The organism is Dokdonella soli (assembly GCF_039523175.1).
GTDB lineage: Bacteria > Pseudomonadota > Gammaproteobacteria > Xanthomonadales > Rhodanobacteraceae > Dokdonella_A > Dokdonella_A soli.
On sequence record NZ_BAAAEU010000024.1, the window covers coordinates 288,358 to 346,028 of the forward strand.

Genomic DNA, 57,671 nt, shown 5'->3' on the forward strand with positions numbered 1-57,671 from the left:
CGACTTCGGCCTCAACCAGGACCCGAAGAGCACCGACTGCGCCTGCTACAACTTCCAGGACAAGGAAACCGACCTGGAATACCTCGGCCTGAGCAGCAAGCTGTCCGATGCGTGGCGGATCGACAACAAGGCCTACACCTACGCCTACGACAACAACAGCCACGAAAGTCCGTACGTCGGTACCAAGACTTCGCCCACGAACATGGGCGGCTTCAACAAGATCAACAAGTACCGCGCCTGGGGCGACGTGCTGCAGGCGACCTACACCGATGAACACGGCCAGTTCCGCACCGGCGGCTGGTACGAGTACACCGGCAACACCCGCTACAGCGTCGCGCTGGACTACGGCCTCGGAGGCATTCACGACGTGAAGCCCGGCAAGCCGGACAGCATCGCCTACAAGTACACGATGGTCGACTTCGTGCACACCTACCAGCTGTTCGCGGAATACGAATGGCGCGCGACCGACGCGCTCAGCATCACGCCGGGCGTGAAGCGCCTCAGCTTCACGCGCGACATCGAGGCGCCGATCAACCAGGGCACCAAGCTGCCGCTCTACTTCAGCCATACCTCGGACAAGACGCTCGGCTCGCTCAGCGCCAACTACCTGCTGACTTCGGAGTGGAGCGTCTACGGCCAGGCGGCGCAAGGCTTCCTCGCGCCGAACCTCAACCAGTTCTACGTGAAGGATCCCGGCCTCAACCGCGCCAAACCGCAGCAGACGATGAACTACCAGTTCGGCACGGTCTACAAGACCGATCGCTTCAACGCCGACGCGGACATCTATGCGATCGACTACCGCAATTTCCCGATCCTCGGCACCGACCCGGTCACCCACGACGACATCTACGCGCTGGCCAAAGGCGCCAAGATGAAGGGCATCGAGGGAGAAGCGACCTATTACCTCGGCAAAGGTCTGAGCCTGAATGCGAACGCTTCGCTGATCGACGCCAAGTTCAAGCTCTCCTCACTGCGGATGCCGAACATTCCATCCAGCACGGCCGCGCTCGGCGTCAGCTACGACCAGGACGGCTTCTTCGCCTCGCTGACCGAGAAATATTCCGGTGGCCAGCGCGTCTACAACGGCGGCTTCAATCCCGACAACTATTCTTCGGTGAAGGCCACCAGCCGCAGCGACGGTTTCTGGCGCGCGGCGTTGGGCTTCGGTTACGGCCAGAACCTGTCCGGTTCGTTCATCAAGAGCTACAAGCTGCGACTGCAGCTCGACAACCTGTTCGACGCCAAGCAGCAGGTCGCCGATTCGATCAAGGGCACCGATACGTACTACCTCGTGCTGCCGGGCCGCAGCTGGTTCGCCTCGTTGTCACTCGGCCTCTGATCTGCGGGAGATCGCAACCCATGTTCCGAACCCATCCGCGCCTGAACACGGCACTGGCGCTTGCACTGCTGCTTGCCGGCAGCGTGCACGCCCGTGACGCGCAACATACCGACCATCCGCATTACCTGGACGACACGCAGCTGCACGCCGCAGTGGCCTTGCTGCCACCGCCATCGCCGCCGGGCTCGGCGGAGGACGTGGCCGACCAGAGCGTGACCTTCCAGGTCTACACCACGCGCAGTGCCGAACAGGCCGCGCTGGCGAAGAAGGAGGAAAGCTTCGACGCGTTCGCGTTCGCCGCGGTGCTCGGTCCCGATTTCAATCCGCAACGCCTGCCGCGCACGGCTGCGCTGTTCGCTGCCGTGAAGAAGGACGTCGCGGCCGCCAAGAACGAGGCGAAGCAGACCTGGCGACGCGAACGCCCCTGCCCGGTCAACTCCTGCCAATGGGATCCGGAGGGAGATGCGAGTGATTGGAAGAATCGCGACTACAGCTATCCGAGTGGACACGCCACGCGCGCCACCGTGTTCGCGATCCTGCTCGGCAAGCTGTTCCCGCAGCGCGCCGACGCGCTCGACCGCTACGCGCGCGATGTGGACTGGCGCCGCGTCGTGCGCGGTGTGCACACGCCGCAGGACATCTACGCCGGTCGCGTGCTTGGCCAGGCGCTGGCACGTGATTTCCTCGCCAGCGCGTCGCTGCAACGCGACCTGAAACTCGCCGCCACGGAGATCGCCGCTGCCGGCATCGCAGGCAGCGACGCCGGAAAGGTCCATTGATCGAGGGAAACGACGTCGGGCCTGTGTGGACCGTCATGTGTTCACCACAGAAATAGTTGGGACGAGCAAGAGGCGACAGCCTTGCTGGCGGTCGCCTCGTTCCCTCACTGGCGATGTGCCTCGTTGCCGCCATGGCCACCTGCCTGCGGCTGCGAACGCGCGGGCGCGTTCCGGTGCGGCTGCGACATCGGAGCAACATTGCGCTGCGCCGGCGCACTCATGTGCTGTTGCATCGCCGGCGTGCGATCGCGCTGCACCTGCCCGCTCGCGTGCGGCGCCTGGACTTGCGCCCTGCGCGGGACATTGGCGGCCGTTGCCGACCGCACGGACGAACTCGCCTGATGGCCAGCCGCCGTACCGGGTGCGCTCGCAGCATTGCTCCGGTAGTACCCGGTCGAAGCCAACGGGCGGCTGGCGTTCGCCGCGGCATGCGCGGTCGCCGGAGCGGTGACGACCTTGGCCTGCATCGCCCTCGTGGTTGCGGCTTGCGCGGCCGGGCTCGCGGCGTTCGCGCGCATGACGCCACTGGCATTGAACGCTCCGGGCGTCGGCGTTGCAGCAACGGCCGGGGATCCACGATTCACCGATGCCAGCATCGCGCGGTTGTTGCTCGCGCCCTGCAAATGCTGCTGTTGCGCCGCAGTCGGCTGGACGTGCCGGTCACGCGAAGCGATCAGCTCCTGCGGGCTCGGTCGTGCCATCACGCCTCCCGTGCCACCGTTGTAGCTGACCTGGTTGTTGGTCACGCTGTTGTTGACGACCGTCCTGTTGTAGACGTTCGTGATGTTCGTCGTGTTGCTGATGTTGTTCACCGTGCGGTTGTAGTTGAAGACACCGCCGCGCCAGTAGCCGCCCGCATAACCGATGCCGGTGTAGCCGAAGCCGTAGTTGATGCCGCCGTAGAACCCGATATGCGGACCCCAGTAACCGGCATGGAATACGTAGAAACCACCACCCCAGCCCCAGTAGCCCGGCGTCCACAGCGCGCCCGCATACGGTGCCAGTACCCAGGTTCCAGGCACCCAGAAATAGCCGAGGTCACCGTAGCTCCAATAACCGGGCGTCCAGATGTAACCCGGCCCCGGGATGACCGGCTGCGCATAGACCGGCAACGGCGGCGGCGCGATGTTGATCGACAGGAAGACGCCCGCCGACGACACGAGCGGCGTCGCTAACAGCGACAGCACCAGCATCAACGCAGCGATACGAGCGGCGAAGCGCACCTTTAGCGATCGACTATCCTGACCTTGACGCGGATTCATGTGCTGCCCCTTGATCTAGTGTGTACGAGGGCTACAACGCCGAGTCGGCAACTAGGTTGACGGTCTGCTGCAGGTCCTTCAGTTTCGTTCAGGTAGCGGTCGCCTCCAGACGCGTCGGCACAATCTCGCCCCACCTGCCAATTGGATAAGAAGCCGACCATACGATGCACAGCGCGAACACTTCGTCGTTTCAATCCGCGCCCGCTTCGAGTGAAGCGGGCAACGCACCAAGCGACGCACCAACCCAGGGGGATGGTGTTTCAATCCGCGCCCGCTTCGAGTGAAGCGGGCGACCATCAATCGGATGACCACGACGGCGTCTGTGTTGTTTCAATCCGCGCCCGCTTCGAGTGAAGCGGGCGACGTTTTTTGCCTTGCCCTCGATGCCGATCGACTTGTTTCAATCCGCGCCCGCTTCGAGTGAAGCGGGCGACAACGATGGTACGCATGGGGGCGCGGACTGAATTGTTTCAATCCGCGCCCGCTTCGAGTGAAGCGGGCGACCGCTTCGGACCCCACCCGTAATCTGTCCTGAATTGTTTCAATCCGCGCCCGCTTCGAGTGAAGCGGGCGACGGCCCGGACGGCCAGCCGATCACACGCATCGACAAGTTTCAATCCGCGCCCGCTTCGAGTGAAGCGGGCGACCACAGCAGCCCCAGCGCTAACGCTTGCGCTTCCGGTTTCAATCCGCGCCCGCTTCGAGTGAAGCGGGCGACAGCTTCCGATCGTGACCAGAGGCCTCCCATTCGCGGTTTCAATCCGCGCCCGCTTCGAGTGAAGCGGGCGACCTGCACAAGCTGATGGCGCTGGTCCCGCTGACCGAGGTTTCAATCCGCGCCCGCTTCGAGTGAAGCGGGCGACACGAGTGCATCGCGCGCTATCCGCCGCGGCTGCAGTTTCAATCCGCGCCCGCTTCGAGTGAAGCGGGCGACCCGGCTCGATCGATACAACCGCGAGCCCGTGAGTTTGTTTCAATCCGCGCCCGCTTCGAGTGAAGCGGGCGACTGTCCAACGGCATCGCTTTCAACTGCTCCAGCGGCAAGTTTCAATCCGCGCCCGCTTCGAGTGAAGCGGGCGACAAATGAGCGATGAGAAACCGGACAAGCCGAACCCGTTTCAATCCGCGCCCGCTTCGAGTGAAGCGGGCGACTCTCGTACTCGCGCGTGTGCGACGGGCCAGCGATGTTTCAATCCGTGCCCGCTTCGAGTGAAGCGGGCGACCGGCAAGGCCCACGTGCGTGCGGTGGTCGACCTGATGTTTCAATCCGCGCCCGCTTCGAGTGAAGCGGGCGACTGCATAGCAGCCAGCCGACCATCAACCGAATCATGTTTCAATCCGCGCCCGCTTCGAGTGAAGCGGGCGACTCAACTGATTCCACTGCTCGCGCGTCAACGGCGCGTTTCAATCCGCGCCCGCTTCGAGTGAAGCGGGCGACCGTGACGGGGTCCATGCTCTTCTCTCCAGCGGATGTTTCAATCCGCGCCCGCTTCGAGTGAAGCGGGCGACAGGCGATCAACGCTGAGATTGTGGCGTTGCTGGACAAGTTTCAATCCGCGCCCGCTTCGAGTGAAGCGGGCGACCCGGAGCGGATGTCTCGACCGGTACGGACATCCTGTTTCAATCCGCGCCCGCTTCGAGTGAAGCGGGCGACTGTCCAACGGCATCGCTTTCAACTGCTCCAGCGGCAAGTTTCAATCCGCGCCCGCTTCGAGTGAAGCGGGCGACAAATGAGCGATGAGAAACCGGACAAGCCGAACCCGTTTCAATCCGCGCCCGCTTCGAGTGAAGCGGGCGACAGCCAGTACGAACTGTCCGGGTCGTGGTAGTGCATGTTTCAATCCGCGCCCGCTTCGAGTGAAGCGGGCGACTATCAATGAGGCCAGTAAGGGGGTTGTCCATTAGGGTTTCAATCCGCGCCCGCTTCGAGTGAAGCGGGCGACGATGATCGACATGTGGTTCTGCCAAGGCCATGTGCTGTTTCAATCCGCGCCCGCTTCGAGTGAAGCGGGCGACCCGACCTCGACAGAGCCCCATGCTGGTTGAGGAGAGTTTCAATCCGCGCCCGCTTCGAGTGAAGCGGGCGACAAGGAATGGTCGCCATTGGCTAACAGCAAGCAAGAGGTTTCAATCCGCGCCCGCTTCGAGTGAAGCGGGGGACCCGGGCCGTAGCACGCGGCCACCGCCGCGTCCTCTGGTTTCAATCCGCGCCCGCTTCGAGTGAAGCGGGCGACCCCCAACCATCTGGAAGCCAACCTCAAGATGGTGGTTTCAATCCGCGCCCGCTTCGAGTGAAGCGGGCGACTCTGCCGATACCAGCGGCGCTGCTGCTCCGGCGTGTTTCAATCCGCGCCCGCTTCGAGTGAAGCGGGCGACGTGGCGATCCCGCACAGGCCGAGCCGGCCTTGGCGGTTTCAATCCGCGCCCGCTTCGAGTGAAGCGGGCGACCTCGATCGGCCGTTCGTTCACGACCAATATCAAGTCGTTTCAATCCGCGCCCGCTTCGAGTGAAGCGGGCGACGCCGCCAGCGCAACGTATTGTGCAGGAGGGCATTTGCGTCCCTCTTGCGCGAACGTACTGATGGCTGTGACATTGTCAGGTCGAGACTCGCACCCATGCAACTCATAAGTGCCTGTACGAACTGGATCTTCCGGCAATCGCGAAAGGTACGGGATTTTCGGTATCGCTCGGGGTTCGCGCAGGTTGTCAGACGACCAGCGGGGCATCGAAGTCGACGGCGCGGAAGTTGCCGTATTCCTTGACGTGGATGTCGACCGGCTCGGTGAGGCGATAGAAGCGCAGGCAATCTTGCGAAAGGTCAATGATGTCCAGCAGGCTGCGCTCGAGCGTCTCCAGTTGCAACGGGTCGACACGGCATTCGAACACGGATTTCTGCACCCGCTGGCCGACGCCTTCACAGGCACGTGCGACACGCCGCAGCCGGCGACGACCTTCACGCGTCTCCGTGGAAACGTCATAGCAGACGATGATCAGCATCGGTCACCTCGCGATGAAGGGCAGATAGGCTTCCATTTCGCCACGCAGTGTGCGGGCGAGCAGGCGCGCCTGGATCTGCGGCAGCAGGCCGAGCGGGACTTCCGATTCGAGCAGCGGATGCATGAGCGTTTCCTTCTTCCTCTCCTGCCAAGCGATGCTCACGGTTCGGCGCGCGTCGTCCGCCATCAGCACGCCGCCGCCTTCGGTCGTGCGGAAATCGCTCGCCTTCAATTGGCCGCGATTGATCAGCGTCAAGGCCATGCGATCGGCCGCAATCGCCCGGAACTCCTCGACCAGATCGAGCGCCAGCGCCGGACGCCCTGGCCGCAGCACGTGCAGGAATCCGATCTGTGGATCGAGTCCCACTGTTTCCAATGCGCTGCGGCAATCGTGCACGAGCAGCGTGTAGAGAAACGACAGCAACGCGTTGAAGGCATCACGCGGTGGACGCCGGCTGCGTCCGTCGATCGCAAAATCGGCCCTTGCATCGATGCGGATCAGGCGATTGAGCGCCGCGAAATAGGTGCGGGCGGCCTCCCCCTCGACCCCGCGCAACGCATCCATTTCCTGGGCGACGCCGACCGCGCGCAACGAAGCATCGAACTTCGCCACCGCTGCATCGAGTGCACTCCGATCGTCGTCGGCCTTCGCCTCGCGAGCCCCGCGCAGCAGCACGGTGCGGCTGTTGCGCAATTTTCCGGCAAGGATGTTGCGGGACAAGGCGAGCGTCCTGTCCGGACTGCTGTTGGCATCATGCTGCGCGCGACGCAACAGCACGTTGCCGCTCACCGGGCCCTCGACGCGCGCGCGAAAACGGCCGCTTCGACTCAACAGCGTGACGCTGACGCCGGACTCCGCGCAGCGGCTGAGGAGTGCCGGCGACAGCATGACATCATCGCCGAGTGTAACGATGCCGCCGAGGTGATGCAGCGGCACGCGCAGCCGGGTTTCGCGCTCGACCTCGATGCGCACCGTGTCGTTGTCGAGACGCAGATAGCTGCCCTCGGTCATCACGTATAGCGTGTTCAGCAGGGTCCAGGCACTCATGTTTCAAACAGTTGATCGAGCAGTGTGTGATAGCGCGTTTTGGCGGCGACGACCTTGGGCTGGCACAGGTCGATCAGCGAGCAGTTGCGGCAGCGGGCGTCGTTGACCGGCGCGGGCAACGCCGGCGACGACAGGAGATCGCGTACGGCTCCTGCGGCGGCTTCGACCGCGCCGCGCAGCGCGGTGTCGATCGCGACCTCGCGGCGCCGGCGCGAACTGAAGTGGAAGATCGCACCGGCCAGAACCGGTCTGCCGGTCATTTCCTCGAGGCACAGCGCCTGCGCGGCGAGTTGCAGGTCGTCGTGGCGATGCTGGCGTCGCGGCCCATGCTTGTATTCGACCGGATAGGCCGAGCCATCCGCCTCGAACTCGACCAGATCGGCCTTGCCGATCAATCCCAGCCGGTCGCTCCACAACGGCATCGCACGCTCGATGCGCACGGTCCCTGAACGTTCCGCGCCGGGTTCATCGACGACGGCGTGCACGGCGTGACCACGCGCCGTGTGCACGTTGTCGGCGAACACCTGCTCGACATGGATCAGCGCGCACTGGCGCGGGCAATAGCTCCAGTGCTGGAGGGCGGAAATGGGAATGGCGTCATCCGACATGATCTGGCGGCAGCGGACGAACACGGATACCCGCCCTGCGCCCGACGGCGACGAACAGCCGCTGATCACCGAACCGATCGAGGATCGCAGCGATCATCTCGGCAGGTTCGTCAGGGCGCGTCGGAACGAGACGCAGATACAGGACGCCCCACGGCGCGGCGGAACCCTGCCGGAAGATCAAGTCGCCGTAATCCCTGTCGTAGGTGACCAGCCAGCGGCCTTGCTCGCGAGCCAGCGCCAGAACTTCCCTGTCCGTTGCGCTTGGAAAGAGTTCCGCGACCGCCGCCACATCGAACCCGCGCCGGCGCAGATCCAGCACCGTAAGTCGCGCAATGTTCTCGTCCGCAAGCAGCCGAGCTGGCATACCTCAGGCAGCCAGCTTGCCGGCAATCACGAAGCCTTCCTCCGCGATCATCTCCGCAGCAAGCGCGAACAACGCCTGCAAATCCTCGCGCGCGAGTTGCGGATAGGACTCCAACACCTGCTGCTCGCTCCACCCAGCACCAAACAGACCCATCAGGAACTCCACGGACAGACGGGTCCCCTTGATGCGCGGCTTGCCGAACACGACGTCGGGATCCACAGCGATTCTGTCTCTCCAGTCCATCGCGATTCTCCTCGAACTATTTCGCCTCAACCGATCCTGCGATGCAGTGTAACGCCGTTCGGGAGGTTTACGGCATCGACCGCGACATCGTAGTCGGCGAACGAACGCGGCGCGACGACGCCGTCCTTGGCGCGGACGTCGATGCGCTCGAACAGCGCGTGGGCGGGGGCATTGCCGAGCGCGCTCGCATGCTCGAATACGTAAAGACCCCTCGTCGACATGATCCCGCGTGCCGCGGAGCGGTCGTGTTCGAACATGCCGGCAAGCGCTTCCCAGAGCAGACTGAGATCGTCATCCGAGAAGCCGGTTTGCTTGGCGAGATGGGCCGACACGAAGCCGTGCGCGAGATAGAGGCCATATGGGACGGTGAACTTGCGGCCCATCGTGCGGTTGTCGCCGCCCTGCTTCTCGGCTTCCGCCTCGGTGGCGACGGCCATGCGCGTGATCGAGTGTTCGAGCTGCACGATCGGATCGATCGAGCGGCCGAATGTGAGCTGGACCGGGCCGCGCACCTGGCCGCAGTTGACGCCGGTCGACATTACCGCGCCGAATGTGCGGACGTCGAAGAAGTTCCTGCACATCCAGGCACGTGCCTCGTCGACCTTGTCGCCGCCCTTGCGCTTCTTGTCGTCGCCCTTCAGCGCGCCCACGGCTCCGATGCCGATGTAGGCACGCTCGTGCTGCTTGTTGAGCACGGCCTTTTCCTTGACATAGATCTCGAACGGCGGCTGCTCGCTCTTGGCGATGCCGACGTAATTGCGCACTTTGCGCTTCAGGCAAACATCGGTGACAAGGCCATGGCCCGACTCGGCATCCAGGCGCGGCAGGTTGCCGGCGTCCGGGTCACCGTTCGGGTTGCCATCCTGCACGTCGAACAGCAGTGCGAAGTCGTAGCGCTTGTCGAGGCTCATTCCATTTCTCCCTGGTTGGTCGCATCCGTTGCCGCGGTGGCATCGGGCTGGCTTTTCGAGGCAAAGAAGTCCTGTTGCTGATGGTAGTAGCCGATCGCGAACACGCCCTGCTCGGTCAGGCTCAGGCGCGGCGGAATGGCACTCAGGCCACCGAATATCTCGCCGAGCAGCTTCTCGAACCACACGACGAGTCCGGGTTTGTCGATCTTCGCGAGGTGATGGTTCTTCAGCTTCAGCAGAATCGGAAAGACGCTCGCCGGCGCACTGCTCGCGGCACCGTAGTAGCGTTCGCGGATCGTCGCGTTGATGCCGGGCTGGGCGACACCCTGAATGCGTTCCAGCGCGGCGAACAGACGGCCGAGGCGATAGGCCGGAACGGTATTGTTCCTGTCGAGGCTCACGGACAACTCCTTGGCGGACAGCCGGTTGTGACGGATCAAGCGGTTCAGCGACGCCTTGAGGATCGCGGCGCGGGGGTAGTTGACGGTCTGCTCGGCGCGGATGCGGCGCACTGCGGCCTGCAACAGCGTCGCCGGGTACGGCGCTCCGCAAAGGATCGCGCGCATGGTGTCGCCGGCCAGATCGGGCGGGACGTTCTCAGCCTTGTTCTGCACGGCGATCGAGGTCAGCAGGCGGAATAGCGACAGATACGGTTTCTCGAACGCCGGCTTGGCGAGATCAAGATCGTCGAAATGCGCGCGGATGCGCAGTGCGAGTTCGCCGACCGGCGCGATCTGCCAGAAGCGCACCGCGATGCGCGCCGCGTTCGGCGCCAGGCCGAGCACGCAGAACCGCGCCGGCGCATCGTCGTTGATGTAAACGCCCGTTTCGGTCGCGCGGTACAGATGCCGCACTGCATCGGCGCCGCGATCCGGATCGTCCTTCTCGGTCTCGCCGAACAGCGCCGCGAAATCCTGTTGGAAGTCCGAGTGCTGCACATCCGCGGCCCAGAACACGGTCGACGCATCGCCGACCTGCATGCGCTGCGGCGAGCCCTTGCGCAGCAGATGATTCAGCGCGGTCGTGTAGGCGAAGGCCGCGCGCTGGCCGACCGGAGCGTTGTAGCTTTGTTCCTTGCCGAACGAATTGAACGCGGCCAAATTGAACGAGACAATGTTCGCGCCCGCGGTCTGTGCACCCCAGACGTTCTTGATCGCCGGATGCAGGCGCGCGATACCATCTGCTTCGCCCCGCACGAGACAGAAGCCCGGCTCTTTCGACGTCTCCGCATCGGCAGACCGGATCGCATCGACGACTCCGCTGCGCTGACACACCAGCGTATCCGAAGAGTCCGTCGCCAGGCGAAACGAGATGAACGGATTCGTCCCCGTGAGCTCGCTCCACAATGGATCGGCCTGCAATGGCGCCAGGTCCAGCACGGCAAGGAATGCTCGCACGGCAAGCAGACCGGCATCCTCACTGTGCGCGAGCGCATCGAGCCGCGCCTTGAACGCGGTATGTTGTTCGGCGACCCGCTTGGGCTTGCCACCCTCGCGCATGACGCCGAGCACGTACTCGGGCGTATCCCAGAGCAGGTTCGCCGCGACGCCGACTGAGCGCTTGACGGCCTGCGTGACCAGGAATGCACGCGTGGCTTTCTTCTTGCCATCGATCCGACGCGTATCGTCGATCTGCACGAAGCCGCCCGCCTCATCCAGCACGAGGACGAATGGAATCTCCTTGCTCTCAAATCCATCCGGCGCCAGCTCGCCACTGCCGCTCTTGCGCTCGTAATAGTTGCAGAGTGCCTGCAGGATCATCCGCGCACCTCCTCGCTGTCACGCGCGGGCACGGCGATCACGCCGCGACGCAGTTTTGCACGGAAGAACAACGGCTTCGGATCGGCGTAGGGCGGCTTGCCGAAGTCGAGGTCATACAGCATCCAGCCGAGATCGCGCTCGCCCGCTAGTTCGGGTGGCGGCACGAACGGCTCCGCTTTCACATCGAGCAGGCGGAAGCGGCAGGAGAACTCACGTGTGCCGAGATACGGCTGGTTGAAGCACTGGCCCTGCACGGTGCGGCGCTCGAACATCGCGGCGAACTTCGCCGGCGTGTCGCCCTCGCCGGCCTTATCGGTCATCTCGAAGCGCCCATGCAGGCGATAACGCACGTCACGCAGGAACAGACCGGCGCGCTGCTGGCGGTTGTCCTCGATGTTCAGCGCGAGCGTGCCGCCGGAGTTCATCACGCTCTTGACCGTGCCCATCGGCACCACGGCGCTCACTTCATTGCGGCGCACCGAGATCCAGCGGATCGGCTCGCAGACCTCGATACGCGAAACCTGCCAACGGATCGCCGGCTTCCAGAGGATCGCCTCGAAGATCGCGCGCGCGGCGGATGGCGTGATCGCGTCATAACTGACGCGCTCGACCTTCATTTCGGGGCGGGTGAAACAGGCGTAGGGGCCCGAGACCTCGATGCAAAATCCCTGCTGTATCATGCGCGCTCCTTCAGAACACATAGTCGGCGGGGATTCCGGGCGAATCCGGCAAGGCCAGCCCCAGTCTGCTGTCGTACAGCAAATCCAGCGCCAGCCAGAGACCGGCGCGCTCCTCGACCTCTCCTCGCGCCAGCATCTGCTCGAAAATCCGGCGCGGCGTACCAACCGTGTAACGCTGCAGCATGCGCCGCGCCCACCGGGCATTGCCGTCCTTTTCAAGCTCATTGAGCCAGTATTTGACAGGGCTCTCCGTCGCGCCCGGCTTGCGATATGGCACAACGATGCTTTCGCCATCATCGTCGATCAACCGGAACCGCTCGGCGGCGGTGCGGAACGCGGCGCGGTCGTGCTTGAGCAGATCGAGCACACCGCCGCGGTCGAAGTTGCTGTCGTCCTTGGCATAGAAGTGATTGAAGTAGTGGCGAAAGCTGGCCGGCGCGAGCGGATCATCCATGTCCTGCGTCCTGGCCATTTCCGTCATCGTCTGCTCGCCCTGGCGCAATAACCCAGGCGGTGCCGCATGCGGCGGCACGAAGACGCGCACCTGCCCCAAGCCGTCGAAGCGACCTTCGCGGTTGCAGCGTCCGGCCGCCTGCGCGATCGAATCGAGTCCGGCCAGCGCGCGATAGACGACCGGGAAATCCAGATCGACACCGGCCTCGACCAATTGGGTGCTGATCACACGCAACGGTCGGACGTCGCCGCCGTCGCGCTTGTCGCGCAGGCGCGTGCGAATGCGCTCGATGACGGCGCTGCGATGCTCCGCGCACATCAAGGCCGACAAGTGCTCGGCCCCGTCCTGCGGCAACAGCGCGAACAGGTCGCGCGCGTGCTTGCGCGCATTGACGATCGTGAGCACGCAGTCTTCGCCCGCAATTTCCTCAGCGATTGCGTCCCATGTCGAACGCACCGCGAAGTCGATCGGCATGCGGATGTCGACGCGACGCAGCGCGTCGAACAACGCCTCCTGCTCTTCGACGATGGATCGCGACTGCGTGGCTTCGATGCCGTCGAGGATCAACCTGTTCGTGACTGGCTCATGGCGCGGCGTCAGCGCCGGCTGCGTCGCCGTGCAGAACACCACGCTGACGCCGTAATGTGCCACCAGCAGTTTCAGCGCGCGCAACACGGGCGCCAGAAAATCGCGCGGCAGTTGCTGCGCCTCGTCCAGCACGATCACGCTGTCTACGAGGTTGTGCAGCTTGCGGCAGCGGCTGGTCCGCGCCGCATGCAGCGACTCGAACAGCTGCACGTTGGTGGTGACGATCAGCGGCGCATCCCAGTTCTCGGCGGCGAGCCGGCTGGCGTGGTCTTCCTTGCGCTCGTCGACATCGAGGTTGCTGTGATGCTCGATGACCGCGTCCTCGCCGAGCGCGGCGAACACCTCGCGAAACACTTGCGCCGTCTGCTCGATGATGCTCGTGAAAGGAATCGCGTAGATGATGCGGCGCTTGCCATGGGTGAGCGCGTGTTCGAGCGCGAACGCCAGCGAGGACAGCGTCTTGCCGCCACCGGTCGGCACGGTGAGATCGAAAAAGCCCGGCGCGATGTGCGGATCCGCACCCTTCGCGCGGCATTGCGCGAGGACCTCCGCGCGAATGCGATTGACGACCGACTCCCCCGTTGCTCGTGCCGCCTGCAGCTTCACCTGCATCGCCGCATCGAACACGGATTTCATGCTCGCCAGCGACGCATGGCCGCCGCGCCGCGCCGCTTTACCGGCGTCGTAGTAGGCCTCGGTATCGAGAAAATCCGCGTCGACCAGGCAGGAGAACAGCATGCGCAGCCACAGCGCGAAACCCGCCGTGCCGCCGAGAATCACCGATGCTGGAACATCGCTGGCCAGGATGTCGGCGGGAACGGGCTGCGCCGTCGCCTCGTCGAACTCACGTTTAGCCAGATCGCTGGCGAGGCGCGCCTTCAACCCGGCCGGCGAGCCTTCGTCCCTGTCCGGCAGGCCGGCATGATGGCCAGCGATCAGGAAGGCCAGCAACTCCCCGCGCAACGGCCCGAGCGTCCTTATTGCATGCGCGGCGCCGGCCGCCGAATGCGTCTTGTCGGTTCCTACGACGCGACCTTCGATATGCGCATCTGGATCCTTCGATTGACGGATATAGCGCTGGAAGCCCGGCCGATACTTGCCGAGGTCGTGCCATAGGCCGGCGAGGTGCCCCCAATCGCCGGCGCCGAACGCCGCCGCAAATTCCGCTGCCAACCGCGCGACGGCGCGTAGATGCTCATCCAATGGATGGCCCGGCGAATGCGCCAAGGCTATGCCTTCCCCGTCCATAAGATCTCCCCTCGCCGGACACTCCCCGTATCCCGCGTCTCTCAACAGTACACGATCAAGCTACCAAGGGACTAAATCAGGTGGGCGTCGCAGGGGCTGAGACGCGAATGCCGGCGCCGAACTTCAAGCCCGATGGTATGGATGCCCGCCGATGATCGACATTGCACGATAGAGCTGCTCGGCGACGACGAGGCGTACCAGCATGTGCGGCAGCGTGAGCGGTCCAAGCGACCAGCGCTGGTCGGCGCGTGCCAGCACCTCGGCGGCGTGGCCGTCGGGGCCGCCGATCAGGATCGCGAGGTCGCGGCCGGACATGCGCCAGGCAGCAAGCTGTTCGGCGAGTTGCTCGCTGGACCAAGGCTTGCCGCGGCCGTCTAGCGCGACGACGTGGGCGTCTTTCGGCAGCGTGGCAAGCACCGCGCCGCCTTCGTCGGTGATCGCGCGCGCAGGATCGCGACCCTTGCCGCGTGCGCCAAGCGGAATCTCGACGAGGTCGAGCGGAAGCTCGCGCGAGAGGCGTTTGCGGTATTCGGCGAAACCCTCGGCAACCCAGGCCGGCATGCGCTCGCCGACGGAGATCAGGCGAGCGCGCATCGGCCCGGGTGCGGGCGGATCAGCCGGCCAGTGCGGCCGGCAGCTGGTCGCCGACGGTCCACAGCCGTTCGAGGCCGTAGAACTCGCGCGTACGCGGCAGCATCACGTGGACGATCACGTCGCCGAGGTCGACCAGCACCCATTCGGCTTCGCGCTGTCCCTCGACACCGATCGGCGGCAGTCCGGCCTGCTTGGCCTTCTTGACCACCTCGTCGGCAATCGACTTCACATGACGTGACGAGGTGCCGCTGGCGACGACGAGCAGGTCGGTCACGCTGCTCTTGCCACGCACGTCGATTTCCTGGACGTCCTTGGCCTTGAGATCGTCGAGCGCGCCGATCACGAGCAGGCGCAGGCGTTCCGCCGCGTCCGCCGTTCTGGCCGGCTTGCTGCGGGTTCGTGGTTTGGCGACAGACTTCGTCGCAGCCGGCCGGGTCATGCGCGGCTTGGCGCTTGCCTTGCGCGGCGCGGCCTTTACTGCCGGTGAAGTCTTCTTTCTGGGTGCCGCCTTCTTGGCAGCGGCCGCGGTTTTCGCGGCGGGCGCAGCCTTGCGGCTGGCGGGGGCCTTGGCGGCCTTGGGGGTTCCGGCCTTGCGCGGCCGGTCGCGCGTTTCCGACGTAGCCAAGTGGAGGCGACCTCTACGTTGCAATGCGCCACAAGCGACGCGGCCGCAGTATAGGCGCATTCGCGCGCGGGTGGTGTTGCAGCCCCGATTCACGACGCCGGCCGGATGGAGTGCATCCCGACGCGCTAGACTAGGCGGCCTCACTCGATTGCGGCACGGCCGCTCCAAGCCCATGCCCAACGCCGACGCCACACCCGATCCGATCCCGTTCAGCGCCCTCGGCCTCACCGACGCGCTGCTGCAGACACTCGCCGAAGTCGGTTACGAGACACCCTCACCGATCCAGGCCGCGACGATCCCGCCGCTGCTCGAAGGTCGCGACATGCTCGGCCAGGCGCAGACCGGCACCGGCAAGACCGCGGCGTTCGCGCTGCCGATCCTGTCGCGACTGGATTTGAACAAGACCAAGCCGCAGGCGCTGGTGCTGGCGCCGACGCGCGAACTCGCGATCCAGGTTGCCGAGGCGTTCCAGCGCTACGCGGCGAAGATGCCGGGCTTCCACGTGCTGCCGATCTACGGTGGCCAGAGCTACGGGCCGCAGTTGGGCGGACTGAAGCGCGGCACGCATGTCGTGGTCGGCACGCCGGGCCGCGTGATCGACCATCTCGAACGCGGCTCGCTGGATCTGTCGCAGCTGACCACGCTGGTCCTGGACGAAGCGGATGAAATGCTGCGCATGGGCTTCATCGACGATGTCGAGGCGGTGCTGAAGAAGACCCCGCCGACGCGCCAGATCGCGTTGTTCTCGGCGACGATGCCGGCACCGATCCGGCGCATCGCGCAAACCTATCTGCGCGAGCCGATCGAGATCGCAATCAAGGCCAAGACCACCACCGCGGCGAACATCCGCCAGCGCTACTGGTATGTCAGCGGCGTGCAGAAGCTCGATGCGCTGACGCGCATCCTCGAAGCCGAATCGTTCGACGCGATGATCGTGTTCACGCGCACCAAGCAGGCCACCGAGGAACTCGCGCAGAAGCTGCAGGCGCGTGGTTTCGCTGCCTCCGCGATCAACGGCGACATCGTGCAGGCGCAGCGCGAGCGTACGATCCAGCAGCTCAAGGACGGCAAGCTCGACATCCTGGTCGCGACCGATGTCGCCGCGCGCGGACTCGACGTCGAACGCATCAGCCATGTGCTGAACTACGACATCCCGACCGATACCGAAGCCTACGTGCACCGCATCGGCCGTACCGGCCGCGCCGGACGCAGCGGCGACGCGATCCTGTTCGTCGCGCCACGCGAGAAGCGGCTGCTGCAGGCGATCGAGCGCGCGACGCGCCAGCCGATCGCCGAGATGCAGCTGCCGAGCGTCGACACGGTCAACGACCAGCGCATCGCGAAGTTCAAGCAGCGCATCGCCGATACGCTCGGTACCGGCGAGCTCGGCATCTTCCAGCAGCTGATCGAGCAGTACGAGCAGGAACACAACGTGCCGGCGCTGGAGATCGCCGCCGCGCTGGCGAAACTCGTGCAGGGCGACCAGCCTCTCCTGCTGCAGCCGCCGCAGCGCGAGCCGCGTCGCGACGAGCGTCCGTTCGACCGCGCGCCGCGTGAGGCGCGCTCATTCGAGCGCCCGCCGCGGCCCGAGCGTCCGCCCGGTTCAGACCGCCATCATGATTCGTCGTCCCGGCCCTTCGACAAGCTCAGGACAGGCCGGGCTTCGCCCGCGCCGGGACCCAGCGTCTCTGCTTCTCCCGCGAAGGCACTGGATCCCGGCGTTCGCCGGGATGACGAGCAAGGGCACGAGAGCCACGCCCATGGACGCACCGAGACGCGCCCGCCGCGCTCACATCACCGTGAAGAACACGATCAGGGTGCGCGCCGCCCGCGCCACGATGATCGCCCGCACACGCCCGAACCCGGCTTCCAGACCTTCCGCATTGAGGTCGGTCACGCGCACGGCGTGCAGCCCGGCAACATCGTCGGAGCGATCGCGAACGAAGCTGGCCTCGACAGCAAGCACATCGGCCGCATCGACATCCGCGATGACCACAGCCTGGTCGATCTGCCCGACGGCATGCCGGCCGAGATCTTCAAGCACCTGAAGAAGGTCTGGGTATCCGGCCAGCAATTGCGCATCACGCGCGGCGGCGAGGAACCGGATTTCGGCAAGCCGCGCAAGCCGTTTTCGCCGAAGCCGCCCTCGTTCAAGCCCGGTGGTTTCGACAAACCCAGGCGGCACGACGCGAAGAAGCGACCGAAGTAGCCGGCGTCTGCACACTCCGCACCTTGCCGGCATCGCGAATCGACCTGCTAGGATTCCGGCCGGAAGGGTTCGTCGTTGCCAAGGGATACTATGCGCCATTGTGTACACGCGATGCTCGCGTGCTGCGTGTTCGTGTTCGCAAGTCATGCCCTGTGCGCGCGGGCCGAGACGTCCGCCGCCGACCCGCAGGAATCGAGCATTCCACTCGTGCAGGACATTCTGGGTCGCCCGCTCCCGGCCGACCGGCTCGGCGTCGAGATCCTCGCCAATGTCCTCGAACGGCTCGGATTCAAACGCCATGCCGCGTCGTTCAGGACATTCGACGAACGCCGCGCGATCGCCCGCCTGCTCGGCGAACTCTCGCCCAAGGCAGGGACCGTTGGCGAGGCGATCCGCATCGTCGACGAGGCGCCGAGCGCGCTGGAAGAGGCGGTCCGCATCGCGAACGAGGAGCCGCCGAGCACGCTGGACGCCCTGTATGGGCGGCTTGCGACGCAGGCGATCGTGTTCGATTTCCGTGCCCCGGTCGGCGATCCACCTGCGAATGAGGATCCGACCCGACCACAGCCGGAAGGGGCGACGACGCAGACGCAGGCGCAGTTCGACCTACGCAACGCCACGAGCGTGCAGCCGGGCATCTGGCGTGCGCCAAGCGGCGTCTATTCCCCCGGACACCCCGAACTCAGCTTCAATCGGTATTTCATCCGCGGCATCGCGACCAACCGGATGCCAGTCGCCGCCACCGTCGACATCGCCTTCACACTGACCGGCGCAGCCGGGCAGGCGATCAGCCTCGATTGCGCCAACCAGCACATCGCGGTTTCGTCTCCGAGCCCGGTCTACTGTGCGATCTCCCGACGCACCGTTGCGGAACTTGACGATGCCAGCGCGATCGCTGCCCTGGCCTCGCTGCAGCAAGGCGAGCTGACCGCTGTTCCGAAGATGCGGCGGCTCACGACCGATGCGCCGCAGCGAACGTTCTATCCGGAAGGGTTCGGCGGCGTTAGCCAGGCCGAAAGCGACGAAGCCTTACAGGCCAGCATGGCCGCGTCCGACATGCTGAAGGCCGCGGGCTGCACCGAACTCGGCCAGTGTTCGGAACGCCTGGCCGCGAAGGTCCGCCATCCGGATTATCTACTCGTCCTCGTCGCGTTCGTGCTGATGGCTTTCCTCGCACTGGCGCGCTGGCGCAGCGACACCGTTAGTCCCGCGTCACTCACATTCGCGCGCGTCGCATTCGCGCTGTATCTCATGTTCGTCGCGCTCACGCTCGCTCTCGACATCGTCGATGCACCGGGCGGCAGCCTGTGCCGCGGAGGGGGACTTTGCGGCCTGCTCGGCTTTCTCGCGACCTTCGCCGCGTCGCTGCCGTGGAGCTGGCTCCTGCTGATGTCGCACGGCGCAGGCAGCGCATCGGACGATCAAGCCACGATGTGGCTGTTCATCGCGATCAATCTGGCGTGGCTCGGCTTCATGGCGGTCTGCCGCGGACGGGGTGCAGCCAGGGCATAGCCTGCTGGCTCAACCCGCTCTCTTGCGGACGCGATCTCTGTTGCGGCCGCGCAGCGCCCGCGCCTCGCCACATCCAACCTGGACACTTGCGCAGCCCGATCCCGCGCGGGCGCGCCCCGGAACCCTCCATGCCTTCCGCCATGCTTTCCCTGCTCGTCTCCGCGCTGCTCGCATCGCTGGCCGCACCAGCCGCCGCGGCGCATGGCGATATCGTCCAGTTCGACTTCGGTGCCTACCATCGCTGTGCGGTGACCGTCGAGGGAGCCGTGCAGTGTCTCGGCGAGAGCAATGTATTCGGCCAGATCGGCAACGGCACGTCCGGCGATGCCGCCACGTATCGGCCGATCGCGGTGATCGCGCGCGGCGCGACCAAGGTCGTCACCGGAAGCTTCTACAGCTGCGCGATCGTCGATACGTCGCTGCAGTGCTGGGGCGACATCCCGGTGCCGCCGGGCGGCAATGCATTAAAACCGACCACCGTGATCGCGCGGGGCGTAGCCGATGCCGCAGCTGCCGATGACCGTGTTTGCGCGATCGTCACGGGTTCCGTGCAATGCGTTGGCATGGGCGGCAACTCCGGATCCAATAAGTATCAACTCGCGCATCCGACGCCGGAGACGGTGATCGAGCATGGCGTGACCGCGATTGCAGCCGGCAATGCGCATGCCTGCGCCGTCGTCGATGGCGCATTGCTGTGCTGGGGCCAATTGCCGGTCAACTCCGGCGACAAGCCCGTGAGCTTCACGCGAACGCCGACGCCTTTGCGCGTGATCGATCATGGTGTCAGTGCAGTGGCCTCCGGTGCGAACCACACCTGCGCGATCGTCGATGGCGCGCTCTGGTGCTGGGGCGACAACGACCATGGCCAGGTCGGCATCGGTGTATCGGTGGCCCATGCGCGCACCTCGGCACAGGCGCCCGCGCCCAAGGTCGCGGCGACGTTCAGCGACAGCGAGCAGCGCTGCTTCAGCAATGGCTACGATCCGCTGCAATGCTGGGTCGGCCACCCGGTCAAGGTGATCGCCGACGGCGTCTCCGCCGTGTTCGCGAAAGGCGACACGACCTGTGCGCTGGTCGGCGACGGCTTGCAGTGCTGGGGCGCGAACGCGCAGGGACAGCTCGGCATCGCTTCGGGCGGCGCCGACGTGCTCAAACCGACACTCGCGATTACAAGCGGCATCAGCTACGTCGCGCTCGGCGGCGCGCGCACCTGCGCGCGGGTGAACGGCGCGCTGCAATGCACGCGTCCCTGTGCGGTCGAACACGACACACTGAAATGCCCGCCCAACCCCGGCTTCGATGCGCACGAGCTGGCGTTCGGCGTTTCCGAACCCGAAGCGCGACTCGGCGTCTGGCGCGGCACGATCGGTACTCAGCCGGTCATGGCGTGCCTCGCACGGCCTCCGCTCGGCGAGACCCAGTATTACTACCTGCACCACGGCTTCAGCATCGGCCTGTCCGCTGTCAGTACGGACGGCGCGATCTGGGTCGAAGGCGACGCTGAAAAGCCGAAGGCAACGTGGAAGCTCAAGCCGGTTTCCGGCGACCGCCTCGACGGCGAGTGGTCGGATGCCGACGGCCAGCGCATGCTGCCGATCCGGTTGACCCGCATCGCGGTCGCTGGTGATCCGGGAAGCGGCTGCGAGAGCGGCAATACCGCACTGCAGATCGCCTTCAACGCGCCGCGCGTTGCCGCACAGAAACTGAAAGTCGAGGAATCGAGCGATCATTTCCGCACCGTGTCCGCGTTGGACAACCATGTATCGATGGTCGAGTTGCCGGACGGCATGCAGAACGCGAACATGTTCAACAAGGCGACGCGTGACTGGTTGCGCGACCAGATCACCGAGTATTACGGCTGCATGCTGGCCGCGCCGAACGGCGGCGAGTTTTACGAGAAGCTCGAATTGGATTTCCACGCCGGACCATGGCTGGTCGTGCAGGAAAGTTACTCGATCGATTGCGGTGGCGCGCACCCGAACGGCGGCATCGCCGGCTTCGAGACCTGGAACCTCGCGACCGGCGAACGCGTCGAGCCGTGGACCTGGATCCACGGCAGCAAAGTCGATTGCAACGATTGTGGCTACGTGGCTCCCGCAGATCTCAACGCGATCATCATTGCCAATGCGCAGCGCAACAAGGACGACGACGAATGCGCCAGCTGGGTCAACGAAAGCAACCGCTACCTGCTGCGTCCGGCCGAGCAGGGCCTGATCTTCTCGACCAGCTTCGCGCACGTGATGCAGGCCTGCGACGAGGACATCCTGGTGCCCTACGCGAAGCTGCACCCGTTTCTGAGCAAGGCCGGCAAGACCGCGGTCCAGTCATTGGTGGACGCAGCAGCCGCGCATCCGGTGAAACCGCCGGTGGCGCCCGCCGACCGCTAGGATCGATACGGCGCCAGCAGGTTCGGTTCAGCGAACGCCGCATCCGGCATCAGGTAGCGCGGCTCGCGGCCGGCGGCGAGCAGCTCGCGGACCTGGCTGGCGGAGATCTCAAGCGGCGTGACCGGAATCGGCAGCACGCGGCCGGCAGCCGACTCGCGCAGCGCCGCCGCGCCCGGGCAACGCCGCGAGGCGATCTTGGTGCGCAGCTCGGTCGGCAGCGCGGCACCATGACCGGGCCGGGTCAGTACGCCGATGTGCGCGAAATCGAACAATTCGCGCCAGCGATGCCAGCCCGGCAGGCCGGCGAATGCATCGGCGCCGATCAGCAGCACCAACGGCCGCGCCTCGCCGATTTCCGTGCGCAGTTCGATCAGCGTGTCGATCGTGTACGACGGACCCTCGCGACGCAGTTCGCGCGTATCGAGGGTCAGGCGCTCCTGTCCCGCCAGCGCAACACGCACCAGTGCCGCTCGCTGTTCCGCGCTCGCGACCGGCTGGTCACGGTGCGGCGGCACGCTCGCCGGCAACAGGCGCACCTCGGCATCGAGATGCTCGGCTGCCTCCCAGGCAACGCGCAAATGCGCGTTATGGATCGGATCGAAGGTGCCGCCGAGGATCGCGATGGGTCGCGTCACGATACGCCCGCCTTGCTAACCCTCTCCCCCGAGCGCGCTCGGGGGAGAGGGTTGGGTGAGGGGGCGGGGCCATGAAATGTCGCGATGTCGGGTTCTCGCGACTCGAGACAAGAAAGAGCCATCGCACAAGACGATCCGGACGGCGGTTCCACGTGACACCCCGCCCCCTCACCCCATCCCTCTCCCCCAACGACAAAGCCGTTGGGGGAGAGGGTGTACAGGCGCGTGATGCTGCTCACGACACCAGCAGCCCGGCCGCGCGTCGCGGCGAAGCGATCGCTGCGACGAGACGTTCCAGCTCGCGCCATGCGTCGCCGGGAGGCCGTCCTTTCGCCATCGCATCGATGCGCCCGGCCTGGGCGAGGCAACGCTCCCAATGCGCACGATCGCCGCTCTTCAGCGCACGCCGAAACAGCGCTTCGCGCGAAGCGGGCCAGATGCGCTCGCTGCGTAACGCGGCATCGAGGTTCGTGCCGGCCGATGCCAGCCGCAGCAGCAGACGCAGTTGCATCAATACCCAGCCGAGCAGCGGAATCAGCTCTTCGCCCTCGGCGCGCAAGCCGGCGACGATATGCAACGCGCGACCAGCATCGCCGCCGATCGCAGCGTCGGCCAGGCGAAACACGTCGTAGCGCGCATCGTCGGCGACACTGGCTTCGAGCGCTTCGACGTCAAGCGTGGTGCCGGCATGCAGCAACGCGAGCTTGTCGATTTCCTGGCTCGCCGCAAGCAGATTGCCTTCGACGCGGTCGGCGAGCAGCGCGACCGCTTCCGGCGTCGCCTTGAGCCCGCGGCTCGCCATGCGCGTGCCGATCCAACCGGGCAACTCCTCGATCTTCAGCGGCCACACCGGAACCGCCACGCCAATCCGCTCGATCGCCGCGGACCAGGCCCCTTCGTGCTTCTTGCTCCAGTCGTTCGCGGTGATCATCAGCACCGTATCCGGCGGCGCCGCTTCGCAGAACTCGACGATCGCCGCGCTGCCTTCCTTGCCGGGCTTGCCGGTCGGCAGGCGCAGGTCGATCAGCTTGTGGCTCGCGAACAGCGACATCGAGCGGCTGGCGTCACCGAGCTGGTTCCAGTCGTAGTTCGCATCGGCATCGAGCACCTCGCGCTCGAGATAGCCGAGCTCCCTGGCGCGCGCGCGCAGCGCGTCGGCGGCCTCGAGCACGAGCAGATGCTCGGCGCCGGCAATCAGGTATGCCGGCTTCAGTTCGCCGCCAGCGAGCTGCTTGCGGAACATGGAAAGCGTGGTGGCCATCGCGCCGGTACGCTGATCACTGACCGGTGTGCGCGAGTGCCTCGAGGCGGCGCAGGATCGTCTGCACCATGTCGCGCTGGAGTTCCTTCGTGAGCAGGTCGGTTTCGGCGGCGACGCCGAGCGCCTGGCTCGCATCGAACGTGAACTCGCGCGACAGCTCGACGGTCTGCGCCGGCACGATCGCGGTGCCTGCCGCATCCTGCACCTCGAACTCGACGTGATAGCGCAGCGAATACTCGTTCGCGCGTGCGGTGCCGCCGACCGACAGCACGTCGGTCGAGAACCGGTTCGCGCTGATCTTCATGACCGCGGTACCCGCCTCGACCGTGTCGACGACCTGTGCGCCCGAGCGCGGCAGCGCCTTGGCGAGATCTTTCGCGAGCTGGCTCGACGGATCGGCGATCTCGATGTGCATGCGCTGCATGCTCGTCGGCAGATCAGCCTCCTTGCGCAGGTGAAAACCGCAGCCGGCAAGCAGCGTGGCGAGGACGGCGGGCAGGAAGATGAACGAGGAGCGGCGCAAGGTCATGTGCGGGTTCCGGAGCGGATCGGGTTGCTCGCGATGAGCAGATCATACGGTGCCTGCCAGCCCGGCAGCGAGCGCAGGCGGTCGAGCCAGCCGACGATCGCCGGCCACGGCGCGAGATCGACATCGGCCTGATCGGTCCAGAACAGGTAGCCGCAGCACGACACGTCGGCGATGGTGGGCATGTCGCCAAGCAGGAACGCTCGATCGCGCAATGCGAGATCGAGGCGGTCGAAGTCGGCGTGCATGCGCTGGGTCCACCAGGTTTCGAGCACCGGATCGGCCTGGGTGAAGCGGCGCGAGTAGCGCAGGTGCGGGAAACTCATCGCGAGCCGGTTCGCCTCCCATGCGAGCCACTCGCGCACGCGCGTCTGCGCGGCCGGCGTGGCGCCGTCGAGCTTGCGGTGGCGGCGCGCGAGATGGTCGAGGATCGCATTCGACTGACAGATCGCGAGGCCGTCCTCGTCGATCAGGGTCGGCACTTCGCCAAACAACGAGGCGTGGCGGAAATCTTCACTGCGCTGCTCGCGCGCCAGGTTGAGATCAACGGTGCGCTGCTCGAACGGGACGCCCATCAAGGCGAGCGCGAGCGCGACCTTGTAGCTGTGGCCGGATTCGTGGTTGCAGTAGAGGATCGGAGTGGTCACGGCATGCCAGCACCATCGACGTCATTCCCGCGAAAGCGGGAATCCATTTGCCTTGCACTGGTGAGGCGAGGGAAAAATCAAAATGGATTCCCGCCTTCGCGGGAATGACAAGCTGAAAAAGGGTTCGGTCAGACGACGATATTCACGATCTTGCCCGGCACGACGATGATCTTCTTCGGTGTCGCGCCGGCGATGAACTCGACGACCCTCGGCTCGGCCAGCGCGTGCTTCTCGATCTCGTCCTTGCCTGCGGACACCGCGACCTCGATCGTGCTGCGCAGCTTTCCGTTGACCTGGACCGCGAGCGTGACCGCGTCCCTGGTGAGAGCACTCGCGTCGGCCTTCGGCCACGGCTGATCCTCGATCAGCGTCTCGCCATGGCCAAGCACCTGCCAGAGGGCGTGGCTGATGTGCGGCGTGACCGGATTCAGCAGCAATACCATCGCCTCCAGTGCCTCGTGGCGCACCGCGCGGCCCTGATCGCTCTGGTCATCGAACTTGCCGACCGCGTTCAGCAGCTCCATCAACGCCGCGATCGCAGTGTTGAACGACAGGCGGCGACCTATGTCGTCGGAAACCTTCTGGATCGTCTCATGGACCTGCCGGCGCAGCGTCTTCTGCGCGGCGTTCAGCGCTGCCGCATTCACTTCTGGATGATCGGGATTGCCCGCGTGCGTGGTCACCTCGCGCCAGAACCGACGCAGGAAACGCGCCATGCCCTCGACGCCGGCCTCGTTCCACTCCAGCGACTGGTCCGGCGGTGCGGCGAACATCGAGAACAGGCGCACCGTGTCGGCGCCGTACTTGCCGACCATCGACTGCGGGTCGACGCCGTTGTTCTTCGACTTCGACATCTTCTCGGTGCCGCCGATCCGCACCGGCTGGCCGTCCGCCTTCAGCACCGCACCGACCACGCGTGCTTTCTCGTCGCGCTGTATCTCGACTTCGGCCGGATTGATCCAGTCCTTCGAGCCATCAGTCTGGTCGCGATAGAACGTCTCGGCGATGACCATGCCCTGGCACAGCAGATTCGTCGCCGGTTCGTCCGAGTGTACGAGGCCTTCGTCGCGCAGCAGCTTGTGGAAGAAGCGGAAGTACAGCAGATGCAGGATCGCGTGCTCGATGCCACCGATGTACTGGTCGACCGGCAGCCAGTGGTTCGCGCGGCCGTCGACCATGTCCTTCGCGCCCGGCGAGGTGTAGCGCGCGTAGTACCAGCTCGACTCCATGAAGGTATCGAAGGTGTCGGTCTCGCGCTCGGCCGCGCCGCCGCATTGCGGGCAGGTGGTCTTGCGCCACTCGGGATCGGCCTTGATCGGCGACTTGACGCCGGTGAACGCGACGTCCTCCGGCAGCACCACCGGCAGCTGATCCTCCGGCACCGGCACCGCGCCGCACTTCGCGCAGTAGATGATCGGAATCGGGCAGCCCCAGTAGCGCTGACGCGAGACGCCCCAGTCGCGCAGGCGGAAATTCACGCGGCGCGCGCCGCTGCCCTGTTTCTCGAAGCGCGCGGCGAGCGCGTCGAACGCACCGCGATAATCGAGCCCGTCGTACTCGCCGGAGTTCACCAGCGTGCCGTATTCGGTGTACGCGCCCTTCCCGATGATGTCGCGCTCGAACGCCTCGACCACGCCGACCGCAGCCGGCGCCTCGTAGGGGTCGATCGCGCGAGTCTCGCCGAGCGCGGCGCTCATCGCGTCCGGATTGCGCACCGCGTCGCGGCCAAGCTCGCGGATCGCGTCACGCACCGGGTCGCTGACGATGACCATCTTGATCAGCAGGTCGTACTTGGTCGCGAATTCCCAGTCGCGCTGGTCGTGGCCGGGCACCGCCATCACCGCGCCGGTGCCATAGCCCATCAGCACGAAGTTCGCGATCCAGATCGGAACGGTTTCGCCGGTGACCGGGTGGATCGCGGTCAGGCCGGTGTCGATGCCCTTCTTTTCCGCGGTTTCGATGTCCGCTTCGGCGGTGCCGCCGTGGCGGCACTCCTCGATGAACTCGGCAACGATCGGCTTGCTCTTCGCGGCCTTCAGCGCAAGCGGGTGTTCGGCGGCGACGGCGAGATAGGTCACGCCCATCAAGGTGTCCGGACGCGTCGTGAACACGGTCAGCGGCTCGCTCTCGCCCTCGACCCTGAACTGGATCTCGAGGCCTTCCGAGCGCCCGATCCAGTTGCGCTGCATGGTCTTGACCGCATCCGGCCAGCCCGGCATCCGGTCAAGGCCGTGCAGCAATTCCTCCGCATACGCGGTGATCTTCAGGAACCACTGAGGAATCTCGCGCTTCTCGACCACCGCGCCGGTGCGCCAGCCACGGCCATCGATGACCTGTTCGTTGGCGAGCACGGTCTGGTCGACCGGATCCCAGTTCACCACCGACTGCTTGCGGTAGGCGAGCCCCTTCTTGAACAGGCGCACGAACATGCGCTGCTCGTGCACGTAGTAGTCGGGCTTGCAGGTCGCGAACTCGCGCGACCAGTCGATCGCATAGCCGAGCGTCGCCAGCTGCGCGCGCATGTGCTCGATGTTCGCGTACGTCCACTTGGCCGGCGCGGTATTGTTCTTGATCGCGGCGTTCTCTGCGGGCAGGCCGAACGCGTCCCAGGCCATCGGCTGCAGGACATTCCTGCCCTGCATGCGCTGGTAACGGCTGATCACGTCGCCGATCGTGTAGTTGCGCACATGGCCCATGTGCAGCGCACCGGACGGATACGGCAGCATCGACAGGCAGAAGAATTTCGGCTTCGGCGATTTCTCGTCGACGACAAAGGCGCGTGCCGCATTCCAGAAGGTTTGCGCGGCGGCTTCGATGGCCTGCGGCTCGTAGTTTTCTTGCATCGGGGTCCATCGCGCGCCGAGATACGGGCGCTTTCCATGATTCCGGGAGATACAGCAGCCTAGCGCAGCGCGCAATCCGCGCCAACCCGGACCCCTGCCGAATGGCACCTGTCCGGCGCTTCGGCACCGCTAAGATGGCGTGTCCTGTCCGCCCGAGGTACTCCATGAAATCGTTGCTCGCCACAGCTGTCGCGATTGCGTTCGCGCATTCCGCATCGATCGCCGCCGAACCCGCCGCGTCAGCCGCCACACCCGCGCCGGTCGCCTTGCATTGCGGCCATCTCGTCGATACCGCGGCCGGCAAGCTGCTTGGCGAAACGACGATCATCGCCGAGGGCAAGCGCATCAAGGAAGTCAAACCGGGGCGGATCGACGTACCCGGCGCGCAGGCCATCGACCTCGGCAATGCGACCTGCCTGCCCGGCCTGATCGACAGCCATGCGCACCTCACTTTCGAGACGAGCCCGACCGGCTACACCGACCAGTTTCGCTGGAATGTCGCCGACTACGCGATCCGCTCGACCGTCTACGCAAAGCGCACGCTCGAGGCCGGCTTCACCACCGTGCGCAACCTCGGCGACGGGGCCAATGCCTCGATCTCGCTGCGCAACGCAATCAATGCCGGCATCGTGCCGGGCCCGCGCATCTTCACCGCCGGCGGAGCGATCGGCTCGACCGGCGGCCATGCCGACGGCACGGACGGCTATCGCGCCGACCTGCAAGGCGATCAGCACGCGAAGGACGGCATCATCAACGGCGCCGACGATGCCTGGAAAGCGGTGCGACAGCACTACAAGGAAGGCGCCGACCTGATCAAGATCATGCCGTCCGGCGGCGTGCTCGACGAGAGCAGCAGCGTCGACAACGCGCAGATGACGATCGACGAGATCAAGGCGGTGGTCGCCGCCGCACACGACTACGGTTTCACGGTTGCCGCGCACGCGCACGGCGCCGAAGGGATCCGTCGCGCAGTGATCGGCGGCGTCGACTCGATCGAGCACGGCACCTTCATGGACGATGCCGACATGAAGCTGATGAAGGAACACGGCACCTGGTACGTGCCGACCATCATCGCTGGCAAGTACGTCGCCGAGATGGCCGAGAAGCCGGGCTACTACCCGGCACAGGTTGCCGCGAAGGCAAAACAGGTCGGCCCGATCATCCAGCAGACCGCCGGCAATGCGTACAAGGCCGGCGTCAAGATCGCGTTCGGCACCGACGCCGCGGTGTACCCACACGGCCAGAACGCGAAGGAATTCGTCTACATGGTCGACGCCGGCATGCCGCCGATGTTCGTGCTGCAAGCCGCGACCACGCACGCGGCGGAACTGCTGAAGAAGGCGAAGGACCTCGGCAGCGTCGAACCCGGCAAGTTCGCCGACGTGATCGCGGTCGCCGGCAATCCGCTGGACGACATCAAGCTGATGCAGAAGGTCGGCTTCGTGATGAAGGAAGGCGTGGTCTACAAGCAGGACGGTCGCGAAACCACGCCGCTCGCGCAGGCGATGGAAACGCCCTCGGTCGCGCAGGGCGAGGAGTTGTCCGGGTACTGAGTGTCGGCGCCGAGGCCGCGCGGTTGCGCGCGCGGCCGAGGGTTTCGTTCGTGCTGGCGGTCGCTGTGACGGTTTCGGCCGCGGTTTCCAAGCCCGGTTTCAACGGCGAAGATCGGCCGGCCGCGCAAGGCGCAGAAGCGCTGAGAAAGCACACCCTGGCCAGGGTTTCAGTCCTGCGTTCGGCGCCGACGCGAGGCCGTCTGCGACTAGCCAGCGCCGCGCGAATCAGCCGTCAAAACCGTCTATGAAGATGACGTCGAACCCCGCGCCGATGTCGATTCGCGACACGGTGTATCCGCGGGCTGTGATCGGCTTGCCGGCTTTTTGCAGGATCGTGAGGAGCTTGCTTACGGAATATTGGTGGCCTTCGTTCGACTGGATGAGTGCCAATGCGCCGCCGACCTGCGCCGCCGCCATCGAGCTACCGCTCAAATACGCATACGTGCTCGTCGGTATCGACGAATACACGCTGACGCCGGGCGCATAGAGGCTCAAGAAACTGGCCGAATTGCTGAAGGAGGCGACCACGTCGGAATTGTCGGTCGCCGCCACGCTGAACGCTGAGGATACGCAGGCGGGATAGTCGACGCCGTCCACAAACCCATCATTGCCTGATGCAATCACGGTCGGTATGGCATCGCTGTTGCGCAACGTATCGATCGCGGTCTTGTAGGCGCTCGCCAAGGTATCGCAATACGTGGTGTAGTCGGCTCCGGTCTGCCCTGCGCTGATGACTACCGATGAAATGAAATATGGGGTGTAGACCCATTCGTGGTGCACCCAATTCAACCCGGCGATCACATCAGAGTCGTACGCGACGACAAGACAGGTGCTCCCATTCCAGTAGCACGTGTACACGTCGACGGACATGAGATTGGCCATCGGCGCTACACCGCCCTGGCTGTTTCCACTCGGATAAAAGCCATTGCCGGCGGCGATCCCTGCGATGTGAGTGCCGTGTTCGCATCCGGAATAGCCCGGGTAGTTGTAGCAGGGCTCGCCGTCGTTGGCGTTTCCCGTGTGGCTGGCAACATCGCCGGGACAGAAGCTGTAGAGCGGCGGAACTGTGCCACTGCCGTTACCCGAGAAGCAGCCCGAAAGCGAAGTGATCACCCGTGAAGCGGTTCCGTCCGTCGTAAGAAAGGGGTGGCTGGCCTGCATGCCGGTATCGAGCACGGCGACGACCTGTCCCGCCCCTCTTTCACCCGCGGCCCAGGCCGTGGTGGCGTGTATGACGGCGTTCGTGGCGTTGTCGAGCGGTTGAAGCACGTGGTCTTCCTGGATGCCCCGGATCTCGGTGAGATCGAGAATGTGCTGCAGGGCCGGTGCGTCCACATGGACGAGCAGGATGGGAAACGCATCGTAGGCGCGGATGATTTGCGCATTGAATCCGGCCAGTTTCGAGGCAAATCCGGATTCACTCGCTGCGATGATGTCGCGGCGCCCGCTCTCGGTGAGCGGAACAAGGGTCGCCGTGGTGTCCACGGGCGTGTCCAGCGTCACGAGCACGCGCGTGCCGCCTAGGTCGGCTGCCCGGGCAAGCAGCTCGCTTTCGTGAGGGAGCAAGTCGCCGCGCACGGCAACGTCGGCGGATGCCGGGAAGGAGCCGATCGACAAACACGCGACGAAAGTCAGGCCTGAAAAGGCGATTAGTCTGCGAGACGATGCCATGGCTGACCTCGACTGCATTCTGGTTGGGAGCGTCGTCGCTCATCGCGCTGACGAGCTTCCTGCCGCGCGGCAGATGCATTCTACACCTCCCTTATTGACAGATATACAAAGAGTGTGGTAGGCGCACCCCGCCTTTATCAGGCAATCCTGAGCCTCTCTCGCCGATCGCGCTGCAGACCCATGCCGGTTCGCCGGAGCGACAAAGACGACACATCGCACCCTCGATCGTGTGCCTTGCGTTCGCGCAGGACTGGCACAATCTCCGGCCGACCCTATTCCGGAGTCCGCCATGTCGCTCGCCCCACCCTCCGCCCACGTGTTTGACGCCACCGAAGCGAACTTCCAGGCGGACGTGCTCGACGCCTCGTTCGTCCAGCCGGTACTGGTCGACCTGTGGGCGACCTGGTGCGCGCCGTGCAAGACGCTCGGGCCGCTGCTTGAGAAGGTCGTCGGCGAATACAACGGCGCGGTGAAGCTCGCCAAGATCGATTGCGACAAGGAACAGGCACTGGCCGCCTCGTTCGGCGTGCGCAGCCTGCCGACCGTGGTGCTGATCCGCGAGGGCCAGCTCGTCGATGCGTTCACCGGTGCGCTGCCGGAGAGCGGCATCCGCGAATTCCTGTCGCGCCACGTGCAACCCGGGGCGGCGCCCGACGAGGAAGTCGTCTCCGCACCGGCCGCGAACGAGACGCCGGAACAGGCGATCGCGCGCATCCAGCAGGCGATCGCGGCGCAGCCGGACAAACCGGAACTGAAACTCGATCTCGCCCTCGCGCAGATGCAGGCCGGAAACGCGGCCGCTGCGCAGGCCGAACTGGATACGCTGCCAGCGAATCTCGAAAGCGACGATCGCGCGCGCCGCCTGCGCGGCCAGCTCGAATTCGCGCGCTTGGCCAAGGATGCGCCGCCCGCACCCGAACTGATCGCGCGCATAGAGCGGAACGCGGCCGACCTCGAGGCGCGCGACCTGCTCGGCGTGCGCCTGTTGATGCAGGGCGATTCGATCGGCGGTCTGGAACAGTTCCTCGCGGTGCTGAAGGCCGACCGCAGCTGGAACGACGGCCAGGCGAAGAAACGCCTGATCGCCGCGTTCAGCGTGCTCGACGATGCCGACCTCGTCGGCACCTATCGGCGCAAGATGTCCTCGTTGCTGTTCTGAGCCCGCCGATGCGCATGCCGACCGCGCGGACGCTGCGACGCGTATTGAATGTCTGGCCGCCGTTCCTGTTCGCCGGCATCCGCGTGCTGGACATCGCCGGGGACTGGCGCCGCGCGCGGGTCGTCCTGCGCCGGCACTGGTACAACCGCAACTACGTCGGCACGCATTTCGGCGGCAGCCTGTTTGCGATGACCGATCCGTTCTGGATGATCCTGACGCTGCGCTGCCTCGGCCGCGACTACATCGTATGGGACAAGGCTGGCGAGATCGAATTCGTCGCGCCCGGTCGGGAGGATGTGTTCGCCGAGATCGATGTCACCGACGCGATGCTCGATGAGATTCTCGCAGCCACCGCGGGTGGCGGTAAATACCTGTACTGGTGCCATGCCGAGGTCAAAACCGCCTCCGGCGAGCTGATCGCAAGGGTGCGCAAGCAGCTCTATGTGCGCCGGAAGAACGCTTCGAGCGTGGCTGACATCGCTTCCTGATTCCGCGCGCACCCGCCCGATGCCAACCAATTCACGGTTGCAGACGGAACCCTGCACGCCAGGCGCAGCGGCTGCATCGACAGTCCGCATCCGCGCAGGCGCGTAGCCTGTTCGCTTTGGAGCGCGGGCCGCGTCCAACGTCGGCGGCCCACCATCGCTGTTCACACATGGGGAATCGCAATGATATGTATCGACGGAACGCCGGCGCGTCTTCCGCGCGTCAAGTTGTTGCCGGGCTGTCTCGCGCTGGCCCTGGCGGTCGGATTGAATGGGCTGTCACCCGCCTGCGCAAAGGCTCAAGTCCCGCTCACCAGCGAATCGTCGATCCCGGCCGGAGACGCGGCCGGATGGTCCACCGCGACCCTGATCGCGCAGGTACAAAGCCTTGCGCGCACCCCCGCGATGCCCGCCACTGCGATCGTGGTCAGCAACTGCAACGACAACGGCCCCGGCAGCTTGCGCCAGGCGGTTGCGGACTCGGTCAGCGGCGGCACCATCGACCTGACCCAGACCGGCTGCAGCACGATCACGCTGACCACCGGCGGCATCACCACCTCGACCGGCGACCTGACCTTGCAAGGCCCGGGCATGCTCGCGCTGGCGATCGATGGCGGCAACCACTACCGGCCGCTGCAGCACAACGGCAGCGGAACGCTGCGCATCAACGATCTGGAAATCCTCAACGGCAGGAAGTACGTTGCCAACGGCCAGCCCGGCAACCCCGCCGGCGCGTGCATCCAGTCGGCCGGCACCGTCGTCGTCGATCATGCATGGATCACTCGCTGCAGCGCGTCAAGTTCGAGCACCACCAGCGGTGTCAGGGGCGGCGCGATCTACGCCAAGACCGGCGTCACCTTGATCAGCAGCATCGTTTCGGAAAACAGCGCCACCTCCACCGGCAGCTTCGCCTATGGCGGCGGTGTGTACACGCAGGGTTCCCTTGCCGTCATCGATAGTTCGATCAGCGGAAATACCGCGCACTCGACGGTCGGCTTCGCCCAAGGCGGCGGAGCTCAAGTCGGCAGCGTCGGCAGCGGTCACACACCCGGTGGCGTCACGCTGGCGAGCTACAGTACGATCCATTACAACACCGCGATATCGGATGCCAACAACGCGTCGAGTATCGGCGGCGGCCTGTACACCACCGGCAACGTCACCATCAAGAACACGACGATATCGGGCAATCAGGCGCGATTCGCTGGCGGACTCGAACTGGTCCGGGGCGCCAACGTCAGCGGCCCGTGGACCCTGGTCAACGACACGATTTCCGACAACACCGCGACCAGCGCGGTCGGCGGCGCAAGCCAGGTCGGCGGCATCCGCATCGGAACCAACGCGACCCAGATCCAGAACAGCACGATCGCCTTCAACTCCGTGCATTCAACGAGCCCGAACACCTACGGTGCGGGCGTGCAGGTCAACGGTGCGGTGGCGGTCGATCTCGAAAGCACGATCATCGCCAGCAACGCGTCGTACGAGGGCAGCTTTCCGCACCCCGACGACATCAACGGCAGTCCCGGCGCATCCTTGACCGGCGCGAACAACCTGATCGTCTGGCCCGCGCTCCTGACTCCACCCGGCACGATCCTTCGCACGGATCCACGGCTGGCACCGCTGTCGTCCAACGGCGGCCTCGGCTGGACACATGCCTTGTCGCCGCACAGTCCCGCGATCAATGCCGGCAACAACCTCACCGGCGCGCAATTCGACCAGCGCGGCACCGGCCATCCGCGCGTGATAGGCGCCGCCCCCGACATCGGAGCGTTCGAGTTCGATCTGAACGATCTCATTTTCGCGAACGGGTTCGACTGACCCCGCATGACCTGTGCAGCCGCCGCCATCGAGGCGGCGGCTGCACCCGCGCCGACGTTGCGGCAAGATGTCCGGGCAGTGCACCCATCCGCCCTCCCGCAGGAAGCATCGCGATTGATCATGAACAACGACGCCTCGCCCTCTCCTGAAGACACCGCGGCCGAACATGGTTTCCGCTTTGTCATCGGCTGGCCCGCCAACGCGGCGGAAGACGCGGCGGCGATCCGCGCTTTCTGGCGCCGCGAAGGTGCACTGACCGATGACGCATCGATGGACCAGCGCCTCACCCAGGTCGTGATGCATGCGCGCACGAAAGCCGGCGAGGTCGCCGGCGTCTGCACCGCGATACCGATGACATTGCCGCGCCTCGGCCAGCCGATGTATTACTGGCGCACCTTCATCGGTGCACGATGGCGTTCGAGTCCGCTCGTGATGTCGCTGCTGAAGCGCTCCTGCGTGTTGCTCGAGGACCACGCGCGTGCGCACGACTTCCCGTGCATCGGCGTGCTGCTCGAACTCGAGAACGACCGCTTCCGCGAACGAGGCCGCATGGCGACCTGGTTCAGTCCGCGCTTCGTCTATATCGGGCGCAGCGACCGCGGCCTCGACCTGCGCGCCCTGTACTTCAAGGGTGCGCGCCTGAAGCCGCCGCCGAAGGGCTGACGCCGCCGACAGCGTCCCAACCACGCTGCGGTTCACGACATGCCCGCACCGTCTATCCGCGAGCCTACATAGGCACGACCGAAACCGGCGTCGATATCTGTCCTGCCCCCATGACGGACCTAAATTTTTTGCAAGGTTCCAGCAAGGTAGGTCCGCAAGAATGAGCCCGCGTGATGGCGCTCGTTGACCGCTCGGCAACCAAAGCCACGTGGAAGCTGCGCGATAAAAATCGAACCTTGGGGCGCAGAGGGGAACGTGGCGCGTCGAAGCCCGACCGCATCGAAACTACGTCACCCAGGGGGTCGTAATGTCCAAGCCAATGGCATCCTTGCTGCTCCATATCTCGCGCCACAAACCTTTGGCCGCGTGCGTGATCGCCGCTTTCGCACTGTCAACGCCCTCGGCCTGGGCTGCGACCACATGGACGGTGGACACGTGCGGGGATGCCGGGGTCTCCACTGGCCTGACCTCGGGCGATCTGCGCTATGCGATCAACCACGCCTTCAGCGGCGACACGATCGATATGATCGGTCTCCCAGCGTTGCAGTGCAGCAGGATCTCCTTGCTGACCGGCGCGCTGGTTGCCAACCAGGCAACGCTGACACTCAACGGCCCCGGCGTCGACAAACTCGATATCGACGCTGCGATAGTGAACAGTCGCGTGATCAATCATCAGGGCACCGGCACGCTCTACATCAACGGCGTGGCCTTGAGTTCTGGCACGTATTCTTCGTCAAGTGCTGCCAGAGGTGGCTGCCTGTACAGCAAAGGCAGTGTCGCCCTGAGTCACGCCAGCGTGTATTCGTGCACAGCGAGGACGACGGCTGGAGTTGCCGTGGCGCAAGGCGGCGGCATCTTCACTCAGCAAAAACTCACCCTCAACGCCAGTTCGGTGCACGACAACAGCGCGGATGCGTCCAGCGGTGGTTCCGCCGCGGGCGGCGGCGCATATACCGCCGCCACCGTAGGTAACCAGTTCCTCGCCCAGGACAGCACGATCGCGCACAATCACGTCACGGCGGCCAACACTGTCAATTCGAACGGTGGTGGTCTGCGCCTGCGGACCGGCGGCGTCATCAGCAACTCGACGATTTCCGGCAACACCAGCAACGGCGACGCGGGCGGCATCTCCGTGAACACGGGCGGTCCCACACCGCCATCGTTTTCTCTGCTGAGCAGCACCGTTTCCGGCAATTCGGCGGCACATTTCGCCAGTGGCGTGCTCGCCAACAACGTTGCCACGGTCGTGACGAACAGCACCATCGCGTTCAACACCACCAGCAACACGAGCACGATTCCGCCGTCCGCTGGCCTCGTGATCAACCAGTTTTCGGGCAACCCGCTGCCCCTGACTCTGCAGAGCAACATCATCGCGAATAACACCACGGCCAGCACTTCAAGCCCTGAAAATGATTTCGGCTTCGTCAGTTACCTTGGACCATTCAGCAACAGCAGCACCAACAACCTGATCGGCGGTGTCTACTCGGGTGTGCCCCTGCCTGCCGGAACCATCAGCGGCGTCTGCCCGCGACTCGGGCCACTGCGCTTCAACGGCGGGCCGACCTCGACGCACGCCTTGCTGAGCGGCAGCCGCGGCATCGACGAAGGTGCCAATGGACTGAACTTCGCCGATGACCAACGCGGCCCGGGATATCCGCGTATCTCCGGCAGCGTGGCCGACATCGGCGCCTACGAGGTGCAGCAAGCCGACATGGTCTTCGACAACGGCTTCGATGGCTGCCCGGCTCTGCCGCCGTAGCACAAGCGCCGCGATCAGCCGTCTTGCAACATGCCTGCGTTGCGCCACAATGCCCGCATGAACGACACCGCGCCCGAGACCGAGAACGCCGAACCGAAAGTTGCCGAACCCGCTGTCGAGCAGGTGCTCGGCAGCGTCCACACGACGAATTTCCCGGACCTGTTGCGCCAGCTCGGCAGCTGCCTCGTGGTCAGCACCTACCAGGCTGGCAAGCTGGTGATCCTGCGTCCGGACGGCGCCAGCATCAACACGCATTTCCGCACGTTCAACCGGCCGATGGGCATGGCCGCCGACGGCGAACGCATGGCGCTCGGCACCGCGATCGAGATCGCCGAGTTCCGCAACATGCCGGCGCTCGCCAAGCGCCTGCAGGATCCGCCGCGCCACGACGCGGTCTTCCTCGCGCGGCGCGTGCACATCACCGGCGCGATCGACATCCACGAGATGGCCTGGGACAAGCACGGCGACCTGTGGTTCGTGAATACGCTGTTTTCGTGCCTGTGCACGCTGGACGCGAAATCGAGTTTCGTGCCGCGCTGGCGTCCGCGGTTCGTCAGCCACTATGCGCCGGAGGACCGCTGCCACCTGAACGGCTTGGCGATGCGCGACGGCCGCCCACGCTACCTGACCTCGCTCGGCGAGACGAACGACCCGCAGGGCTGGCGCAGGAACAAGCGCGACGGCGGCCTGCTGATCGACATGGCGACCGACAAGGTCATCGTGCGCGGGCTGTCGATGCCGCACTCGCCGCGCTGGTACGACGGCCGCCTCTGGGTGCTCGAATCCGGCCGCGGCAAGCTGGTGACGATCGATCCGAAGACCGGCGAGAAGAAGGACATCGCGAGCGTGCCCGGCTTCGCGCGCGGTCTCGACTTCATCGGCCCGGTCGCCTTCATCGGCCTCTCGCAGCTGCGCGAGAGCAACGCGTTCACCGACATCGAGATCACCGAGGCGAACGCCGATCGCCAGAGCGGCGTCTGGGCCGTACACATCGGCACCGGCAACACGATCGGCCTGCTGAAGTTCACCGGCGGCGTGCAGGAGATCTTCGCGGTGCAGGCGCTGCCGGGCACGCTGTTCCCCGAAATCATTCATGAGGGCGATTACCTTGCCAGCGCCTACGCGCTGCCGGACGAAGCGCTGCGCGAGGTCGCGTTCACGCCGCCCGCGGTGCCGGCGGAAACCGACGCCGCCCCGGCGTATTCCACCCGCTGAACGGCTTCCCCCTTCTCCCCTCGGGACACAAAACGGCAGGACTGCCGTTTTGCACGGCGAATGCCGCCCGCAGGGCGAGTAACCGCCGGATGAGGCGGGCCCTCACCCCTCTCCCACACGGAGAGAGGCTCCCTAGGCTGCCGTTTCGCCAGATTCTGACGGTCGCGTCAGAGAGCGCAAAAGCGAATGCAGGCTAGAATCGCGGCCCAGTCGTCGTGTGCATGCCATGACCTACCTGAACCTGCCGTTCCAGATTCCCGGCTACCGGATCATCCGGCGGCTCGGACTGGGCGGCATGGCCACCGTGTACCTGGCGACTCAGGAATCGCTGGCGCGACCGGTCGCGGTCAAGGTGCTGGCCAGCGAACGCGCGCCCAGCGACGACCTGGTGCAGCGCTTCGAGCACGAGGCGCGCACGATCGCGCGGCTCGACCACCCGCACATCGTCAGCATCTTCGACGTCGGCCGCACCTCGACCGGCCAGATCTACTACACGATGCCGTATCTGCCGAACGGCGACCTGTCCGGACGCAACTTGCGCGACAGCCCGGAACGCGTGCTCGAGGTCACGCGCTCGCTCGCCGAAGCGCTCGGTTGCGCACACGACCAGGGTATCGTGCACCGCGACGTGAAACCCGAGAACGTGCTGTTCGACAAGCTCGACCGCCCGCTGCTCGCCGATTTCGGCATCGCGCTGAGCAACTCGACCGAACCGCGCATGACCCGCGAAGGCGCGACGATCGGATCGTCGGGCTACATGAGTCCCGAGCAGGCACGCGGCCAGCCGATCGATGGTCGCGCCGACCTCTACGGCCTCGGCGTGGTCTGCTACGAGATGCTGACCGGCGAGACGCCGTTCCAGGGCCCTGACGCGCTCGCGGTCGCGCTGGCGCACATCGAACAGCCGGTACCGCGCCTGCCGGTCACGCGGCGCGTCTGGCAGCCGCTGATCGACAAGGCGCTGGCTAAGCATCCCGACGCGCGCTTCCAGAGCGCCGAGGAACTGCTGGCGGCGCTCGACATGGTCGAGAGGCGGATGCGCACGCCGACACCGATCGGTCTGACCCGATGGTCGATGCCGCTGGTCGAACGCGTGGTCGCGGTTCCGCGCCGGCATCGCGCGATGGCGCTGTTGGGCGTGATCCTGATGGCCGTGGCCGGGCTGCTGGCGCTGCTGCCGCGGACACCGGAACGCACCGCCACACCCGACCCGACGGACGCAGGCATGGCATTGCCCGTGCTCTCCGAGCCGGCACTGGCCGGCGGCGTGACGACGGCGGATGCAGGCGCGAATGCGAGCGCCGCCGCCGCTGCATCCGGCGACGCGATTCCGCCCGCGGCGGACTCTGTCGACCCGAAAACCATCACCCGCGAACAGCGCCTGCGGCAGGCCACCGAGCTGATCGAACGTGGGCGTCTGGTCACGCCGGCGGGCGACAACGCGGCGGCGCGCTATCTCGCGATCCTGGCCGCCGAACCGCGCCAGCGCGATGCGCTCAATGGCATCGGGCATATCCTGGACCTGCTGGCAACGCAAGCGGCTGCTGCGATCGCGGATGGCGACACTGCGGCAGCGGTCACGGCAGTCACCGGGGGCGCCGATCTCGCCGAGCACGCGAAGCTCACCTCCGCGCCAGCGTTTACCGCGTTCGTCGAACCGATCCATCGCGCCGTCGAGGCGCAGCTCGGTCGCAAGCGCGATCCCTTCGACACGTCCCGGATCGAACCGCTGCGGCCGCTGCTCCCGGCGCTTGCGCGTATCGATCCGAAACAGGCGCGCGCGGTGCAGGACGATCTCGAACTGCCCGCGAAACTGCTGCGCAAGGGCGGCGAATTCCATGATCCGAACGGTCCCTCGATGGTCGTCATGCCGGCATCGCGCGCAATGGCGGGACATGTCGATCACGCGTTCGCGATCGCCGCTACCGATGTTACGCGCGGCGCGTATGCGCGTTTCGTCGCGGCCAGCGGACGCGCGCCCACGCGCTGCCGCACATCGCAGCGTCTGTTCGCGCGCTCCGACGGCCTCGGCTGGCGCACTCCCGGCTTCGCACAAGGTGACGATCATCCGGTCGTCTGCGTCAGCTGGGACGATGCGAACGCCTACGCGCACTGGCTGAGCCGGCGTACCGGAGCGCGCTACCGCCTGCCGAGCCCGCAGGAATGGCTGCTGGCCGCGCAGACCGCCGGCGCCGGCACCGCCTGCGGTGCCGCAAACATCGACCACAGCTCGCGCAAGCCGAACTGCGACGACGGCTTTGAGTACACCGCACCGGTCGGCCATTTCGCCGCGACACCGCCGGGCCTGTACGACATCGCCGGCAATGTCAGCGCGTGGATCGACGGTTGCGCGAAGCGCGACGGCAACACCGCGGGTTGCAGCGAGCACACGTTCCGCGGCCTGTCCTGGCGCGACGACGACGACGACTCCAATCTCACCCGCACCGGCACCAGCGCAGGCGACATCGGCTATGCGAACGTCGGATTCCGCCTCGTGCGCGAGCTGCCGGTAGGCGATCCTTCGCGGTGATGCCACGCGTTCGATGCCGGCTCACCACGATGGCGCTGCCGCTTCTGCGTTCGAACATCTTCCTCTCTTCGTGAAACCCCATGCGTCCTCTCTACATCCAGCGCTACCTGCTCACCGGCCTGCTCACGTTCATTCCGATCTGGCTGACCTGGGTCGTGTTCAAGTCGATCTTCTCGCTGCTCTCCGAAGTCAATCTGCCGTGGGTCTCTGCACTGTTCGACGCGCTTGCGAAAGCGTTCCCTGAAACACTGGGCCGGATCAACCAGGGCTGGCTGATCTCGCTGCTCGCGTTCATCGTGACGATCGTCGCGTTGTACGTGATGGGCTTCGCCGCGAACCGCGTGTTCGGACGGCGGTTGCTCGGTGCGTTCGAGCGCCTCATCGACCGCATCCCGATCGCGCACAGCATCTACGGGGGTGCGAAGAAACTGATGGGCATGCTGCAAAGCAAGCCGAGCGGCACGCAGCGCGTGGTGCTGATCGATTTTCCGTCGCCGGAACTGAAGTCCGTCGGCTTCGTCACGCGCGTGTTCCGCGACGCGGATGGTGTCGAGCTCGCTGCCGTCTACGTGCCGACCACGCCGAACCCGACCGGCGGTTATCTCGAGATCGTCCCGGTCGAACGTCTGATCGCGACCGACTGGAGCGTCGACCAGGCGATGGCGTTCATCCTCTCCGCCGGCGCCGCCGCGCCGGACATCTTGCCGTTCGCGATCGGGCGCAAGGCGCCGGTCTTGGCGGAGTAGGTCCGCGCGGCACGGCTCAGGCGAGCGGGCCACGTGCACAGTCGGCACTGCGGCCGCGATGGCCCGGCGCCGGATGGAATCGACATGAACGCAGGCGCCCCGGTGACCGCTGCCGCAACGGCCATTATTTCGTTTCGACGATCTTCTTCAGATTGTCGAGTCCGGCCTGGTAGACGCTGCCCATCGTCTTCGTCGCGGTCGCATCGTTCTCGTTCGCCGCGGGGTTCGGGCCGGTGTTCTTGCGCTTGAACGTGCCGGACCAGGTGACCTTCGAGCGGTTCTTGCCGGCCGCCTTGACGCTGAGCGTCGAGGTGTAGGCGCTGACCGGCAGCACGCCTTCGAGGATCGTGTAGCGGAACCGGTGGTGCTTCGCGTCGAAGCCGAGCAGTTTTTCCCTGACTGTTCCACCATCGCGCAGCGTGAGCACGCGCACGGCGCCTACCTCGTTGTTCGTGCCGACGGCGATCTCGTCCTTGGCGACCGCCGGATGCCAGCGGGCGAGGCCATCGAAGTCCCGGGCCTTCTCCCATACCGCCCCAGGCTCGGCGTGGACGATCACGCTCTTGCTGACCTTGAGCACCGGCGCCGCAGCGAAGCTGAGGCCCGACGACGCGGCCAACATGACCAAGGCGATGCTGCGAACGATCTTCACGATGTCGATCTCCCGTCTGTCAAGATTCCGGACCGGGCCGGAGTCATCGCGGCTAATCTGACATAACCGGGTGGAGGTCGCATCTGTTGCTCGCTGGGACGGCTGCATCCCCACACGATCGCGGCGTACCATCGCGCTCCTTCCATCCAGTGAGCGACGTTACGATGAATCTTCCGATCGCGGCGTTTTGCCGTTGCGCGTGGTTCGCCGTCGCTACCACCCTCTTCCACACAGAACCCATCATGGCCGCCGACTGGACCACTCCCGCGGAACATGCCAAGTTCGAGACCACGCCTTCGTACGCGGAGACGCGCGCCTATCTCGAACGCCTTGCGGCCGCCGCGCCGAAGCAACTCACGCTGACCCGCTTCGGCGTCTCGCCCGAGGGCCGCGACCTGATGCTGGTCGTCGCCGCGAAGGACGGCGAGTTCACGCCCGAGGCCGCACATGCGTCCGGCAAGGCGATCGTCATGGTCCAGGCCGGCATCCATGCCGGCGAGATCGAAGGCAACGATGCCGGACTGATGCTGTTGCGCGACCTCACCATCGGCGCGAAGCACGCGAATCTGCTCGACCACGCGATCCTGGTCTACCTGCCGATCTTCAACGTCGACGGCCACGAGAACGTCAGTCCGTATCACCGCATCAACCAGCTCGGTCCGCGCGAGATGGGTTTCCGCGCGACCGCACAGAACCTGAACCTCAATCGCGACTACATGAAGGCCGACGCGCCGGAGATGCGCGACTGGCTGGCGATGTTCGACGCCTGGCTGCCCGATCTGTTCATGGACATCCACACCACGAACGGCGCCGACTATCCGTACGACCTGACCTGGTACCTGGAGGAATGGGGCCCGCTGCATCCGGCAGTGAAGCGTTGGGAAAAGGACGCGTTCGAGGGAGCGATCTTCCCGGCGTTCGAGAAGCGTGGTCATCTGGCCGCGCCGTACCTGAACCTCATCGACCATCGCGACATCACCAAGGGCATCGACAACTTCGGCTCCGGTCCGCGCTTCTCGACCGGCTACGTCGCTCTGCGCAACCGCGCGGCGCTGCTGGTCGAGACGCACATGCTGAAGTCCTATGCGACGCGGGTGCAGGCGACCTACGACCTTGTCGTTTCGACGCTCGAACACGTCAACCGCGACGGCAACGCGTTGCGCAAAGCAGTCGCACAGGCCGATGCGGACACGATCGCGCGCGCCCATGATGCGAATGCGGCATCGCCGGTCGCGTTCGCGACCAGCAGGCAATCGACGCCGTTCACCCTGAAGGGCTACGAGTTCACGCACAGCGCGAGCGCGATCTCCGGCGATACCTGGGTCCGCTACGACCCGACCAAGCCGAAGACCTACACGACCCCGTTCTTCCGCGACCTCGTCGCGACCGACACCGCGCGCCTGCCGGCCGCGTACCTGGTTCCCGCTGCGTGGCCGCAGATCGCCGAGAAGCTGCGCCAGCATGGCATCCGTTTCGAACGCGTGAGCCAGCCACTGAAGCTGCGCGTCGAACGCTACCAGCTCGGCGCGCCGCGTTGGGACGACAAGCCGTTCGAGAGCCGCCATCTGCTGCGCGAATTCACGCAGTCGAGCGAACATGCCGACATGGAATTCACGGCCGGCGCGATCCTGGTTCCGCTCGACCAGCGCGCTGCGAACGTCGCGGTGAACCTGCTCGAACCACGCGCATCCGACTCGCTGCTGCGCTGGGGTTTCTTCGACACGGTCTTCGAGCAGAAGGAATCGTCCGATGCGCGCGTCGCCGAGCGGCTCGCACGCGAGATGCTGGCGAAGGACCCTGCGCTGCAGAAGGAGTTCGATGCGAAGCTCGCGGCCGATCCGGCGTTCGCAAAATCCCCGGAGGCGCGGCTCGCGTTCTTCTACGACCGCTCGCCGTGGTACGCGGTGCAGCGCGTCGGCGCGTATCCGGTCGTGCGCCTGGATGCCGAAGCACTGAAGCAGGCACGCGCGGCGCGCTAGCGCACCGTCTCATCTTGAAAATCGACTCCACGTCTCCGGGCATGTTCGATCGAGCGAGTCCGATGATGGGTCGCGTGTCGTCACAGGAACGCAACGCCGCGATTCGATGCAATGGCGGCTATTCGCTCGCCTGCATCACGGAGCCGAAAAACAGCTCCAGCACCCGGTTGGCGACCGCCTCATTCACCTGAACCGGATTGACCATGTGGGCGAACTTCACCGATTCGGCGAGCGCACACAGGCCGATCGCCATTTCGCGCGCGGGAAGCGGCGGTTTCGTGCCGGTCAACTCGTGGTAGCGCTCGACGAAACCGCTGACGTGCGTGTAGTTCTCGTCGATGAGCTGGTTCAGCCGCGTGCGAAACGCGGCATGGCGCACCGCATGCAGGCGCGCCTCCATCCATAGCGCGCATTGATCGTTGTTGCGATAGACCTGGCCGTAGAACGAGCGCAGCCGATCGCCGAGATCATGCATGTCCGACGTGGTGCGGAAGACCTCGTGGAAGACTTCGAGCATCTCCGCATGGTCGTCGCGCAGCAGCTCGATGAAGAGATCGTCCTTGCCCTTGAAGTTCGAATAGAACGCGCCGCGCGTATAGCCGGCCTCGGCGACGATGTCCTCCACGCTGGTGCCGCCGAAGCCGCGCTTGGCGATCACCTTGCCTGCGGCGGCCAGCAGCGCCTGCCGGGTCTGGGCTCGACTTTCCTCTCGATTCAATCGTTTACGGACCATATCGCCAGAATATCACGAGCCTCGGTTCTTTGATACGAAATCGTATTGAAATACATATATGTATCCAAATATGATAGCGTATCGAGACATCGTCGCTGCGGAAGAAGACTCGCCATGAACGCGTCAAAGCCCATCCTCACAACCGCCCGTACTGCGTTGGCGGCCGTCGCATGCATCACCCTGCTCGCGCTCGCCACAGCCGGCTGCCAAAACACGACGGCAGAGCCGTCCAAGGCCGTTCCAGTGCGACCGGTGGTCGCGCAGACGGTTTCGGCCGGCGACCGGGCGTTGGTCGAGCGCTACAGCGGCGAAGTCCATGCGCGCTATGAAGCGCCGATCGCGTTCCGTATCGACGGCAAGATCACGCGTCGCGATGTCGGCATCGGCGACCACGTCAAGGCCGGGCAACTGCTGGCCACGCTCGACCCCAGCGACGCAACGATGAACGCGGCCGGCGCGCGCGCGGCCGTCGCCGCAGCGACCAGCCAGCGCGATGTGGCCCGCCTGCAACGCGACCGCATCGCCAGCCTGCGTCAGCGCGCCCTGGTCAGCCAATCGCAGCTGGATCAGGCCGAGGATGCCTTGAAAGCAGCCGAAGCCGCCCTGCAACAGGCACGGCAACAGCTGGGCGTGCGCGAGAACCAGGTCAGATACGCATCGCTCACGGCCGAGCACGACGGCGTGATCACGACGCAGGATGCGGAGGCCGGCCAGGTTGTCGCCGCCGGCCAGCGCGTGTTCGGCCTGGCCTGGTCGGACGAACGCGAGGTCTACATCGCCGTGCCGGAAAGCCGCGTCGCCGCGTTGCGGGCCAACGCCGACATGAAGGTCACGCTATGGGCACAGCCCGGCCGTCGCTACGACGGCAGGCTGCGCGAATTGTCCGCGGCTGCGGACCCGCAGAGCCGCACGTTCCTCGCCAAGGTCACGATCGTCGACGCAGGCCCGGATGTTCAACTGCAAATGAGTGCGGACGTCGCCGCGACATCCACGGCCACAGCCGGCACGTTCACGCTGCCCGCGAGCGCGCTGTTCCACCGCGACGCGCAGCCCGCCGTCTGGGTCGTCGACGAGCATTCGCGACTGGCGCTGCGTGACGTCGTCGTGGCGCGCTACGTCGACGACGGCGTGGCGATCGGCAGCGGCCTCTCGCCGGGTGAACGCGTCGTCACACGAGGAGTGCATACGCTGCACGCCGGGGATGCGGTCCGCATCGTCGACCTGCCGTTCCAGCCGAACGAAGTCGCCGCGCGATGAGCGGCTTCAATCTCTCCGCCTGGGCGCTGCGCCAGCGCGCGCTGGTCGTCTATTTGATGGCGATAACAGCGTTGCTGGGCCTGTACGGCTATCTGCACCTCGGCCGTTCCGAGGATCCGCCCTTCACGTTCAAGGTCATGGTGATCCAGACCTGGTGGCCAGGCGCGACGACCCAGCAGGTGCAGGAACAGATCAGCGACCGCGTCGCGCGCAAGCTGCAGGAAACGCCGAACGTCGATTTCGTGACCAGCTATTCGCGGCCCGGCGAATCGGTGGTGCAGTTCTCGATCAAGGATTCGGCGCCCTCTGCCGCCGTTCCCGATACCTGGTACCAGGTGCGCAAGAAGATCGGCGACATCGCGACGCAACTTCCGCAAGGCATCCAGGGGCCGTTTTTCAACGACGAATTCGGCGATGTCTACACGAACATCTATGCACTCGAAGGCGACGGTTTCGGATTCGCCGAGCTGCGCGACTACGCGGACACGATCCGCGCCGAGCTGCTGCGCGTGCCCGGCGTCGGCAAGGTCGACTATTTCGGCGACCAGGAACAGCGCATAACGATCGAGGTCGACAACGCACGTCTTGCCACGCTCGGCATCTCGCCGGCGCAGCTGGCCGCGGCGATCGGCGCGCAGAACAGCGTCGCGGCCGCCGGCGTGATCACGACGGAGCAGGATCGCATCTTCGTACGCCCAAGCGGTCAATTCGGCGACGTCGCCGGCCTGCGCGACACCAGCCTGCGCATCAACGGCAAGCTGTTCCGCCTTGGCGATCTGGCGAACGTGAAACGCGGCTATGTCGACCCGCCGGTCGAACAGGTGCGTTACATGGGACGCCCGGCGCTCGCGATCGGCGTCACCATGCAGGCCGGCGGCAATGTGGTCGAACTCGGCCAGGCGCTCGACGTCGCCAACAAGAGGATCAAGGCGAACCTGCCGGCAGGTCTCGCATTGAACGAATACAGCAGCATGCCGCAAGCCGTCACACACTCGCTCGACGATTTTCTCGAGGCCGTCGCGGAAGCGGTGCTGATCGTGCTCGTGGTAAGCCTCGCCAGTCTCGGCTTCCGCACCGGCATGGTCGTCGCGATCACGATTCCGTTCGTGCTCGCCGCGACGGCGCTCGGCATGTGGTGGTTCGGCATCGGCCTGCACAAGGTGTCGCTCGGCACGTTGATCCTCGCGCTCGGTCTGCTCGTCGACGACGCGATCATCGCCATCGAGATGATGGCCGTCAAACTCGAGGAGGGCTGGGACCGCGTGCGTGCGGCAAGTTTCGCCTACACCAGCACCGCGTTCCCGATGCTGACCGGCACGCTGATCACGGTTGCGGGCTTCCTGCCGATCGCGCTGGCGAAATCCGGCACCGGCGAATACACGCGCTCGATCTTCCAGGTGTCCGCGATCGCGCTGATCGCGTCGTGGATCGCGGCTGTCGTCGTGATTCCGGTGCTTGGTTTCGCGCTGCTGCCCGAAGCACACCAGAAGCGGCCGAACCGCCTTGCGGCCTGGCTGCGCAGCCGTATCCTGCGGCGTCCGCAAGCCACGGCCGCCGAGCATGCTGCGGATCCGTACGACAGCGCGTTCTACCGGCGCTTCGGTCGTTTCGTCGCCTGGTGCGTGGATCATCGCTGGCGCGTGCTGGCCGCAACCCTTGTGTTGTGGATCGTGTCGATCGGCGCTTTCGCCCTCGTGCCGCAGCAGTTCTTTCCGAGTTCGGACCGTACCGAGCTGCTGGTGGACCTGCGCCTCGGCGAAGGCGCCTCGCTGACCGCGACGCTCGCCACGGCCGAACGCATGGAGCGCGAACTGGCCGCCAGCAAGGACGTCGATCACTACGTCAGCTATGTCGGTGCGGGTGCGCCACGCTTCTATCTGCCGCTGGACCAGCAGCTGCCGCGCCCGAATTTCGCGCAGATCGTCGTGACCGCGCGCGACGTCGAAGCGCGCAAGCGCCTCGCCACATTCGTGCAGACGGCGTTGAACGAACGTTTCCCCGATGTCAGCGGTCGCGTCAGTGCGCTCGAGAACGGACCGCCGGTCGGCTTTCCGGTGCAGTTCCGCGTCTCCGGCGATGAGATCGCGAAAGTCCGCGCGATCGCCGAGGACGTCGAGCGCACGATGCGTGCGGACCCCGGAACCGCGAACGTGCAGTTCGATTGGGACGAACCCTCGACACGTTCGATCCGTCTCGAGATCGACCAGGACAAGGCCCGCATCCTCGGGCTGACGTCGCAGGACGTCGCCAACGCGGTCAATCTCGCGCTGAGCGGCCAGGCGGTCACGCAGTTCCGCGAACGCGACAAGCTGATCGAAGTCGACCTTCGCTGGCCGCAGGCACAACGCGTCAATGCCGAGCGCCTCGGCGATCTCGCGATCGCGACACCGACCGGCAAGGCCGTGCCGCTGACGCAACTTGCACGCATCGACTACCGGATGGACTACGGGGTGATCTGGGAGCGCGATCGCCAGCCGACGATCACGGTGCGCTCCGACACTGCCCCGGGCCGGCTCGGCATCGACGTCACGAAAACGGTCGACGCGCGCCTCGACGAGCTGCGCGCGAAACTGCCGATCGGCTATCGCATCGAAGTCGGCGGCTCGGTCGAGAACAGCGCGAAGGCGCAGGCGTCGATCAATGTGCAGATGCCGGTGATGATCCTCGCCGTGCTCACACTGCTGATGCTGCAGCTGCGCAGCTTCTCGCGCACATTGATGGTGCTGCTCACCGCTCCGCTCGGCCTGATCGGCGTCGTCGCCACCTTGCTGCTGTTCCACCAGCCGTTCGGCTTCGTGGCCATGCTCGGCACGATCGCGATGTTCGGCATCATCATGCGCAATTCGGTGATCCTGATCGATCAGATCGAACAGGACATCGGCAGCGGCCACTCCGCCTACGAGGCGATCCAGCGCGCGGTGGTGCGCCGCTTCCGCCCGATCACGCTGACCGCGGCCGCAGCGGTGCTCGCGCTGATCCCGCTGCTGCGCAGCAATTTCTTCGGGCCGATGGCGACGGCGCTGATGGGCGGCATCACGGTCGCGACCGTGCTGACCCTGTTTTATCTGCCGGCGCTCTACGCGATCTGGTTCCGCGTGGCACGGTCGACGTGACCGGCCGGGCAGTCGTTCGTGCAATCCCGAGCGACTGCCCGCTGCCTTGAGGCCCTTCCCTGATCGACGCCGCCGATTCAGGCATGGTGCGGTCCCGGACAGGCGTGGCGCCGAGTCGCCAGGCAGGTGCAATGCCCCCGGAATGACCTTCGACACTGTGCTCGCCCACCTCGCCCACCTAGGCTGACGACCCCCTTTCCATCCTGGAGCGACGCATGCCCGCATGCAGGTTCCGCACGCTGGCAGCCACGCTCGCGCTGGGCCTTGCCGCCGGCGCCAACGCCCGCACCAATGAGCACGGCATCGATCCGAGGAATTTCGACGACGCGGTCGGCGCCTGCACCGATTTCTTCGAGCATGCGAACGGCGGCTGGCTGAAATCGAACCCGATTCCGGCCGAATACAGCCAGTGGAGCCTCGATGACGAGTTGCAGGAGCGCAATCTGCGCCTGCTGCGCGAGATCCTCGAGAACGCGGCGAAGAATCCCGCACCGACCGGCGGCGTCACGCAGAAGATCGGCGATTTCTACGCATCGGCGCTCGACGAGGGCGCCGTCGACGCAGCCGGCTACACGCCGATCAAGCCGGATCTGGCGCGCATCGCCGCGTTGAAGTCGCCGGCCGATGTCGCCACGCTGGTGCGCGAATGGCACGCGCAGGGCATTCCGGCGCTGTTCGATTTCGCGCCCGAGTCGGACATGCGGAACGCGAACCTCGTGATCGGTTACGCGACGCAAGGCGGTCTGGGGCTGCCCGATCGCGATTACTACACGCGCGGCGACGCGAAGTCGAAGGAATTGCTCGGCAAGTATCGCGCGCACGTCGCGCGCATGCTGACCCTGGTCGGCGACGCGAATGCGGACGCGGAAGCGGAAGCAGGCTGGATCGTGGATCTGGAAACCGCGCTGGCCAAGGCATCGCTCGATCGCGTCGCTCTGCGCGAGCCGCTGAATTCGTACCACATGGTGTCGGTCAAGGAAGCCGACGCGCAGACGCCGCATTTCTCCTGGACCGCATTCCACAAGGAACTCGGCCGGGACGATGTGCAGCGCTTCTCGCTGGCGCAGCCGGCATTCTTCGCCGCCGCCGACAAGGCGCTGGCGAGCGTGCCGATTGCGCACTGGCAGGCGTACCTGCGCTGGCATCTGGTCGATTTCGCGGCACCCGCGTTAGCCAAGGACTTCGTCGATGCCGACTTCGACTTCCACGGCCGCACCCTGCGCGGCACGCAGGAGCTGAAACCGCGTTGGAAGCGCGCGATCGACGCGACCAACGAGGCGCTCGGCTTCGCGGTCGGCGAGGCCTACGTCGCGCGCACGTTCCCGCCGGAGGCGAAGCAACGCGCGCTTGTCCTGGTGAAGAATCTGGAAGTCGCGCTGCGCGCGCGCCTCGAGAAACTCGATTGGATGGGCGCGGACACCAAGAAGGCGGCCTACGCAAAGCTCGAAACGCTGGTGCCGAAGGTCGGCTATCCGGATCGCTGGCGCGACTATTCCGCGCTGACGATCAAGCGCGGCGCCTATTTCGACAACGTGCGCGCAGCCGCCGCGTTCGAGGCCAGGCGCCAGTTCGCGAAGATCGGCAAGCCGGTCGATCGCAGCGAATGGGGCATGCTGCCGCAGACCGTCAATGCGTACTACAACCCGCTGCAGAACGAGATCGTATTCCCGGCCGCGCAATTGCAGCCGCCCTACTTCGACGCGACGATGGACGATGCGGTGAACTACGGCGGCATCGGCGCGGTGATCGGCCATGAGATGCTGCACGGCTTCGACGACGCGGGCAGCCAGTTCGATGCGCAGGGCAACCTGCGCGACTGGTGGACGAAGCAGGATCGCGAACGCTTCAACGCGCGCACCACGGAACTCGTGCAGCAGTTCGACGCGTACGTGCCGATCGACAACCTGCATATCAACGGCAAGCTCACGCTCGGCGAGAACATCGCGGATTTCGGTGGCTTGCAGGTCGCCTGGGATGCCTTCAAGCTGACCGACGAAGGCAAATCCGGCCAGGCGCGTGACGGCTTCGCGCCGGGGCAGCGTTTCTTCCTCGCGTTCGCCCAGAGCTGGCGCACCCAGCAGCGGCCCGAGGCGTTGCGCCTGCAGGTGCAGTCGAACGAACATGCGCCGGCGAAGTTCCGCGTCGACGGCCCGGTCAGCAATGTACCGGCCTTCGCAGCGGCGTTCTCATGCAAATCCGGCCAGCCGATGGCGCGCGCACCCGCGGGGCGCGTCGAGATCTGGTGAGCCACGCAAGACAGATCAGCAGGCAACCTGAGCCACTTCATCTGAAAACGGAGTACCCGAACATGCGGAAACTTTTCAACCGGTCCCTCTCGCTCGCGATCTGCGCGGCCCTGTCGACGACCGCGATCGCGGCGACGCAGGCGTCGTTCGACGTCAACGAGCTCGACAAGAAGATCAGTCCCTGCGCCGATTTCAACGGCTTCGTCAACGCGAAGTGGGTCGCCGCGAACCCGATCCCGGCCGATCGCACACGCTGGGGCGCATTCGACCAGTTGCGCGAGCACAGCCTGCAGACCCAGCGCGATATCGCCGAGGCCGCTGCGCGTGACGCGAGCAAGGCGAAAGCCGGTTCGGTCGAGCAGAAGATCGGCTGGTTCTACCGCTCGGGCATGGCCGAGGGCACGGTCGAGAAGGCCGCCTACTCGCCGATCAAGGCCGAACTCGCGAAGATCGATGCGCTCAAGTCGAGCGCCGATATCGCCGGCTACATCAACGACAGTTTCTCGCGCGGCCAGAACGGCCTGTTCAGCATGAGCGCCGGCGCGGACTTCAAGAACTCGAAGATCCAGATCGCCTATGCGTTCCAGGGCGGCCTCGGTCTGCCGACGTCCGAGTACTACTCGAAGCCGGACTACGCGGAACTGCGCACCGCCTACCAGGCGCATATCGCGAAGGTGCTCGAACTGACCGGCACGAACGCCGCCGATGCGAAGAAAGATGCCGAGCAGGTGCTCGCGTTCGAGACGCGCCTGGCCAAGGCTTCGCTGGTGCCGGTCGAACTGCGCAAGCCGGAGAACCAGTACCACTTCGTCAGCCTCGCCGATGCCGACAAGGCGACGCCGAATTTCTCGTGGACGAAGTTCTTCGCCGCGCAGAAGGCCAACATCCAGGGCGGTTTCTCGCTGTCGCAGCCGACGTTCTTCGCCGAGATCGACAAGATGCTCGCCGACGTGCCGGCCGCACAATGGCGCACCTATCTGCGTTTCCATGCGATCGATTCCGCCTCGCCGTACCTGTCCAAGCCGTTCGCCGAGGAACATTTCGCGTTCAACGGCAAGACGCTGAACGGCCAGAAGCAGCAGGAGCCTCGCTGGAAGCGCGTGCTCGGCGCCGTCAACGAGACCATGGGCATGGCGCTCGGCGAGCTGTACGTCGCCAAGGCGTTCCCGCCGGAATCCAAACAGCGCGCGATGGAACTGGTCAACAACGTGAGCGCCGCGCTGAAGGTGCGCATCGAGAAGCTCGACTGGATGAGCGACGCGACCAAGCAGAAGGCGATCGAGAAGTGGTCGACCTTCCTGCCGAAGATCGGCTATCCGGACAAGTGGCGCGACTGGGCCGGCGTCACGATCACGCCGGACAACTACTATGGCAACGTGCTGGCGGCGACGCAGTTCGACTATGACTACGAGATCGCCAAGATCGGCAAGCCGACCGACCGCCTCGAGTGGGGCATGACGCCGCAGACCGTCAATGCGTACTACAACCCGACCGACAACACGATCAACTTCCCGGCCGCGATCCTACAACCGCCGTTCTTCGACGCCAAGGCGGACGACGCGATCAACTACGGCGGCATCGGCGCGGTAATCGGCCACGAAGCGACGCACGGCTACGACGACGAAGGCAGCCAATTCGACGCGCAGGGCAACAATGCGAACTGGTGGACGAAGGACGACCGCGAGAAGTTCGAGGCACGCACGGCCAAGCTGGTCGCGCAGTTCAACGACTACGAGCCGCTGCCGGGCAAGCATGTCAATGGCCAGCTGACGCTCGGCGAGAACATCGCCGATCTCGGCGGCATCAACGTCTCGTATGACGCGCTGCAGATGGCGCTGAAGAAGAATCCGGCCGAGAACAAGCAGATCGACGGCTACACGCCCGACCAGCGCTTCTTCATGAACTTCGCGCGAATCTGGCGCGGCTCCATCCTGCCCAAGCGCCAGGAGGTCCTGCTGAATGCCGATCCGCATTCGCCGACGCAGTACCGCGCCATCGGTGCGCCGTCGAACATGCCGGCCTTCGCCGAATCGTTCAGTTGCAAAGCCGGCGACGCGATGGTGCGCAACGAAGCGAAGCAGGTGAAGATCTGGTAATCGCGTCATGCCCTGCGACGACGGCGCCGCGCAACAGTGCCGTCGTTGCAGACATTCACGGCGTGGATTTGGCGCCGTCGCGCTCGAAGTTCGCGTAGAAGATACGATCGTTCTGGAAGCGCGCAACCGCGAAGTCGTAATCCTCGCCGCTGTACTGCGCCAGCATGGCCTGCAATGGTTTGCCCCCGACGAGGGTGATTCCGGTGCCGTACGTGCTCTGATTGCTGTAGATGCCGGTGAAGCTGTCGTTCCACGGCAGTGCATCGTAGAGCGCGAGGATGCCCGCGTACCACGGCGCGCCCGCTACGTTCGAGGTGAGCTGGCTGTAGGAGATGTACACCGCGCCATCGGATGCCGCGATCGCGCGCCCGGCCGTCGCGGTGGTCGCCGGAACGGTGATGCCGGAAACGCCGGCGGCGCAGGTATCGGCGTCCATGTCGGCGTACGCGATGCCATTCTGCGCCGGGCCGCTTTGCGCATACCAGGTACCGACGAGCACGACATGATGCGCATCGCGCTGGACGACGCTGGTCGCGACGAATCCGGAGTCTGCGGTCGCGCCGAGATCCACCCAACCGCTGGATGTGCACGTAGTATCCGGCGCACCGGCTGCAGTCAATCGCAACACCACTTCGGCGTCGTCATTGCTCGCGGTCTGCGCGCCACCGCCGAGATAGATTCGGCCAGCGCGATCGAGCATGACGGCGCCCGCGTGGTCCTTGCCGCCGACGACGAGGCCGATCGACTGCGTGTAGATCGCGCCGCCATTGAACGTCGGATCGGACTGGCCCGCCGCGGTCAGGCGCAGGGCGAGATACTGCGAGCTTGCTACGAAATCGCCGCTCAGCGTGGCATAGGTGCCTGCGAGAACCGGCCGATCGCTTGAATCGACTGCAACGTCCATGAAGCGGATGTAGTGACCGCTCGACGGGCACGCGACATAGACACCCCCCGTGGCGAAGCTGCCATCGATGACGCCATTGGCTGTGAAGCGCGCGACGTAGCTGCATTGATCGTTGGCGGTATCGCCGGCGACCAGAATGCGCCCCTGCGTATCGAGCGCCGCCGCGTTCACGTAGGGAATGGCCGCTGTGTAGCTTCCCGACACCAGCGAGAACGTTGCGCTGCCGCCGCTGCCGAAGGTCGAATCGACGACACCGGTCGGCTGCAGCCGAACCAGCGCGATACGGCCGCTCGTCGCACTGTCGATAGCGCGGCCGACCAGCACGATATTGCCGTTGGCCTGGGTCAGCACCACCTGACTGGTGTCCGCCTTGTTGCCGCCGAGGTCGAACGCGTACGTCGCATACCCGTTGAGCACAGGACCGAACGTGGTGTCCAGATCACCACTGGCGGCGAGCGCCCCATCGGCGCCGATCGCCGCAAACACCAGTAACGAAATACGAATGAAGATGTTCATGATGGTTGCTCTCCCTGAGTGACGCGGCGGCTTCAATAGCGAGATAGCGGTGCCGTCTGCGAGGCTGATTCTTCCGCACGAAATATCTTTGTCGCATCTGCGCTCCGTTGCGCTCTTCCAGCGCACAGTCGCGCCGGAACGAAAGCACACGCGGGCTGCCAATAGCGTCACACAACGACCGGCACGGATCGCATCCATGCGCATCCGAATTGCCGCAGCGCGCAATTCATTTCCTTGGGTCTGCGATTGAATGGGGCACCGGCGTATTCGTCGCCTACGTGAAGCGCGCCGAATGACATCGTCTTCGCGGATGGCCTCGAGAGCTGAGGCTACTCCTGTGTGAAGCAACGCGGCCCGGTCTCGCCGGGGCCGCATACCGGCTTCGACTCCCTTGGTCCCTCGGCGCGATATCCCGCCATCGGGCTCTGCTATTCCCGCCAATGACGAGGAGGCGGATAATTCGCCCCCGCTTCGATCTGCACGCCCATGGCTTTCGTACCCGGTCAACGCTGGATTTCCAATGCCGAACCCGAACTCGGGCTCGGTACCGTGGTGCGCCTCGATGGCCGCACCGTGCAGGTGCTGTTCGCGACCGCGGGCGTGCTGCGCCACTACGCGATGCACGCCGCGCCGCTCGCGCGCGCCGAGTTCCGCGTTGGCCAGAGGGTCGCCGGACAGAAGCAGGACTTCATCGTCGAGCGTGTCAGCGCGGTCGATGGCCTCCTGATCTACCACGCCGGTGAACGCACCTTGCCGGAAGCCGAACTCGACGATGCGCAGCCGATCTCGCACGCCGACGAGCGGCTGTTGTCCGCGCGCGTCGATCCTCCCGACAAGTTCGACTTCCGCATGCAGGCGCTGACGCGCCGCGCGGACGCGATGCGCTCGCCCGCCTACGGCCTCGCCAGCGCGCGCATCGACCTGATCGCGCACCAGTTGCGCGTCGCCGGCATCGTCGCGCAACGACGTCCGCCGCGCGCACTGCTCGCCGACGAGGTCGGCCTCGGCAAAACCATCGAGGCCGGCATGATCCTCGCCCGCCTGCTGGCGACCGGCCGCGTCGCCCGCGTGCTCGTGCTTAGCCCCGCCAGCCTGACCTGCCAATGGTTCGTCGAGCTGCTGCGCCGCTTCAACCTGCCGTTCGCACTGTTCGACGAGGAACGCTGCGAGGCGATCGAGGTCGCCGACGGCGCGCGCAATCCGTTCGAGGACGAACAGTGCGTGATTGCCGACATCGACTGGCTCGCCGGCGCGCCGAAGCGCGCGCAACAGGTTTCCGATGCGGAATGGGACCTCGTCGTCGTCGATGAGGCACACCACCTGGAATGGTCGCCGCTGACCAGCAGTGCGTCGTATGCGCTGGTCGAACGCCTGGCCATGCAAACACCGGGACTGATCCTGCTGACCGCGACGCCGCAGCAGCTCGGCCGCAGCGGCCATTTCGCGCGACTGCGCCTGCTCGACCCGGCGCGCTACGTCGACCTCGACGCGTTCGCCGCCGAAGCCGACGGCTACGCACAGCTGTCGGCCATCGCCAGCAAGCTGGTCGACGCCGCACCGCTCGATGCGGCCGAACACGCGCAACTCGCCACACGCTTCGCCGCCGATGCCGAATTGCTCGCGATGCTGGAGCGTTACGGCGAGGATCGCACGGCGAATGCGCCTGTCCTGCTCGACGCGCTGATCGACCGCCACGGCACCGGCCGCGTGATGTTCCGCAACCGGCGCGCGCAGATCGGTGGCTTTCCGCGCCGCGTCGCCGAACTCGCGGTCCTTGATGGCGGCGAGCTCGACGACGCGCAGCGCCAGCGCCTGCTCGCCGAATTCCACGCCGATGCGCAGGCGCATGCACCGGAAGGCGAGCATGACTACGCCAACGATCCACGCTTGCCCTGGCTGGTCGCGTTGATCGAGAAACTTGCCGGCGACAAGCTGCTGCTTATCTGTCGCACGCAGGCGAAGGTGCTCGCACTGGAAGAGGCGTTGCGCACCAGGAGCGGCGTCAAGGTCGCACGCTTCCACGAAGGCATGAGCATCATGCAGCGCGACCGCAACGCGGCCTGGTTCGCCGAAGCGGATGGTGCGCGCGTGCTGCTGTGCTCGGAAATCGGTTCGGAAGGCCGCAACTTCCAGTTCGCCCATCATATGGTCGTGTGGGATCTGCCGCTCGATCCGGACCTGCTCGAACAGCGCATCGGCCGCCTCGACCGCATCGGCCAGCGCCACGACATCGTGATCCATGCGACCGCATTCACCGGCACTGCGCAGCACGCGTTGCTGCGCTGGTATCACGAGGGCCTGGATGCTCTGCGCACGAGTCCGTCCGACGGCCGCGAGATCCTGCGCCGCTATCGTGCGCGCCTGCTCGCAGAGGCGGAACGCCATGCGCTCAGCGCCGAGGACCCCGATGTCGAGGTCGACGCACTGATCGCCGAAACGTCCGCGACCCACCGCGACCTCTCCGCACTCGTGCAGGCCGGTCGTGACCGCCTGCTCGAACTCGCGACCGAGCGCCATGCGCGCGAGCTTCCGCTCGGCGATACGATGCGCGCGCAAGACGACGACGTTGGCGCCGACGAATTCGTATTGACCCTGTTCGAGCAGTTCGGCATCGACAACGAGGAAACCGGCGCACGCACGGTCGTGCTCGACCCCGAGTACCTCAGCACCGACGGTTTTCCCGGCCTCAAGGACGGCCCGCAGCAGGTGACCTTCGATCGCGCGACCGCGCTCGCGCGCGAGGAGTTGCCACTGCTCCGACTCGATCATCCGCTGGTCATTGGTGCTCTCGACCTGTTGCTCGAGAGCGAACAGGGCAATGCCGCGATCCTGATCGATGCAGCGCTGCCACCGCGCACTGCGCTGCTCGAATGCGTGTTCGCGCTCGAATGCATCGCCGACCGGAAGCTCAACGTCAACCGCTTCCTGCCGCCGTTGCCGCTGCGCGCCGTCGTCGACACACGCCTGACCTCGCGCAACGACTACGTGCCGAATCCGACCAGTCTGTTCCGCGCGAAGGAGCAGCCGATCGATGCCGCGCGCTATCGCCCGCTGCTGGC

At 65.6% G+C, this 57,671-nt stretch carries 41 protein-coding genes and 1 CRISPR repeat array (2 of these 42 only partly in view); of the genes, 20 read left to right on the forward strand and 21 right to left on the reverse strand.

What is annotated here, in order from left to right; all coding sequences use genetic code 11:
* Both ABD002_RS15275 and ABD002_RS15280 read left to right on the forward strand, forming a co-directional pair.
* On the forward strand, positions 1 to 1,339 hold the 3' portion of the coding sequence (locus tag ABD002_RS15275; protein ID WP_343792592.1) for a TonB-dependent receptor. It extends 914 nt beyond the left edge of the window; only the last 1,339 of its 2,253 coding nucleotides appear in the window; the start codon falls outside the window, past its left edge; its stop codon occupies positions 1,337 to 1,339.
* A gap of 20 nt (positions 1,340 to 1,359) precedes the next feature.
* The gene (locus ABD002_RS15280; RefSeq protein WP_343792595.1) at positions 1,360 to 2,118 is read left to right on the forward strand and encodes a phosphatase PAP2 family protein; all 759 of its coding nucleotides are present in this window, start codon (positions 1,360 to 1,362) and stop codon (positions 2,116 to 2,118) included.
* Positions 2,119 to 2,222: 104 nt separating this feature from the next.
* Here ABD002_RS15280 and ABD002_RS15285 read toward each other — a convergent pair whose 3' ends face one another.
* The 12 genes from ABD002_RS15285 to rsfS form a co-directional block, all read right to left on the reverse strand.
* Positions 2,223 to 3,380, reverse strand: a complete 1,158-nt coding sequence (locus ABD002_RS15285) for a YXWGXW repeat-containing protein (RefSeq protein WP_343792597.1) — start codon at positions 3,378 to 3,380, stop codon at positions 2,223 to 2,225.
* A 187-nt stretch (positions 3,381 to 3,567) separates the two neighbouring features.
* A CRISPR array of direct repeats spans positions 3,568 to 5,901; the repeat unit is 37 nt; unit sequence GTTTCAATCCGCGCCCGCTTCGAGTGAAGCGGGCGAC.
* A 186-nt stretch (positions 5,902 to 6,087) separates the two neighbouring features.
* Positions 6,088 to 6,378: a CRISPR-associated endonuclease Cas2 gene (cas2, locus tag ABD002_RS15290; RefSeq protein WP_343792599.1), complete on the reverse strand. Its 291-nt coding sequence runs from the start codon at positions 6,376 to 6,378 to the stop codon at positions 6,088 to 6,090.
* Positions 6,379 to 6,381: 3 nt separating this feature from the next.
* Entirely contained in the window at positions 6,382 to 7,425 is a 1,044-nt protein-coding gene (gene cas1c, locus ABD002_RS15295; RefSeq protein WP_343792601.1) for a type I-C CRISPR-associated endonuclease Cas1c, read from the reverse strand.
* Positions 7,422 to 8,033 carry a CRISPR-associated protein Cas4 gene (gene cas4 / locus ABD002_RS15300; protein WP_343792603.1) on the reverse strand — a complete coding sequence of 204 codons (612 nt, stop codon included), beginning with the start codon at positions 8,031 to 8,033 and terminating at the stop codon, positions 7,422 to 7,424. Before cas4 ends, cas1c begins: the two co-directional genes overlap by 4 nt.
* Entirely contained in the window at positions 8,023 to 8,397 is a 375-nt protein-coding gene (locus ABD002_RS15305) for a DUF5615 family PIN-like protein (protein WP_343792605.1), read from the reverse strand. Before ABD002_RS15305 ends, cas4 begins: the two co-directional genes overlap by 11 nt.
* A gap of 3 nt (positions 8,398 to 8,400) precedes the next feature.
* Complete coding sequence (locus ABD002_RS15310; RefSeq protein WP_343792607.1) at positions 8,401 to 8,616, reverse strand: DUF433 domain-containing protein; 216 nt, start codon at positions 8,614 to 8,616, stop codon at positions 8,401 to 8,403.
* Between the two features lie 50 nt (positions 8,617 to 8,666).
* Positions 8,667 to 9,551 (reverse strand): type I-C CRISPR-associated protein Cas7/Csd2, encoded by an 885-nt coding sequence (gene cas7c / locus ABD002_RS15315; protein WP_343792609.1) that lies wholly within the window; start codon positions 9,549 to 9,551, stop codon positions 8,667 to 8,669.
* Complete coding sequence (gene cas8c / locus ABD002_RS15320; RefSeq protein ID WP_343792611.1) at positions 9,548 to 11,311, reverse strand: type I-C CRISPR-associated protein Cas8c/Csd1; 1,764 nt, start codon at positions 11,309 to 11,311, stop codon at positions 9,548 to 9,550. Before cas8c ends, cas7c begins: the two co-directional genes overlap by 4 nt.
* Positions 11,308 to 11,991: a type I-C CRISPR-associated protein Cas5c gene (cas5c, locus tag ABD002_RS15325; protein ID WP_343792613.1), complete on the reverse strand. Its 684-nt coding sequence runs from the start codon at positions 11,989 to 11,991 to the stop codon at positions 11,308 to 11,310. Before cas5c ends, cas8c begins: the two co-directional genes overlap by 4 nt.
* A gap of 10 nt (positions 11,992 to 12,001) precedes the next feature.
* On the reverse strand, positions 12,002 to 14,281 hold the full coding sequence (locus tag ABD002_RS15330; RefSeq protein ID WP_343792615.1) for a CRISPR-associated endonuclease Cas3'': 2,280 nt from the start codon (positions 14,279 to 14,281) through the stop codon (positions 12,002 to 12,004).
* Between the two features lie 123 nt (positions 14,282 to 14,404).
* Positions 14,405 to 14,875, reverse strand: coding sequence for a 23S rRNA (pseudouridine(1915)-N(3))-methyltransferase RlmH (gene rlmH, locus ABD002_RS15335; RefSeq protein ID WP_343792617.1), 471 nt, complete (start codon positions 14,873 to 14,875; stop codon positions 14,405 to 14,407).
* Between the two features lie 19 nt (positions 14,876 to 14,894).
* A complete protein-coding gene (rsfS, locus tag ABD002_RS15340; protein WP_379988612.1) occupies positions 14,895 to 15,314 on the reverse strand; it encodes a ribosome silencing factor in 420 nt (139 codons plus the stop codon).
* Positions 15,315 to 15,672: 358 nt separating this feature from the next.
* Here rsfS and ABD002_RS15345 point away from each other — a divergent pair, with 358 nt between their 5' ends.
* The 3 genes from ABD002_RS15345 to ABD002_RS15355 all read left to right on the forward strand — a co-directional run bounded on the left by ABD002_RS15345 (position 15,673) and on the right by ABD002_RS15355 (position 21,608).
* Positions 15,673 to 17,709 carry a DEAD/DEAH box helicase gene (locus ABD002_RS15345; protein ID WP_343792619.1) on the forward strand — a complete coding sequence of 679 codons (2,037 nt, stop codon included), beginning with the start codon at positions 15,673 to 15,675 and terminating at the stop codon, positions 17,707 to 17,709.
* A gap of 111 nt (positions 17,710 to 17,820) precedes the next feature.
* The gene (locus ABD002_RS15350; RefSeq protein WP_343792621.1) at positions 17,821 to 19,221 is read left to right on the forward strand and encodes a hypothetical protein; all 1,401 of its coding nucleotides are present in this window, start codon (positions 17,821 to 17,823) and stop codon (positions 19,219 to 19,221) included.
* A 140-nt stretch (positions 19,222 to 19,361) separates the two neighbouring features.
* Positions 19,362 to 21,608, forward strand: a complete 2,247-nt coding sequence (locus ABD002_RS15355) for an RCC1 domain-containing protein (protein WP_343792623.1) — start codon at positions 19,362 to 19,364, stop codon at positions 21,606 to 21,608.
* Here the strand turns inward: ABD002_RS15355 and nadD are convergent.
* From nadD to leuS, 5 genes are all read right to left on the reverse strand, one after another.
* Positions 21,605 to 22,243 carry a nicotinate-nucleotide adenylyltransferase gene (gene nadD, locus ABD002_RS15360; RefSeq protein ID WP_379988511.1) on the reverse strand — a complete coding sequence of 213 codons (639 nt, stop codon included), beginning with the start codon at positions 22,241 to 22,243 and terminating at the stop codon, positions 21,605 to 21,607. The genes ABD002_RS15355 and nadD overlap by 4 nt on opposite strands.
* A 235-nt stretch (positions 22,244 to 22,478) precedes the next feature.
* On the reverse strand, positions 22,479 to 23,504 hold the full coding sequence (gene holA / locus ABD002_RS15365) for a DNA polymerase III subunit delta (protein ID WP_343792625.1): 1,026 nt from the start codon (positions 23,502 to 23,504) through the stop codon (positions 22,479 to 22,481).
* Between the two features lie 16 nt (positions 23,505 to 23,520).
* On the reverse strand, positions 23,521 to 24,033 hold the full coding sequence (locus ABD002_RS15370; protein ID WP_343792627.1) for an LPS-assembly lipoprotein LptE: 513 nt from the start codon (positions 24,031 to 24,033) through the stop codon (positions 23,521 to 23,523).
* Positions 24,030 to 24,677, reverse strand: a complete 648-nt coding sequence (locus ABD002_RS15375; RefSeq protein ID WP_343792629.1) for a glutathione S-transferase family protein — start codon at positions 24,675 to 24,677, stop codon at positions 24,030 to 24,032. Before ABD002_RS15375 ends, ABD002_RS15370 begins: the two co-directional genes overlap by 4 nt.
* Before the next feature lie 128 nt (positions 24,678 to 24,805).
* The gene (leuS, locus tag ABD002_RS15380) at positions 24,806 to 27,520 is read right to left on the reverse strand and encodes a leucine--tRNA ligase (protein ID WP_343792631.1); all 2,715 of its coding nucleotides are present in this window, start codon (positions 27,518 to 27,520) and stop codon (positions 24,806 to 24,808) included.
* Positions 27,521 to 27,684: 164 nt separating this feature from the next.
* Here leuS and ABD002_RS15385 point away from each other — a divergent pair, with 164 nt between their 5' ends.
* The gene (locus ABD002_RS15385) at positions 27,685 to 29,073 is read left to right on the forward strand and encodes a metal-dependent hydrolase family protein (RefSeq protein WP_343792633.1); all 1,389 of its coding nucleotides are present in this window, start codon (positions 27,685 to 27,687) and stop codon (positions 29,071 to 29,073) included.
* A 225-nt stretch (positions 29,074 to 29,298) separates the two neighbouring features.
* On the opposite strand, the gene ABD002_RS15390 is transcribed toward ABD002_RS15385, so the two are convergent.
* Complete coding sequence (locus ABD002_RS15390) at positions 29,299 to 30,744, reverse strand: S8 family peptidase (protein ID WP_343792635.1); 1,446 nt, start codon at positions 30,742 to 30,744, stop codon at positions 29,299 to 29,301.
* 289 nt (positions 30,745 to 31,033) lie between these two features.
* Here ABD002_RS15390 and trxA point away from each other — a divergent pair, with 289 nt between their 5' ends.
* The 8 genes from trxA (at position 31,034) to ABD002_RS15430 (ending at position 41,116) form a co-directional block, all read left to right on the forward strand.
* Positions 31,034 to 31,903, forward strand: a complete 870-nt coding sequence (gene trxA / locus ABD002_RS15395) for a thioredoxin (RefSeq protein ID WP_343792637.1) — start codon at positions 31,034 to 31,036, stop codon at positions 31,901 to 31,903.
* Positions 31,904 to 31,917: 14 nt separating this feature from the next.
* A complete protein-coding gene (locus ABD002_RS15400; RefSeq protein WP_417323581.1) occupies positions 31,918 to 32,391 on the forward strand; it encodes a DUF4442 domain-containing protein in 474 nt (157 codons plus the stop codon).
* Between the two features lie 180 nt (positions 32,392 to 32,571).
* Entirely contained in the window at positions 32,572 to 34,203 is a 1,632-nt protein-coding gene (locus ABD002_RS15405) for a choice-of-anchor Q domain-containing protein (RefSeq protein ID WP_343792641.1), read from the forward strand.
* Positions 34,204 to 34,323: 120 nt separating this feature from the next.
* A complete protein-coding gene (locus ABD002_RS15410; RefSeq protein WP_343792643.1) occupies positions 34,324 to 34,866 on the forward strand; it encodes a hypothetical protein in 543 nt (180 codons plus the stop codon).
* 307 nt (positions 34,867 to 35,173) lie between these two features.
* Complete coding sequence (locus ABD002_RS15415) at positions 35,174 to 36,625, forward strand: choice-of-anchor Q domain-containing protein (protein WP_343792645.1); 1,452 nt, start codon at positions 35,174 to 35,176, stop codon at positions 36,623 to 36,625.
* A 57-nt stretch (positions 36,626 to 36,682) separates the two neighbouring features.
* Complete coding sequence (locus ABD002_RS15420) at positions 36,683 to 37,840, forward strand: TIGR03032 family protein (RefSeq protein ID WP_343792647.1); 1,158 nt, start codon at positions 36,683 to 36,685, stop codon at positions 37,838 to 37,840.
* Positions 37,841 to 38,066: 226 nt separating this feature from the next.
* Positions 38,067 to 40,370: a bifunctional serine/threonine-protein kinase/formylglycine-generating enzyme family protein gene (locus tag ABD002_RS15425; protein ID WP_343792649.1), complete on the forward strand. Its 2,304-nt coding sequence runs from the start codon at positions 38,067 to 38,069 to the stop codon at positions 40,368 to 40,370.
* Between the two features lie 80 nt (positions 40,371 to 40,450).
* Positions 40,451 to 41,116 carry a DUF502 domain-containing protein gene (locus tag ABD002_RS15430; RefSeq protein ID WP_343792651.1) on the forward strand — a complete coding sequence of 222 codons (666 nt, stop codon included), beginning with the start codon at positions 40,451 to 40,453 and terminating at the stop codon, positions 41,114 to 41,116.
* 124 nt (positions 41,117 to 41,240) lie between these two features.
* Here ABD002_RS15430 and ABD002_RS15435 read toward each other — a convergent pair whose 3' ends face one another.
* Entirely contained in the window at positions 41,241 to 41,768 is a 528-nt protein-coding gene (locus ABD002_RS15435) for an SRPBCC family protein (protein WP_343792653.1), read from the reverse strand.
* 242 nt (positions 41,769 to 42,010) lie between these two features.
* Here ABD002_RS15435 and ABD002_RS15440 point away from each other — a divergent pair, with 242 nt between their 5' ends.
* Positions 42,011 to 43,747 carry a M14 family metallopeptidase gene (locus tag ABD002_RS15440; protein WP_343792655.1) on the forward strand — a complete coding sequence of 579 codons (1,737 nt, stop codon included), beginning with the start codon at positions 42,011 to 42,013 and terminating at the stop codon, positions 43,745 to 43,747.
* A gap of 118 nt (positions 43,748 to 43,865) precedes the next feature.
* Here ABD002_RS15440 and ABD002_RS15445 read toward each other — a convergent pair whose 3' ends face one another.
* Positions 43,866 to 44,480, reverse strand: a complete 615-nt coding sequence (locus ABD002_RS15445; RefSeq protein ID WP_343792657.1) for a TetR/AcrR family transcriptional regulator — start codon at positions 44,478 to 44,480, stop codon at positions 43,866 to 43,868.
* A gap of 156 nt (positions 44,481 to 44,636) precedes the next feature.
* Between ABD002_RS15445 and ABD002_RS15450 the strand changes: the two genes are divergently transcribed.
* The 4 genes from ABD002_RS15450 to ABD002_RS15465 all read left to right on the forward strand — a co-directional run bounded on the left by ABD002_RS15450 (position 44,637) and on the right by ABD002_RS15465 (position 53,192).
* Positions 44,637 to 45,737: an efflux RND transporter periplasmic adaptor subunit gene (locus ABD002_RS15450; protein ID WP_343792659.1), complete on the forward strand. Its 1,101-nt coding sequence runs from the start codon at positions 44,637 to 44,639 to the stop codon at positions 45,735 to 45,737.
* Positions 45,734 to 48,850 carry an efflux RND transporter permease subunit gene (locus ABD002_RS15455; protein WP_343792661.1) on the forward strand — a complete coding sequence of 1,039 codons (3,117 nt, stop codon included), beginning with the start codon at positions 45,734 to 45,736 and terminating at the stop codon, positions 48,848 to 48,850. Before ABD002_RS15450 ends, ABD002_RS15455 begins: the two co-directional genes overlap by 4 nt.
* Positions 48,851 to 49,065: 215 nt before the next feature.
* Complete coding sequence (locus ABD002_RS15460; protein WP_343792663.1) at positions 49,066 to 51,096, forward strand: M13 family metallopeptidase; 2,031 nt, start codon at positions 49,066 to 49,068, stop codon at positions 51,094 to 51,096.
* A 62-nt stretch (positions 51,097 to 51,158) separates the two neighbouring features.
* On the forward strand, positions 51,159 to 53,192 hold the full coding sequence (locus ABD002_RS15465; RefSeq protein ID WP_343792665.1) for a M13 family metallopeptidase: 2,034 nt from the start codon (positions 51,159 to 51,161) through the stop codon (positions 53,190 to 53,192).
* A 55-nt stretch (positions 53,193 to 53,247) separates the two neighbouring features.
* Here the strand turns inward: ABD002_RS15465 and ABD002_RS15470 are convergent, their stop codons facing one another.
* Entirely contained in the window at positions 53,248 to 54,612 is a 1,365-nt protein-coding gene (locus ABD002_RS15470) for an NHL repeat-containing protein (protein ID WP_343792667.1), read from the reverse strand.
* A 486-nt stretch (positions 54,613 to 55,098) separates the two neighbouring features.
* On the opposite strand from ABD002_RS15470, the gene rapA reads away from it, so the two are divergent.
* A protein-coding gene (gene rapA, locus ABD002_RS15475; RefSeq protein WP_343792669.1) for an RNA polymerase-associated protein RapA crosses the window boundary here: on the forward strand, positions 55,099 to 57,671 show its 5' portion. 274 nt of this gene lie beyond the right edge of the window; the window shows 2,573 of its 2,847 coding nt (coding positions 1-2,573); its start codon is at positions 55,099 to 55,101; its stop codon lies off the right edge, out of view.

Bases quoted from the DNA above. Each gene is read 5' to 3' on its own strand.
- ABD002_RS15280 (WP_343792595.1), top strand. From the start codon at position 1,360: ATGTTCCGAACCCATCCGCGCCTGAACACGGCACTGGCGCTTGCACTG.
- ABD002_RS15285 (WP_343792597.1), bottom strand. From the start codon at position 3,380: ATGAATCCGCGTCAAGGTCAGGATAGTCGATCGCTAAAGGTGCGCTTC.
- cas2 (WP_343792599.1), bottom strand. From the start codon at position 6,378: ATGCTGATCATCGTCTGCTATGACGTTTCCACGGAGACGCGTGAAGGT.
- cas1c (WP_343792601.1), bottom strand. From the start codon at position 7,425: ATGAGTGCCTGGACCCTGCTGAACACGCTATACGTGATGACCGAGGGC.
- cas4 (WP_343792603.1), bottom strand. From the start codon at position 8,033: ATGTCGGATGACGCCATTCCCATTTCCGCCCTCCAGCACTGGAGCTAT.
- ABD002_RS15305 (WP_343792605.1), bottom strand. From the start codon at position 8,397: ATGCCAGCTCGGCTGCTTGCGGACGAGAACATTGCGCGACTTACGGTG.
- cas7c (WP_343792609.1), bottom strand. From the start codon at position 9,551: ATGAGCCTCGACAAGCGCTACGACTTCGCACTGCTGTTCGACGTGCAG.
- cas8c (WP_343792611.1), bottom strand. From the start codon at position 11,311: ATGATCCTGCAGGCACTCTGCAACTATTACGAGCGCAAGAGCGGCAGT.
- cas5c (WP_343792613.1), bottom strand. From the start codon at position 11,991: ATGATACAGCAGGGATTTTGCATCGAGGTCTCGGGCCCCTACGCCTGT.
- ABD002_RS15330 (WP_343792615.1), bottom strand. From the start codon at position 14,281: ATGGACGGGGAAGGCATAGCCTTGGCGCATTCGCCGGGCCATCCATTG.
- rlmH (WP_343792617.1), bottom strand. From the start codon at position 14,875: ATGCGCGCTCGCCTGATCTCCGTCGGCGAGCGCATGCCGGCCTGGGTT.
- rsfS (WP_379988612.1), bottom strand. From the start codon at position 15,314: ATGACCCGGCCGGCTGCGACGAAGTCTGTCGCCAAACCACGAACCCGC.
- ABD002_RS15345 (WP_343792619.1), top strand. From the start codon at position 15,673: ATGCCCAACGCCGACGCCACACCCGATCCGATCCCGTTCAGCGCCCTC.
- ABD002_RS15350 (WP_343792621.1), top strand. From the start codon at position 17,821: ATGCTCGCGTGCTGCGTGTTCGTGTTCGCAAGTCATGCCCTGTGCGCG.
- ABD002_RS15355 (WP_343792623.1), top strand. From the start codon at position 19,362: ATGCTTTCCCTGCTCGTCTCCGCGCTGCTCGCATCGCTGGCCGCACCA.
- holA (WP_343792625.1), bottom strand. From the start codon at position 23,504: ATGGCCACCACGCTTTCCATGTTCCGCAAGCAGCTCGCTGGCGGCGAA.
- ABD002_RS15370 (WP_343792627.1), bottom strand. From the start codon at position 24,033: ATGACCTTGCGCCGCTCCTCGTTCATCTTCCTGCCCGCCGTCCTCGCC.
- leuS (WP_343792631.1), bottom strand. From the start codon at position 27,520: ATGCAAGAAAACTACGAGCCGCAGGCCATCGAAGCCGCCGCGCAAACC.
- ABD002_RS15385 (WP_343792633.1), top strand. From the start codon at position 27,685: ATGAAATCGTTGCTCGCCACAGCTGTCGCGATTGCGTTCGCGCATTCC.
- ABD002_RS15390 (WP_343792635.1), bottom strand. From the start codon at position 30,744: ATGGCATCGTCTCGCAGACTAATCGCCTTTTCAGGCCTGACTTTCGTC.
- trxA (WP_343792637.1), top strand. From the start codon at position 31,034: ATGTCGCTCGCCCCACCCTCCGCCCACGTGTTTGACGCCACCGAAGCG.
- ABD002_RS15400 (WP_417323581.1), top strand. From the start codon at position 31,918: ATGCCGACCGCGCGGACGCTGCGACGCGTATTGAATGTCTGGCCGCCG.
- ABD002_RS15405 (WP_343792641.1), top strand. From the start codon at position 32,572: ATGATATGTATCGACGGAACGCCGGCGCGTCTTCCGCGCGTCAAGTTG.
- ABD002_RS15410 (WP_343792643.1), top strand. From the start codon at position 34,324: ATGAACAACGACGCCTCGCCCTCTCCTGAAGACACCGCGGCCGAACAT.
- ABD002_RS15415 (WP_343792645.1), top strand. From the start codon at position 35,174: ATGTCCAAGCCAATGGCATCCTTGCTGCTCCATATCTCGCGCCACAAA.
- ABD002_RS15420 (WP_343792647.1), top strand. From the start codon at position 36,683: ATGAACGACACCGCGCCCGAGACCGAGAACGCCGAACCGAAAGTTGCC.
- ABD002_RS15425 (WP_343792649.1), top strand. From the start codon at position 38,067: ATGACCTACCTGAACCTGCCGTTCCAGATTCCCGGCTACCGGATCATC.
- ABD002_RS15430 (WP_343792651.1), top strand. From the start codon at position 40,451: ATGCGTCCTCTCTACATCCAGCGCTACCTGCTCACCGGCCTGCTCACG.
- ABD002_RS15440 (WP_343792655.1), top strand. From the start codon at position 42,011: ATGGCCGCCGACTGGACCACTCCCGCGGAACATGCCAAGTTCGAGACC.
- ABD002_RS15445 (WP_343792657.1), bottom strand. From the start codon at position 44,480: ATGGTCCGTAAACGATTGAATCGAGAGGAAAGTCGAGCCCAGACCCGG.
- ABD002_RS15455 (WP_343792661.1), top strand. From the start codon at position 45,734: ATGAGCGGCTTCAATCTCTCCGCCTGGGCGCTGCGCCAGCGCGCGCTG.
- ABD002_RS15460 (WP_343792663.1), top strand. From the start codon at position 49,066: ATGCCCGCATGCAGGTTCCGCACGCTGGCAGCCACGCTCGCGCTGGGC.
- ABD002_RS15465 (WP_343792665.1), top strand. From the start codon at position 51,159: ATGCGGAAACTTTTCAACCGGTCCCTCTCGCTCGCGATCTGCGCGGCC.
- ABD002_RS15470 (WP_343792667.1), bottom strand. From the start codon at position 54,612: ATGAACATCTTCATTCGTATTTCGTTACTGGTGTTTGCGGCGATCGGC.